The sequence below is a fragment of the Bacteroides sp. AR29 genome (assembly GCF_900217715.1).
Lineage (GTDB): Bacteria > Bacteroidota > Bacteroidia > Bacteroidales > Bacteroidaceae > Bacteroides > Bacteroides uniformis.
Map to the genome: position 1 here is coordinate 1 of NZ_OBMS01000020.1, position 57,671 is coordinate 57,671.

The window sequence follows — 57,671 nt, forward strand, 5'->3', positions numbered from 1 at the left end:
CCCCTTCGAGTTTCCACTTGCGGAAATAGTAGTAAACAGTTTGCCAAGGGGCGAAGTCGGAAGGCAACATTCGCCATTGACAGCCACTTTTGCTGATATAGAATATGGCGTTCAGAATTTCTCTGAGACACTTTTTTCTAGTTCTTTCTTGTGGTTCTACAATATTTTTGATAACTTGCCACTGTTTTTCAGTTAGGTTAGTTGAATAATTGCTCATAACTATTTGTTTTGCAACCATAAAGTTACGAAAATTATTTCAATTAACCAACTGATTAACAGATAAATATAAATAATTTAATCATTTCAAAACAGCTTCTTAAAAAAGCGAAGATATTTCGTACTTTTGCGCACAAATAAATGATAAATAACAAATGAAGAAACATTCTTTGAAAGATTGGATGATAGCGGTGCGTCCGTGGTCATTCCCCGCCTCTTCGATGCCGGTGGTGGTGACGTTGGCATATCTGTATTGGATGCAGCAGGACATAAACTGGGTGAACGGCATCTGGGCATTGCTGAACATCGTCGTGTTTCACGCTGCCGGGAATACCTGGAGCGATTATTTTGACTATAAGCATAAGGTCGATGCAAGGGATACCTTTGGCGCCAAGACCTTGACCGACGGGATGTTTGCTCCGCGCGAGATATATGGCTTGTCGATGGCATTGCTGGCAGTTGCCCTTGTTGCGGGTGTCGGCCTGCTGTGGCGTACGGGGTTGCCGTTGCTGTACATCGGTATAGGCGGCGCGGCTTGCTCGTTGCTTTATCCGCCGCTCAAGTATCGTGCGTTGGGCGATGTCGTCATCTTTTTGGCGTATGCCTTGCTGCCGACGTTGGGTACCTGCTATGTGGCTACGGGAGTAGTTGACTGGAATGTCTTGTGGATAGCTCTGCCGGTGGGACTGATTACGGTGGCCATTCTGCATGCCAATAATACACGGGATATGCGTACCGATGCCCGTGCCGAGATTCAGACACTGGCCATGAAGCTGGGAGGAAAGGCGTCGATGTACGTTTATTGTGCCGAAGTCCTTTTCCCTTTTGGCTGGATAGCCGGCTTGATAGCTGCGGGAACTCTTCCTCTATGGACCCTGCTGGTGATGCCGGCACTGGTTCCTGCCATAGGCAATGTACGGGTGGTGTCTCGTTTTCCCGGAAAGGGAGAAAGTGCCATAGCCGGTCTGGATGAGATGACGGCAAAACTCCAGTTGTTGTTCAGTCTGCTGTTCACGTTGTCGTTCGTTGTAGCCGGTTTGCTATCATGAAGAAGCTGATTTTTACCATTCTGCTGGCTGCCGTGCTGTGGACGGTCATGTTTTCGCCTTGGACGGCTCCTTTCGTGAATTTCTGGTGGATGATGACCGGTTCTGCGCTCACGCTGTCCGTGTTTGCCACCTTGTTCAATCCCGGCTGGTGGCGGGAGGTGAAGTGGAGCTTGCCGAATGTCTTGCTGGGAATTGGCATTGCTGTTGCTTTGTGGGGCGTTTTCTGGTTGGGAGACAAGGTGTCATCTTGGATGTTCGATTTTGCCCGTCCGCAGGTGGACTCCATTTATGGGATGAAAGAGGGAGAGTCTCCTTGGCTGTTGGCGGCATTGCTACTGTTGCTGATAGGGCCGGCGGAAGAGATTTTCTGGCGCGGCTATGTGCAACGCACGCTTTCCAAACGCTGGAATCCGAATGCGGGTTTTGTGGTGGCTACTTTGATTTATGCACTGGTGCATGCCGGTTCCTGCAACTTCATGCTGGTCATGGCGGCTCTGGTGGTGGGGGCGGCATGGGGCGCGCTTTACCGTTTCTTTCCGAACCGCTTTGCCGCTATTATCTTGTCTCATGCAGTGTGGGATGTGGCGGTATTTATATTTTTCCCGATATGATTATTGTTTACAAAAATAAGGCAGCGGTAATGGGTCGTATAAAAACAAAACAAATTGATGCGTTGAATTATAAAAAAGCAAGCATATGACTTACAATTTTGATGAAGTAATAGAGCGCCGTGGTACCGACTCCGTGAAATGGGACGGTGTGAAGAGTGTATGGGGGCGCGATGACCTCCTCCCCATGTGGGTGGCGGATATGGATTTCCGCACGCCTCCATTTGTGATGGAAGCCTTGCGGAAGCGTCTTGAACATGAAGTGCTAGGCTATACGTCTGCGTGTGAGGAATGGTATATTTCCATTTGTAGCTGGCTCAGTCGTCGCCATGGTTGGGACGTCACTCGCGAGATGCTGACTTTTGTACCCGGCATTGTCCGCGGTCAAGCCTTCGCATTGCAATGCTTCACCAATCCCGGCGACCGGGTAATGGTGATGACTCCCGTTTATCATCCCTTCTTCCTGGTGACGCAACGCATGAAGCGCGAAGTGGTTTACTCTCCGCTCGACCTGAAAGACGGACAGTATCAGATTGATTTTGAGCGTTTCCGTAAGGATATACAAGGATGCAAAGTATTGATTCTCTGCAATCCCCATAACCCGGGCGGGCGTGTATGGACGGTGGACGAATTACGCCGGATTGCTGATATTTGTACGGAAAGCCATACGTTTGTCATCTCCGATGAAATTCATGCCGACTTGACTCTGCCACCTTACAAACACCATCCTTTTGCTACTGTTTCGGGGGCTGCCGCGCAGAATTCCCTCACCTTCATGGCACCCAGCAAAACATTCAATATGCCGGGATTGGGAAGTTCGTACGCCATTATCCTCAATGAGGACATCCGCCACCGTTTTCAGGAGTTCATGGAAGCGGGCGAGTTCAGCGAAGGGCACATGTTGGCCTATATCGGTGCGGCTGCTGCCTATATGCATGGTGAGGAATGGTTGGAACAGCTGCTGGACTATATAAAGGGCAATATCGATTTCACGGAGAACTACCTGCGCGAGCATATTCCGGGCATCGGCATGATACGTCCGCAGGCTTCTTACCTGATTTATCTGGACTGCCGGGGATTGGGGCTGACTCAGGAGGAACTGGTGAGATTATTTGTAGACCAGGCACACCTGGCGCTGAATGACGGTACCATGTTCGGTGAACCGGGCAAGGGATTTATGCGGCTGAATATCGGCTGCCCGCGTTCGGTGTTGGAGCAGGCGCTGAAGCAACTGGAAACTGCGGTTGCAGACAAATGATAGAAAAAACTATATCTCCTATATTATGAATAGATTACCTTTCCTTGGACTATTGTTTGCGTTGCTGTGCCTTGTTACCTGCCGGCAGATGAATGAGGCACATCTGTTACATCTGGCAGAAAAGCAGGTGAATATGAATGTGGACAGCGTGTATGCCTTGCTGGTACAGATAGAGAGGCCATCGCAACTTTCGGATGAGGAGAGGCTGTTGTATGGATGGCTGAATGCTTATGTGCACTATAAACGGCACAACTCGATGGCGGAAGATTCCTTGATATTGCCTGCTTCCGATTATTACGTCTTCCGCAACGACACGGCGAAGAATCTGTTTTCCTATCAGTTGAAAGCCTGGTACTGGTATTGGCTGAAAGAGCACGAACGGTGTATAGCTGCCATTGACAGCGGCGTAGCTTTGGCCAAGGCGCTGCAGGACACGGGAAGAATGGCTGATATGCTGATTGATAAGGCATACTGGTATGTGTATGTCTGGAAAGATTATGAGAAAGCGATAGAAACTTTCCGTACCGCCATAGCTTTGGACGCAAGAGCCGGAAGCTTCTTCTCTATGGGAATTGCCATGGGGCTGAACAAGAATGATTCTGCATCCTATTACATGGAGCGCAGCATAGAACTGGCAGTGGAGGCAGGAGATACCAGTAAGATAGTGCATTATTTGCGTAACTATGCCCAGATGCAGGCTTACTCTTTTGATGAACCTTCCGGTGCAATAGCTACTATTCGTCGTATGGAGCAGTATGTCATCGACCCGGTGCAGTTGCGTATGGGAGATCTGGTGAAAGTGGAAGTGTTCTTGAAAGAAGGGCAGCTTGATTCGGCGGAATACTATTTGAATAAGGAGAGGAAACGTGGCGAGGGCCGGAACCGGTTTCTGACGGAAGAGAATATGGTGGCGGTATATAGGGCATTGATAGATTATACACGTCACCGTACGTTTGATGTGCTGGACGTGGCGCGCTATAATGATTCTGTAGCCAATGCTCTTACTGCGTTGCAGAGTACTGTCCGGCGTAAGGACGAGTCGAAGGAGACGCTTTCGCAAGCCAACTTGATTCTGACGGTGGAACGGAAGCAGGCACAGTTGAATTTGTTGCTGGCACTGTTGGTACTGGTGCTTGCAGGTGGCGGTGTGTCCCTTTATGTCCGTAACCGGCGTAACCGGTTGATTGAAGCGGAAGAACGGGCGGAAACACTGACCCGGCTGTTGGAAGATGCGACCAAGAACCAGTCGAAGGAGGAAGACGGACAGTTTTTCCGGAAAATACTGTTGCAGCAATTAGGCATGATACGGCTGGTGGCTAAACAACCTACCTCGCAGAATCAGGAGCTGCTTCGCCGCATTTCGGGTATTACCAGCCATGAACTGCCGGTAGAGAGTTTGCTGGTATGGGAGGACTTGTACCCTATCATAGACCGGATGTATGATAACTTCTACACAAAGATGGACAGCCGTTTTGGAGATGTGCTCATTGACAAAGAAAAGCAGCTTTGCTGCCTGCTCTGTGCGGACTTCTCGACGAAGGAGATTAGTGTGGTGACACAACAAAGCATTCCTACCATTTACCAGCGAAAGACGAATATCCGCAAGAAACTGGGGATGGGGGAGAAGGAAGGCATTGTAGAGTTTATAGGCAGCATATAGACCGGAAAAGGCATAATATAGACTTTTGTAAAATTAAAGTGTTGATATGTAGTGATTTGTAGTCTTGGGGTATAGACTTTTTATTCCCCGATATAGACCGTTTGAGGCATGTTTTACCCCTATCTTTGTTTCAGCGAAATACAAAGAGTAAAACATTGAAATCAAACGCATAATGAAAGAAAATCTACTGAACAACGTTAGAAAAAGAGTGATGGTATGGATGGCCTTGGCAAGTATGGCCACTTTCCTTTCCGCCCAGACTTACCGGCTTTCCGGTTGTGTGCAGGACGAGAACCGCCAACCGGTAGAGGTGGCGAATGTGCTGCTGAAGCAGGCAAAAGACAGTACCTATATTACCGGTATGCTGACCGACACACAAGGTTGTTTTTCCTTTGACCAGCCACTGGGAGAATACTTGTTGCATATTACCCTTATCGGCAGCGAAGACCTCTACGTTCCCGTTGTGCTGCAAGGAAACAAAAACGTTGGCGAATTGACATTGAAATCTTCTTCCGCCTTGCTGGACGAAGTGACCGTTACGGCCGCGCGTCCCGTTATCAAGCGTCTGGTGGATAGGGTAGTGTTCGATGCACATAATACCATAGCCTCTGCCGGAGGCAGTGCACTCGACCTTCTGCGTGAAGTGCCCGGTCTGCAGGTTGGACAAAACAGTATTGGTATTATAGGTAAAGGGGGTATCAAGGTTTATATCAACGACCGTGAGACGAAGCTGTCGGGAGATGAACTGATAGATTACCTCCGTTCCTATGACGCCTCCCAGATACTGAAGGTGGAGGTGATTACCACGCCTCCGTCCAAGTACGATGCCGCCGGAAATGCAGGCATCATCAATATCCGCTTGAAGTCACGTCCCAAAGATTACGTGGGTGGTACGGCTTCCGCTTCCTACAGCGCTGGTGAAAAGGACAATTACGGATATGGCGGGGTAAGCTTGAATCTCAGCAAGGGGCGCGTGTCATCCTTCCTCAACGGGGGTACTACGCAGGGCAACTATGAGACGTGTGAGAAGAATTACCGCTATTTTCCGCAGAACACCTGGAACAGCCGTGCCGACTACACCAATTACATGAATAGCTTCTACCTTCAGGGAGGTGTGGACGTATCGTTGGAACGGGACTGGACTGTAGGTATGCAGGCCATCTATAATCACAGTGCTCCCAAACCGGGCAACGCCCTTTCATGGACGGAAGTTTACGATGCCTCTACCGCCGTATTGGATTCTTTGCTGTACTCCAACAGTGACAAGGATACCAGTTCCGACCGCCTCAATCTGAATTTTCATACCGATAAGGTCTGGGATGACAAAGGCAAGAAAATGACTTGGGATGTGGATTACCTGCGTGACAACCGGGACGAAAATATGGGCTTTCTCTCGAAAACCCTCCTGCCTGACGGTACGGAGATTCCGGGCACAAACTTCGATTACAACTATCTGCAACATCGCAAGGTAGATGTAGTCTCCTCCGCTCTTGATTTCATCCTTCCTTTTGAAAAGTACAAGATAACGGCAGGTGCCAAGGTCTCCTTTACCAACACTCGCAACGGTATCAATTACGATACGTCGGACCCTACGCTGGTGCAGGATGATTATTTCCGTTACAAGGAGCAAATCTATGCCTTATATGCTGATTATAGCCGTGAATATTCCGAACGTTTTTCCATGCAGTTGGGCTTGCGTATGGAGCACACCCGCACTACCGGTATTTCCGAAGCGAAGGATACGGAGGACAAGCACGACTATACGCGCTTATTCCCTACTGTCTATCTGCTTTATTCGCCTACTGACGGGCATGCGCTGAACTTCAGTTTCTCCAACCGCATCTCCCGTCCGTCACAGAATATGGTCAATCCTTTTCCGTTCTATCAGAACAAGTACACTTACGCTTGTGGTCGTGAAGACTTGAAACCTAGTTATACTTACAATGTCGAGCTGGGATATACGTTGAAGAATAACTTCAATGTTTCTGCCTATTATTCTTATTCGGACGATGTATTCTTCCAGGTTGTGGACTTGGATGCCGAAACGAATGTGACCTCTTTTCTCTGGGAGAATTTCATGCAGACGCATGCTTTCGGGCTTAACAATTCGTACACTTTCCGTACCAAATGGCTGCAAGCTTACGCCCAGCATGGAGTGAGCTATCGCCGGACCACCTCCAGCGCTGCCACCACCTCTCCCGAGGAGAAAGGGTGGGCTTATGACGCCAGTCTGCGCAACACTTTCTTCTTCAATGAAAAGAAGACTCTTCTGGCTACGTTGTCCGGTTCCTATTCTTCCCGTCAGTATCAGGGCATCTATCTGATGAGCCCCACTTACAGTATCAGTGCAGGTATGCTTTACCGGTTGTTGGACAATAAGCTCAGCCTCAGCCTGAATGTCAACAATTTGTTTGTCAGCCATTCCAAATTGGAAACCATGTCCAACGGGCTGAAGATAATTGCCGACAATCAGTTTGCCTTTACCAGTTTCCATATCGGTGTATCCTATACTTTCGGTGGTGATATACGTAGCAAGGGTCAGCGGAACAGTAACGAGGATATTCAGAGGAGGCTATAACGCGGAAAGGGTGCTACCCGGTTTCCCCCTTTTGTTGCTAAGTGAGAGATTGTCGAACTTTCATTGTGGAGCGTTATTGTATAGGCTTTCTAATGTATATGAAGGGTCATTGGAGAAATACCCTTTGGTCATGACATCTATCACATCCTTTCCATTGTTGACATAAGTTCCTGTGGTGTGATTCATCAGCCCGGAACATTCCCGTCCGGCGCCGGCATTGCCGTTGTCCCAATAGAATACGGCCATGCCATTGGTGCGTGCAGCTTTGCATACATATTCCAGGTAGTATTTGCGGAATGCTTCAGAACGGTTGTTGTTGCGGTGTACGCACCCCATTTCTCCAATGTATACGGGAATCCCTTTTTCTACGTAAGCGGTTCTTAATGCTGCAAAGACTTTCTTAAGATGCTCTTCGTCTCCCCAGCTCTCTTTTTTACTGGGGGCGCCGGTGTGTCCCCACTCTGCAAATTTATCTTCCAATGCGAAGGTGGCAGGGTCGTAGTAGTGTACTGATATTAACAGACGGTCTTGTGCCGGGTCTGTCGGGAGCTGCAAGTGTTTTATAGTAAGATTAGGGCTTGTGCAATAGCCGCTGATACCCAAGTAGCGGGTTGCATTGTTGCCGCCGGTGGCACGGACGGCATCTACAAAAACTTGTTGCCATTCGTTGAGTATGGCATATTGTTTGCCTCCGTCGGTGGTATTGGTGCCAGAGCCCCATCTTCCGTCATGGATTTCATTGAGGCCTTCAAAAATGAGGAACTCGCCTTTGTTCTCGAAACGTTGGGCTATTTGTGTCCACATGGATTTGAGTTGCTCTTTGATAGCGGTATTCATGTCCTTGTTTTGTGCTGCTCCTACGATGTCAAGCCAGCGATGCTCGTCAAAACCGTCTTCGTGGATGTGGCGGTGTCCGTCATGATGGATGTTGATAATGGCTTTCAGTCCGGCTTTTTCAGCATATTCCACTACTTCTGCCACGCGGTTCATCCAGTCCGTGTCGATGTGATAGTGTGGGGCCTCGCCTACTTTTCCCAACCAGGTAACGGGGATGCGGACTGATGTAAATCCGGCTTGTTTTACTTTCAAGAGTGTTTCTTGTGTAACTTTGCCGTTGCCCCATGAGGTTTCGTCGGCTATTTCGTTTACATGGGCATCAAGCTGGTTACCCAGATTCCATCCGAGCCCCAACTCCTTTGCCACTTTTACAGCAGGGAGATTCTCGTCTATGGCAGGTTTGCTCTCTTGTTCATTATTTGCAGCCTGGGTGATGATGATGCTGGTTTCTTTTTCACCGGCCGTGATAGTTATGCCGGCTTCACGGGCATTCCCTTTATTGGCTTTTGCTGTAAATGTAAATGACGTAAGGCTATCGGAAGAAGTATTTGATTTCAGTGTTATCCACCCGGCATCGGATTGGGCTGTTGCGATGGGATAGGATGAAACACGGATGGTTATTTCGCCACCGGCAGCTGCGAGATTCTGAGGGGATACACTTTTCACGGTGAGATAGGGCAACTCCTCTATGGAGGAATTGGAGCTGGAACAGGACAAAATGTTTATGGACAATAGTATTGCCATTACATTCTTCAAGCAGATGAATTTTGTGCTCATAAAATCAGTTTTATAGGTTTATGGCGACAAAGGTAGTGGCAATGGGGTTATGTATAGTTTGAAATCCTGCATATAGAGGTTTGAAATCCTACAAATCAGCCTATATTCATTCTTTGCCCGGTGTATCGGCTGGGTTGGACACCGAAATATTTCTTGAATAAGGTGCTGAAATATTTGGAGTTTACAAATCCCGTTTGTATGGAAACATCGGTCACCGGTATTCCTTGTTGCAGTAGGGCGGCAGCTTGCTCAAGGCGGATAATACGGATGAAGTCTTGCGGGGTATGCCCGGTAAGAGCTTTCAGCCGTTCGTGGAAGAGAGTCCGGCACATAGCCATGTGCCGGCAGAGCCGGTCAATGTCGAATTCAAAATCGCTTATGTTATCTTTCACGATTTGGGTTGCTTTTTCCACAAAGGCACTGTCCGCATTATTGGGCACGGCAGATTGTACAGGCATTTCCTTGATGGTCTTGTCTGTTGAAAGGGTATGTTGCAGAGCAATTTGCGTATAGTATTGCCGCAGGCGTCTGCGATTCTCTATTTGTGCCTGAATTTTGGCTTTCAGTATATCTATGTCGAAAGGTTTGGCTATGTAATCATCGGCTCCTTTCTGCAATCCTTCTATGATGGATGTCCTGAAGGTCTTGGCGGTAAGTAGTATGACCGGTATACCTGAAGTGGCAGGAGTGCTTTTTATACGGTGGCACATTTCGTCACCCGGCATACCGGGCATCATTATATCAGATAACACTAAACTGGGATATTGCGTTTCCATATATTCCAGCGCTTCTTGCGCATTGGATTTGTCTATGACCCGGTAAACCGGTTCAAATATACGGCGCATATAGAGGCGGAGTTCATCATTGTCTTCTACAATGAGCAATGTATCCTTGTCCGAGTCACAAAGTGTGGTGTTTTCGGTGGTAGTGAAATCTTTCGTGATTGGAGTGGTAGTGGGCACGGCAGAGGCTGTGACTGCAGCCTTGTTGAGTATGAGCATGAACTCCGAACCTTGGTTTACGATGGAGTTGACTTTGATGTCCCCTTTCAGTAAAGTGGCAAACCGCTTGGCTTGTAATAGTCCCAAGCCGATGCCCGGAGTGCCGGAACTGATGGCATTGCTGGCACGGAAAAAACTTGTAAACAGTTTCTTTTGTTCTTTGGGGGAGATGCCGATACCTGTATCGCTGACGATAATCTGTACTTTGTCAGCTTCGGCTTTCACGTCGATGCTGATTTTCCCTCCAGCAGGAGTGTATTTAAGAGCGTTGGATAGAAGGTTGGTAAGTATCCGGTCCAGTAATTTACTGTCGGCCCACACCCCCAACTGGCAGTTAATGCTGCTTGCCTGCAATGTTTTCTGTTGCTGCTGGCAGAGCGGTTGAAAGATAGTGAAGAGGTTGTCGATATTCTGTTTTAGTGGCACAGCCTCCATTTTGGGGTTCATACTGGAATGGTCTATTCGTTCAAAATCAAGTAGCTGTGATAATATGTCCAGTAGCTTGTTGAGATTGGAATGTGCCAGCCCTATAGACCGGATGGCGTCTGCATGAAGTGTGGAATCCTGACGCAATTCGTCCAAAGGAGCTTTGACAAGCGTAAGTGGGGTACGGATGTCGTGGGCTATGCTTACGAAGAAGGCAATCTTTTCGTTCATATAGTGGCGCACCAACTGTTGCTGTTTGCTTTTGATAATCACTCCTATAATACCGCATAGGGTTATGGTATATAATAGCCAAGCCCACCAAGTGTTCCACCATGGCTGGCAGATGGTGATGCTTGTTGTCCGGTTGCTTAATATAAGCCCGCTGTTGAGGCTGTATGACCGTATGCAAAGTTGGTATTTGCCTGGTGATACATTCGTGTAGCGCAGTTGCTCATTGTTTTCCAACTTGTTCCAGTCACGGTCAAACCCTTCAAGCATGTATTCGTATGCAATGTCTTCCTGATAACGGAAACTTACTGATTCAAATCCTATTGTGAATGAATTGTGTCGGTATGATAAAGTGATGGTGCTATCTGCCAGCATTTGCATGAGCTCTGGACGCATGTCTGTGGATTCTCTGCTGTCTATATTGTCTATCCGGAAGTTGGTGAGCTGTAAAGACGGGGCCTGATAGGAAGTGAGTGAAATGTGGGGTTTGAAAATCAGTACTCCGGTGGTGCTTCCCAGTGCTACACGTCCATCTGCCAATAGGATAGCGGCGGAACGGTTGTAGAATCTCGACATCACATGCTCAAAGTTTTGGTTGTATATCTGCATGGACGGCTGTGGGGGAAGGCAGGCCAGTCCGTGGTCGGTAGTTATCCATAACATCTTGCTGTGGTCGATGAGCAAGGCACTTACACGATTGGAGGGCAGACGTTGCTCGGTAGAGAAAGCCCTTTTTTCAAGAGTTTGCAGATTGCACAAATAAAGGCCTCCGCCATCACTTCCCAGCCATGCTTGTTCATCGTCTATAAATGCTATGGATTGAATGAAAGCATTGAAATCCTCCCCTTTGTTGTCGGTGCTCTTAAATATATGTGCCTGTTTCCCTGTTTGTTTGTTTATCAGTACCAGCCCGTCCACTGTGCCTACAGCAATGGTATGTGCATCCTTTTGTGCTATGCAACGTGCTTTAATTACGTTGTACGATTTCCACTGCCGGGTAGGGTGCTCCAGTTGCAACAACTGGTTGTCCATTGTCCCTATCCATAAATCTCTGTCTGTATCAAACTGTACTGTAGAGAGGTAGTCGGAAGGCAAACTGCTGTTGGTGCTTAAGTAATGATGTAAAATTTCTCCCTGGCTGTTGAGAAGAAAGACTCCATTGCCATAAGTGCCTGCAGCGATGATATCCTGGGAATCGATGGAGATACTTAATACCACATTGCCTGGAAGTATCTGCCTGCATCGGTTATTTGGGGGATTGTATATGCTGATACCATTATCGGTGGCAATCCACAATTCACCGTTGCTTTGTTCGCAGAATGCATTTACATTGTCATCGGCTAAGGATGGTTCTTCTCCTTTGCGATGTCTCAGTAAAGTTGTACTGGTTTCCTCGGGCATCATGAGAAATGCCCCGCCGGTATAAGTCCCTATCCATATATTGTCTTCGCAATCTCGGCATAGGGAATACACTCCCATGGCAGTAAGCATCCGGTTGGTGCGCGTGAAGAGTGGCTCCGCTTCGCCGCTGGATAAGTTGTAGGTGTACACTCCATCTCCATCAAAACCCAATAAAACGGTGGACGGTGTCATTTCTATCATGGAACGGATAGGAGTGTGAGGGAGAGAACCGTTTTTGACAGGCTGCTCTTGCCATGAACTGAGACTGATACTTTTCACTCCACAGTTGAAAGTACCTATTAATAATATCTCCTTGTTTGGAAGTGGTAGGAGACTTTGTACATAGGTGTCCGGGCAGAGTTTTTGTAATAAATTCCTATCCTTGGAATAGATACGTAAGTCACATGTGGTACCTATGGCCATACTTTGAGGTAATTCTGTGATATAGGTCACATGGCAGTCGGAATCAATAAGTTGGGGCGTTTCACCTAATAGACAACAGTAGAGACCGCTATTGAGCCCTATCCACAACTGTTCCTGAGAGTCAATAAAAAGGTAATGGAGAACCAGGCCCATATAAATATGTTCGGCTAAATCAAGGTAGAGCTCAAATTGATCGGTAAGCAGGTTATATCTGTAAATCCGTCCTACGTTATTATAAGCATAAAGTGAATTGTTGGGGCTTATGGTTAACATGGTAGTACTTCCTGAGGCATCGGAAAACCTTTGGTTGGTCCCTAATTTATAGCTTTTCATCGAGCGCCCGTTGAAACGGTTGATTCCATCAAGTGTGCCCATCCATATAGCTCCTGACTTGTCTGTTGCGATGGAAAAGACCCGTAGGCTGTTCAACCCCTCTTCTGTACCAAATTGTAGGCTGGAAAAACGCTGGATATGCTTGTCTGCATGGGCTGTGATTGAGAACAGCATGAAGAAAAGCAAGACCAGAGTCTGTAGAGTTTGTTTAGTGCAGATATACATTTGCTATGCAATGTTGGTTAACGAGTACAAAAGTACATTAACTCTGTGAATGTTCAAAACAATAATCCAATAAGTTCGAATTGTTGAAAGTATTTGTATTGAAAATCAGAGCCTTGTGATAAAATGTAAGAATTCAAACCTGATATGTGGGGATTCAAACCTGATGAATGGATACTTTAATGAACTTTGCGGCCTAACCGAGAATCTGGTTTACAAATTTTATTATTAATATTATGAAAGTAAAGAAATGTAAAAACACGTTACTCTGCGGCACACTTACTCTCTGTTTGTGGGGAGGTTTTTCGCAAGTGAGGGCTGCTTCATTTGAAAATTTTGCAATAGAACAGCAAAGCAACAAAGTAACAGGTATTGTGAATGATGAGTTTGGTCCGGTGATAGGAGCCTCTGTTGTTGAAAAAGGAACCAGCAATGGTGTAGTTACTGACCTGGATGGTAAATTCAGTCTGAATGTTAAACCTGGAGCAACATTAATCATCAGTTTTGTAGGATACAAACAGCAAGAAGTAAAGGCTGGTAATGCTCCATTGAACATTGTACTTGAAGAAGACAGCAAGATGCTGAGTGAAGTGGTCGTAACTGCTTTAGGTATTAAGCGCGAACGTAAGGCTCTGGGATATGGTGTGGCTGAAGTGCAGGGTGAAGCGTTGACCAAGGCCAAAGAAACGAATGTCATCAATTCAATGGCGGGCCGTGTTCCAGGTTTAGTAGTGACCCAGACTGCAGGTGGAGCTTCCGGTTCTTCCCGTGTGATATTACGTGGTAGTACAGAGATGACTGGTAATAATCAGCCTTTGTATGTGATAGACGGTGTACCTTTGGATAATACCAATTTTGGTAGTGCCGGTACTTACGGCGGTTTTGACCTTGGTGACGGTATTTCCAGTGTCAATCCTGATGACATTGAAAGCATGTCGGTGCTGAAAGGACCTGCTGCCTCGGCTCTTTATGGTAGTCGTGCCAGCCACGGTGTGATTCTTATCACGACCAAAAAGGCCAATAAGGATAAGGTTAGCGTGGAATACAACGGAACGCTGACTTTTGATACTCAGTTGGCTAAATGGGATGATGTTCAGCAGGTCTACGGTATGGGTGCCAACGGAACTTATCCCATTAACGCGGTGTCTAATACGAACATGAGCTGGGGTGCCAAAGCTGACGGTACCAATATGCTTAAGTATTTTGATGGTGTGGAACGTCCTTACCTGATAGTTCCTGACAATACTTCCCAGTTCTTCCGCACAGGCTTTACTGCAACTAACAGTGCTATCATCGGGGTGAATAATGGCAAGACCGGTATTCGTTTCACCTATACTGATATGCGCAATAAGGATATTGTGCCAAAGACTCACATGAGCAGGGACATCTTCAATTTGCGCGCCAATACCAGTGCCGGGAAGTTTGACTTGGATTTCAGTGTTAACTATACCCGTGAAGATGTGAAAAATCGTCCTGCATTGGGAGACAGCAAATCGAATATTGGAAAGAATTTAATGACTTTGGCCACCACTTATGACCAGGCATGGCTCAAGTCTTATCAGGATGCCAATGGTGAATATGCCAACTGGAATGGTATGGACCCTTATAATGTGAATCCTTATTGGGATGTTTACAAGAACTCAAACAGCTCTAAGAAAGACCAATTCCGTTTCAATGGTAAGGTTGTCTGGAACATCACTCAACACCTGAAGGTACAAGGAACAGCAGGAGCTGAGCTTAATTGGTTTACTTTTGAAGACTACAAGGCTCCTACCACGCCGGGATATGAATCCGGTTACTTGCAGAATAATAATTTCCGTAATCGCATGTATAACTTCGAGCTTCTGGCCCTCTATAATAACTCTTGGGGGAATTTCGACTTTAATGCGACATTGGGAGGTAACTTGTACAAAGTGAATAACCAGACTATAGTCACTACTGCCAAGGACATGAAGATTCGCGATGTGGTGGCTTTGATGAGCTTCAATGAAGTAAGTGTAGAGCCTTACAGTTATCGTAAGCAGATTAACTCTATTTATGGTGCCGTTAACTTGGGTTGGAAGCACATGCTTTACTTTGATGCAACCCTTCGTGGCGACCAGTCTTCCACATTACCCATCAGTAATAACATGTATATCTATCCTTCTTTCTCCGGTAGCTTTGTATTCTCCGAGTTGCTGAAGTTGGGTGACAAACTTCCTTATGGTAAAGTGCGTATGTCATGGGCGCAAGTTGGTAGTGATACCGATCCATATCAGCTCGGATTGGTGTATACCAAGTCTAAGTTTGCTTATCCCGGTTATACTATTGGTTATATCAGTAACGGTACTATCCCCAATAAGGATTTGAAACCTACCAAGACCAATTCATTCGAAATGGGTCTGGAACTGAAATTCTTGAAGAACCGTATCGGCTTGGACTTCACTTATTACAGCCAGCTTAGCAAGAATCAGATTATGGGTATGGCCAGCTCCTCGACTTCCGGCTACGGCTATCGTTTGATTAATGCGGGTGAAATTGAGAATAAAGGTGTGGAAATAGCTCTGAACACTCGTCCGATTCAAACGAAAGACTTCTCTTGGGATTTGAATTTCAACTTCTCGAAGAATAGTAATAAGGTGAAGAAACTGGTGGACGACATGGATATGTTTGAACTGGAAAAGGCTACATGGCTTGACGTACAAGTGGCTGCCAAGGTAGGTGAGAATTTCGGCTCTATCGTAGGTCCCGACTTCCAGCGTAACGAAAATGGTGATATTCTTATCGATCCCTCAACCGGATTGCCTATGTACGACAAGAGCAACCATGTACTGGGAAATGCGTCCTGGGACTGGACTGGCGGTGTCTATACCAACTTCTCCTACAAGAATATTTCACTTTCTGCCGTGTTTGATGTGAAGGTGGGAGCAGACCTTTATTCTATGTCAGCTCGGGCCGCGCATGAAACAGGCAAGAGCATGGCCACTTTGGAAGGGCGTGAAGCATGGTATAAGTCTGAAGAGGCCCGTCAGGCAGCAGGCTATGCCAAGGATTCTCCTGACTGGATACCCACCGGCGGTTTTATTGCTCCGGGTGTGATAGACAATGGTGACGGCACTTATCGTGAAAATGACATTGTGATTAATCCCGAGAAATACTGGATGAGTGTTTGTCGCAATGCCCCTTCCATGTTTATCTATGATAACTCTTATGTGAAGTGTCGCGAAATTACATTGAGCTACACCTTGCCCAAGGCTTGGCTGAAGAATGTGGTAGACGGACTAACTATATCGTTTGTTGCCCGTAATCCGTTCATTGTCTGGAAGAATATTCCGAACATTGACCCGGACTCCAACTACAACAATACCACCGGTATGGGTATGGAGTATGGTTCGCTGCCTTCACGCAAGAGTTACGGTTTCAATGTCAATGTGAAATTTTAAGAGACCCCATGAAATTTATCAGATACATTTACTAAAAAAGAGATATACAATGAGACACTATAAATCATATATCACAATGGCGTTGGCGGCATGTACTTTGTTTTTCGTTTCCTGCAGCGATGAGTATATGGAGAGCATGAATACCGATCCTTCAAAGGCTGACACCATCGATCCTAACGCACAACTTACCACTGCCCAGCTTCATACCTATGGAGATTTGGAGGTGAGTGAAACTTACCGTAGTTATATTTATGCCTTCAATCAGCAGTTGATGGGCTGCTGGAATACCACGAACTATGGTGGCCGCCATACACTTGATCTTAACGAGATGGGGCATATCTGGCAGAACTACTATTTGAAAAATATCAAGGACCTTACCGATGCGCAGGCACGTACTATGGATGATGAAGAGAAGGTGAACATCAATGCGGCTGTCCGCATCTATCGTGTCTATCTAATGTCTCATCTTACTGATATTTATGGTGATGTACCTTACTTTGAAGCGGGAAAAGGCTTTATCGATGGTAAGTTCACGCCTAGATATGACACGCAAGAAGAGATATACAATGACTTTTTTGCGGAGCTCGACGCTGCCGTAACAGCTTTTGATGGTACCAAGGACCGCATCACCGGAGATGTCATTTATAACGGTGATATAAACAAATGGAAGAAGTTTGCCAATTCACTCCGCCTGCGTTATGCTATGCGTATCTCGGATGCCAACCCACAGAAGGCCCAAGAAGAGTTTGAAAAAGCTTTGGCTGCAGATGGTGGTATCATTGCCTCTGGTGCTGATGACGCACTGATTCCTTATTTGGATATTGCTTTTGACTTTGGTGGCGAAAGCTATTCCGACTATCGTCGCAACGCTTTATCACAGCGGCTGTATGGTAACGACCCTCGCAATAACCCCAGTTTTATCTGCTCTACTTTTTATAATCAGTTGTTCAATACTGGTGACCCTCGGTTTTTTGCTATCATACGGTTCTACTTTGACCAGATAATGAGTACAACCAGTACTGAAGGGCGCATTGATATCACTGAAGAGGTATTGGCTAAAAATATGGCGCATCCGCGCGATCCAGGTGCATTCTTCTATGAACCTTGGCCCGAAGCGTACGAGAGCGACCTTATAAAAGAATTGCAGGAAAGCAATCCTGCCATTGAAAAGATTTCCATGGATACAGAAACGGAACCCAAGTTGGCAAGTAACTTTCTTGAGGGTGAAAACCCGGGAGTGGTTATAACCTCGGCCGAAGTGGACTTCCTGCTGGCAGAAGCTGCTCTGAAAGGATGGAATGTGGCTGGCTCCGTAGAAGAGCATTATAGAAAAGGTGTACGTGCGGCTATGGACTTCTTGACGGACAATTACGGATGTGATAAAATAACTGATGAAGAGTTTGACAACTATATGGCCAATAACATCATTGGTTACACGGTAGAGCAGAAAAAGGCATCTATCAATACGCAGGCATGGATTCTGCATTTCACCAATCCGTTGGAGTGTTGGGCTAATTTACGCCGTTCCAACTACCCACAGCTAAAGTCTCCTGCAGAGTATGGCTTCAGCCAGGTTCTTACTGGGGGGGCGGCTATCCCGGTCCGTCTGTGCTATCCTGTGCTGGAATCTTCATACAATAAGAAAAACTATGAGGAAGCGCTGGAGCGTATGGGAGGTAATAATAGCTGGAATACCCCTGTGTGGTGGGATAAAAATAATGTTCAATAATTTCTGTTCAACATCAAATTAACTATCAATATGAAAAAGATATATGTTATGCTGTTTGCCATATTGGCATTCAACGCCTTCTTGACAAGCTGCAGCGACGAAGAGCCGTTCTCTACGGCTACGCCCAATGATGAGCCTCGTATACTCGACCCTACCTTTCCGGATCGGGTCAATGGAAATCTGGCCACATTTGCCAATTTCAGTCGTGACGGCAAATTTTCGATGAAACTCACGGTGACTCCCGCGGACTATACTACCGTAACTTGGTTTGTGGATGGAGAAGAAGTGGCTACCGGTACTGAAATAGAAAAGGAATTTATGGCAGGAACTTATCACCTTAAAATAACAGCTACCACCACTGTTGGGAAATCCACTTACCGTGAAGGGCTTATTCAGGTAAATCCTTTAGCAGATGACCCCAGTGCCACTGAAGTGGCATTCGAACGTATTGTGGCTCCCGGTAATAAAGCTTGTTTTTACGGCGATAACCTGGATAAAGTGGAAAGCATTCTTATTGGTGGGATGGCTGCCACGGATATTACTTATGTGGAGTCGGAAGATGGCAATTATGTGGAATATACTGTGCCTGCCGGCTTGTCGGAGGGAGATTACCGGGTTATTTTTATCGATGCCGAAGGAAATGAATATGGCGCCAATAAAGTGAAAGTGACTAAAGGGGCTATGATTACAATGGGAGCCAACCGTGCTACCGTTGGTACGGCATGGATAATGACCGGTATTAATCTTGATGCTGTTGCCTCGGTTGCGGTAGCTGATGTGGAGGTAGTGGAATTTGCAGAGCAAACTGCCACTTCTCTCACGCTGATTTGCCCGGAACTGGCAGAAGGGGAATATACAGTGACTGGTAAGACCAAGACCGGTGAGAGTATACAGTTCTATGCCAATGGTGAAGTTACTACAGAACAGAAAGTTACTATCTCTTCTGAGAAAGCCCTATGGGAAGGCCATCATTATGTGTCTTGGGACAAAGCGGACGGTGATCCGAACAAATCGTTCAACCTGATTCCTCAAGAAGTGATGACTGCCCTTAAGCCGGGAACTATTTTGCGGGTGTATTATTCGATAGAGCCTACAGCAGAATATCATCAGATGCAACTTGCTACCGGTTGGTGGACAGGGCTGATGGATAAGATAGAATTCAGTGAAGATGGTGTTTACGAACTGATTATCACCCAAGAGGTTATTGACAAGATAAATGCTGAGGCCGGATTCCTTTGTGTGGGACACGGTTACTATGTCGACTTGGTAACAGTTCAATAATTTCTAATAAAGAGTGAAAAATGCATACTTACATTTTACGATTTTTTCTGCTGTTTGCTGCATCTGCCACAAATCTTAGTGCACAGATACCCATATATCAAAATCCTGATATGCCTATCGAAGTGCGCGTTGAGGATGCGTTAAGCCGTATGACACTTGAAGAAAAGGTGGCACTTTGCCATGCGCAGAGCAAGTTCTCATCGGCAGGGGTGCCCCGTTTGGGTATTCCAGAGTTGTGGATGAGTGATGGACCTCATGGAGTTCGCCATGAGTTTGAATGGAATACTTGGAATTATGCGGGTTGGACCAACGACTCTATTACGGCTTTTCCTGCTCTTACGGCTCTTGCCGCTACTTGGAATCCGGATATGGCTGCACGCTATGGCAAGGCTATTGGCGAGGAGGCACGTTATCGTAAGAAAGACGTATTGTTAGGTCCCGGTGTCAATATCTACCGTACTCCCCTTAATGGGCGTAACTTTGAGTATATGGGTGAAGACCCTTATCTTGCCGGTGTAATGGCGGTTCCTTATGTCAAGGAATTGCAAAAAAACGGTGTTGCTGCTTGTGTGAAGCATTTTGCATTGAACAACCAGGAGCAGTGGCGTGGTACCGTTGACGTTGAAGTGAGTGACCGTGCTCTTTACGAAATCTATTTGCCTGCTTTCAAACAGGCAATAGTGGAAGGGGGAGCATGGAGCGTCATGGGAGCTTATAACAAGTATCGTGGCCAGCATTGTTGCCATAATGCCCGTCTGCTCAATGATATTCTACGTGATGAATGGGGTTTTGACGGTTGTGTCATTACGGATTGGGGAGGAGCTCACGACACCAAAGAGGCTGCTCTTAATGGTCTTGACATCGAAATGGGGTCTTATACTAACGGTTTGACTTCGGATAATAGCTTGGGGTATAATCTCTACTATTTGGCAGACCCCTATCTGGAGATGTTGAAGAAGGGGGAATTGCCGATGGCGTCAGTGGATGCGAAAGCGAGGAATATACTGCGTCTGATTTTCCGGACTTCATTGAATCAGAATAAGCCGTATGGTTCACTCTGTACCAAAGAACATTATGATGTGGCTAAAGTAATAGGTGACGAGTCCATCGTACTGTTGCGGAACAATGGCATTCTTCCATTACAAGCTGATAAGTATAACCGGATATTGGTGGTTGGTGACAATGCTGTCCGTAGACTTACGGATGGTGGCGGTTCGTCGGAATTGAAACCAAAAGATATGATTTCTCCACTTGATGCACTGCGTGCCCTATATGGTGATAAGATAGAATACACCCAGGGTTATGCATGTGGCCGTCCCTTTTTTGGTCATGAGGAGGAAATGCGGCAGACGGTGATAGACTCTTTGCGTGCTGAGGCTGTGGCAAAGGCACGGCAGGCAGATGTTGTTATCTATGTGGGAGGTTTGAATAAAAACGCTTTCCAGGATTGTGAATCTACTGACCGTAAGTCGTATAATTTACCTTTTTCTCAAAATGAATTGATAGAAGAGCTTGTTGCTGTCAATCCAAATCTTGTGATAGCCAATATCAGTGGCAATGCTTATGCTATGCCGTGGTTGCAGAAAGTGCCTGCAATCCTGCATATTTCTTATTTGGGGACTATGGGAGGAGCGTCGATTGCAGATGTTATCAGTGGTAAAGTGAATCCATCGGGTAAACTGCCTTATTCTTTCCCGGTGAAGTTAAGCGATTGTTCGGCGCACTTTTTTGGTGAAGAGGCTTATCCGGGTATCGATACTGGCAAGGACGATGTGTCTTTGACGGATTATCAGCGCAATGTCGGTGTCAATCCTAAAGAAGAGTATAAAGATGATATTTTAGTAGGTTATCGTTGGCACGATACAAAGAAGATTCCGGCTCTTTTTAGTTTTGGGCATGGATTGAGTTACACTTCTTTCAAATACGGCAAGTCTCGGCTGTCATCGAAGACGATGGATGAAAAAGGAAGTATCAAGGTAACAGTACCTTTGACTAATACGGGTACGAAGATTGGTAAAGAAGTGGTACAACTTTATCTTGGAGATCCGGTGTGTAGCGTTGTCCGTCCATTGAAAGAGTTGAAGCATTTTACAAAAGTAGAGGTCGAACCTGATGAAACTGTTCAAGTGGAATTTGTTATCACTCCTGATGATTTGAAGTTTTTTGATGAGGCAAGCCATCGATGGATAGCTGAACCGGGAGTATTCAATGTGTATGTCGGGACTTCATCTGCAGATATTCGTTGCATGCACTCCTTTAAATATATATGTGATTGACGTAATAATTCAACGGCAATTAAACATATATGTGAAGAAAACGTACTGCCTTTTAGGCAGTACGTTGCATAATGAATCATTCTTTTGAAGTTTGAAATTTAATCAATATACTTATCTTTGTCTTTTGAATAGATAATTGCCTAATATGAAACCATGATGAAACAGAAACTTCTTTACCTTTTGCCACTCTTCCTATTGTCGGGATGCGGGCAGGCTACTTACAAGAATGCATCTCTGCCGGCAGAAGAGCGTGCCGGACTTTTGCTGAAGGAACTGACGCTCGAAGAGAAGGTGTCCTTGATGATGGACAGCTCCAAACCAGTGGAACGTCTGGGCATCAAGCCCTATAACTGGTGGAATGAAGCGTTGCATGGAGTGGCGCGTGCCGGGCTGGCCACAGTGTTTCCCCAACCGATTGGTATGGCGGCATCTTTCTCGCCGGAGACTGTATACGAGGTATTTACTGCTGTTTCTGATGAGGCCCGTGCCAAGAATGCCTACTATGCATCCCAGGAAAGCCATGAACGCTATCAAGGATTGACAATGTGGACGCCTACGGTGAACATCTACCGCGACCCTCGCTGGGGAAGGGGTATAGAGACTTATGGGGAAGACCCTTATCTGACCAGCCGTATGGGGGTGATGGTTGTAAAGGGTTTGCAGGGCACGAACGATGGAAAATATGACAAGCTGCATGCTTGTGCCAAGCACTTTGCCGTACACTCCGGTCCGGAATGGAACCGCCATGAGTTTAATGCGGAAAATATCAAGCCCCGTGATTTGTATGAAACTTATCTTCCTCCTTTTGAGGCTTTGGTGAAAGAAGGAAAAGTGAAGGAGGTGATGTGTGCCTACAACCGTTTTGAGGGCGATCCTTGCTGCGGTAGCGACCGCCTGCTGATGCAGATTTTGCGCGATGAGTGGGGATTTGACGGTATTGTCCTTTCGGACTGTGGAGCTATTGCCGATTTTTACAGAGACTATGGTCATAAGACGCATCCTGATGCAGAGTCCGCTTCGGCGGCTGCGGTGCAGAGTGGGACTGACTTGGAGTGCGGTTCGAGTTACGAGGCCCTGGTAGAAGCGGTGAAGCAGGGAAAGATTGATGAAAAAGCAGTGGATGTAGCAGTCAAGCGTCTTTTGACGGCTCGCTTTGCCTTGGGTGAAATGGACGAGCCGGAGAAGGTGTCCTGGACCGGCATTCCTTTTTCTGTGGTGGCTTCTGCCGGACACGATTCTCTGGCGCTCGACATGGCGCGCAAGTCAATGACACTGCTTATGAACAAGGATAATACCTTGCCGTTGAAGCGTGGAGGGCTGACTATAGCCGTGATGGGTCCGAATGCCAATGATTCTGTGATGCAGTGGGGAAATTATAACGGTATGCCTCCGCACACAGTTACCATTCTGGACGGAATTAGAAAAGCTTTGGGGAGTGATGATCGGCTTATTTATGAACAAGGCTGCGGATGGGTGGAGAGAGCTCAGATACAGAGCGTCTTCAACCGTTGCAAGACTGCCGACGGGAAACCCGGATTTACTGCACGCTACTGGAATAACGTGACTCGTGACGGTGAGCCAGTCACTACTGCCCAAGTGACCACTCCTTTCCATTTTTGTACATCCGGTGCCACGGTTTTTGCTCCGGGTGTGAACCTTACCGACTTCTCGGCTACCTACAACAGCGTATTCACTCCCGACCAGTCGGGAGAGGTGGTCTTTGACATCTATGCTTATGGCTCAGGGAGATTGCGGATAAATGGGGAGGAAGTGAGAGGATTCTCCAATCAGCACGGTGGGCAGAAGAGTGCTTATACTTTGCAGGTACAAGCAGGAAAAACGTATGACGTTGAATTGGATTTTGAATATTTCCGTAGCGATGCACAGCTGAACTTCGACCTCGGATTTAAGAATGAAGTGGATGTGAGAAAATCTGTGGAGCGTGTAAAGGATGCTGATATCGTGGTCTTTGTGGGAGGAGTCTCTCCGAACCTCGAAGGCGAGGAGATGGGTGTTGAGCTTCCCGGATTCAGAGGAGGCGACCGTACTGATATTGAGTTGCCTGCTGTCCAGCGGGAACTGATTGCCGCTTTGCACCATGCCGGTAAAAAGGTGGTGTTGGTGAACTGTTCAGGTTCTCCTATCGGCTTGGAGCCGGAAACCGGGAGGTGTGGAGCTATCCTGCAGGCATGGTATCCCGGTCAGGCAGGCGGTACGGCTGTAGCTGAAGTCTTGTTCGGTGATTACAATCCGGCAGGACGCTTGCCGGTAACCTTCTACCGTAATGTGTCACAGCTTCCAGATTTTGAGGATTATAATATGACGGGCCGGACTTACCGTTACATGACCCAGGAACCGCTTTTCCCCTTCGGTCATGGATTGAGCTATACCTCTTTCAGCTATGGCGCTGTGGTGCTTGGTTCGGATAATATAAAGTCCGGTGAGAAATTGAGATTGAGTGTCCCCGTAACCAATACCGGCAAATGTGACGGTGAAGAGGTTGTGCAGGTCTATTTGAAGAAAAACGATGATGTAGAAGGACCGAGCAAGGCATTGCGTGCTTTCAAGCGGGTACATATCCCGGCAGGAAAGACGGTCGATGTAGAGTTTGATTTGGGTGATAAAGAGTTGGTGTGGTGGAATCCGCAAAGCAATGCCATGTGCGTTTCCGAAGGCAGCTATGAACTGATGGTGGGCGGTAGCTCGCAAACTGCTGATTTGCTGCGCCGGTCTTTTGTCATTCAGTCTTGATACATCACTGACAGAGTCAAAAAAAGTTTTCCGCTTGAGGGTGAGTTATGGCCCTCAAGCGGAATTTTTATATACTGGGAATACATGTTCTTAATAATCCTTAATACTATATGTTAACTCCCTTGTTTCTTTGTACTTCTCTAATTTTAATTGATATATTTGTGATATCGTTATGATATCAATTAAATTTATAGAATATGGAAACAAAAGAGTGTAGTTTCAGTGGTTTCAAGATGAATGGCTTTCTGGCCTTGTTCCTTCATTTGGTAGTGCTTACGGCGGTGATAATCTTTGGGTTTCTCATTTCTGTGCCTACCTTGATCCTTTCGGTGTGTCTGTGTCTGGTATGGTTCATTATGTTTGCCGGCTATATGGAGCTGGAACCGAACGAGGCGCGTGCCATGGTGTTCTTTGGCAAGTACAAGGGAACATTCAAAGAGACCGGCTTTTTCTGGGTAAACCCTTTCCTTAATAAGAAGAAGCTTTCGCTTCGTGCACGCAACCTGGATGTGGAGCCGATAAAGGTGAACGATAAGATTGGTAATCCTATTCTTATAGGACTGGTATTGGTGTGGAAGCTGAAGGACACCTATAAAGCCATGTTTGAGATTGATTCACAAACAATGGCTGCATCCGCTCCGACAGCGGGTAATGCGAACCAGGTCAGTCTTGGCAATGCGGTGGCCAACCGTATGAATGCGTTCGAGAATTTCGTCATGATACAGAGTGATGCCGCTCTTCGCCAGGTTGCCGGTCAGTATGCCTATGATGATAATGAGGCTGATACGGAAGAGTTGACACTTCGTTCGGGCGGTGAGGAAATCAATGAACAGCTGGAGCAGAAATTGAATGAACGCCTGGCCATGGCAGGTATGGAAGTGGTGGAAGCGCGTATCAACTATCTGGCATATGCGCCCGAAATTGCCGCTGTGATGCTGCGTCGCCAGCAAGCATCTGCCATTATTACGGCACGCGAGAAGATTGTGGAAGGGGCAGTCTCTATGGTAAAAATGGCGCTCCATAAACTTTCTGAAGAAGAAATTGTTGAACTGGACGAAGACAAGAAAGCAGCAATGGTCAGCAATCTGTTGGTAGTGCTTTGTGCGGACGAGGCTGCCCAACCGGTAGTCAATACGGGAACGTTGAACCATTGATAAAGGATACGGATGAAAGAGATGGGAGGCATAGGACGGTGGGCTCTTATACTGCTCTTGCTGGGCAATGTATATGGGGGCTTTGCACAAGATGCGAATACTGCGCGCGCGCAGCACATTTATGAATTGTTTGTGGCAGGGCAAGGTGACAGCATCCATGCGGCATTGAACCGGGAGTTGCAGGAGAAACTGGCTCCGGCACTCTTCAATGATTCTTTCCGGCAAGCAGAGAAAATGTTTGGTAAATCCATATCAAAAGGAGAATGGAAGACCGATTCTGCCCAGGGAATTACTATCTATTATTCCGATGTGGAATTTGAACGTTATAATCTCCGCTTTCTAGTGGCTTTTGATGCTGACGGGGCACTGAATACAATCCGGCTAGTCCCTGCACCTGCTGTTAGCACTGCCCAACCGGTAGCCTATGATAAGACAAAAATGGATGAAAGGGATATTACGCTGGGAGCCGACGGCTACAAGCTTCCCGGAACGTTGACTTTGCCCAAGAGGGCAGTCGGTTCGGATGTATGCAGGGTTCCTTGTGTTATTCTGGTACATGGTTCCGGTCCTCACGACCGTGACGAGACGATAGGTCCCAACAAGCCTTTCCGTGACCTGGCCTGGGGATTGGCGGAACGCGGCATTGCCGTCGTCCGCTATGAAAAACGGACAAAAGCATATGGTGCGGCTTGCGTTCCTGCCGGTCGCGAACTCGATTATGATACTGAGGCCGTGGACGATGCCGTTGCCATAGTGGAGCAGGTAAGGGCTTTGCCCGAGCTGGCTCCTGACAGTGTGTATGTGTTGGGGCACAGCCTGGGAGGTACATTGGCTCCCCGTATTGCCGGGCGTTCGAAAGGTTTGGCAGGTATCATTATCCTTGCCGGACTGGCAAGACCGCTTGAAGATGCTCTTGAGGAACAGTTTTATTATACCTCTTCTTTGACGGATTCTTCAGTCAATGTAAAGGCTCAACTTGATGAACTGAAACAACAGTTGGTGAATGTCAAAAAGCTTGGTACCGAAGAGTTCGATGAGGCAATTCCCTTACCGTTGGGGCAGCCCCGCTCCTATTGGCTGTTTGCCAACGCTTACAAACCGGTGGAGGTTGCCGCTAAACTAAAGCTGCCCATATTTGTTCTTCAAGGGGAGAGAGATTATCAAGTGACTATGGAAGACTTCGGTTTATGGCGTTCCGGTCTGTTGCATTGTAAGAATGCGTACTTCAAATCTTATCCGAAATTGAATCACTTGTTGCAGGAAGGCAGCGGCAAGGCGACTCCGTTTGAGTATAGCCATGCTTCGCCCGTCCCGGCATATGTTATGGATGACATTGCCTCCTTCGTGCGGGGCAAGCAGAATACTCTTTGATTGGTACTTGGTTATATCAAAGTAACTTCAATCATAAATCGTAAATTGTTAAATAGTAAATAAATAGTGGCTAAAAAAGAAACTTCAACCAAAAGCTTTGTCCTCCGTGTGGATGCTGCAACGATGGATGCCATTGAAAAATGGGCAGCCGACGAGTTCCGTAGTACCAATGGACAGCTTCAGTGGATTATCGCTGAAGCATTGCGGAAGAGTGGGCGGATGAAGAAGTCCAAGAATCCTCCTCCGTCTGAAGAGAAAGCAAAGGAGGATTAGTAATAACAGATTCTAAATCGTAGATAATATGATTAATCTTGGTCCTTATTCCGGCAAGAATTGCCCTAATGTCCGTTTCCAACCCACTGTGCTTGACCGTATTCTGGAAGGTACGGCCCTGCTTATCGTGCTCGTTACGTGGATTAGCATTTTAATAGTTCTTTTACCATTTATCCTCCTTTTTCATCTTTATTTGTTGTTATAAATCTGCCATTACCTACTAATGGTTACTCTTTCTCTTCTTTTCGCAATTTTTAGGTATTGTTCTCCTTTTTAACTACCTCTACCTTTGCTCCCAACAAAAATTAAGATAAAAGATGAGAAAATTAACTGGCTTATTCGTTTTATGTTTTTTGCTTTCTGCCAATGCTTTGCAGGCTGCTGAACCTGAAAAAGTTACTTCTGCAGCAGAGAGTACGGAGATTTCAACAGACAAAGAGAAAAAGGAAAAAGTAGCGAATGATGGCGACAACTACAAGAAATTCCGTTTCGGTGGATACGGAGAAATGGTTGCAAGTTTTAAGGATTATGGTATTAACCGTTTCTATGGTGCGCCTGAAGGCAATCCAGACAAACATAGGAATACAATTTCTATACCCCGTTTCGTGTTGGCTCTGGATTACAAGTTCAATTCCAAATGGATACTCGGTGCTGAAATCGAGTTTGAATCCGGTGGTACGGGTACTGCTTATGAACTTGAGAATACGGAAAACGGTGAGTATGAAACGGAGGTGGAAAAGGGTGGCGAAGTGGCTATCGAGCAATTCCACATTACCCGTTTAATTGTTCCACAATTCAACATACGTGCCGGTCACATCATTGTCCCGGTAGGATTGACCAACGCCCATCATGAACCAATCAATTTCTTTGGAACTTATCGGCCGGAAGGAGAGACAACCATCCTTCCTTCTACGTGGCATGAAAACGGACTCGAGTTTTTTGGTTCTTTTGGAAAAGGATATGCCAGCTTTGATTATCAGGCCATGATAGTGGCCGGTCTGAATGCCAATGGCTTTGACCGTAACACCTGGATAGCAAGTGGCAAACAAGGCATCTTTGAAGAAGACAACTTTACTTCACCGGGCTATGTGGCTCGTCTGGACTATAAGGGGGTTCCGGGGTTGCGTATAGGTGCTTCGTTCTATTACTGCGCTGATGCCGGTTCCAATTCTGACAAAGCGGATACTTATTCGTCTACCGGTAAGATTCCGGTAAGAATTTATACGGCAGATGCCCAATACCGTAATAAATATGTGGTTGCCCGTGCCAATATGGTATACGGAAATTTGGGTAATTCAGCGAAGCTTAGTGAGGCAAATACCAAATTGTCGAATAAATCTCCTTACAGCCGTATAACCCCCATTGCAAAGAATGTAGTCAGTTATGCAGCCGAGGCCGGTTTGAATATCAGCGCTTTCTTCAAAGGAAACAGGAAAGTTCCGGTTATCTACCCCTTTGCACGTTATGAATATTATAATCCGCAAGAAAAGGGAGAGGCCAGCCAGATAATGGAGAAACGTTGTCAGGTAAGCATGTGGACTGCTGGATTGAATTGGTATGCCTTGCCTAATCTGGTGGTAAAGGCTGACTACACTACCCGCCAAATCGGAACAAACAAGGTTTTTGGAACTGGCAAGTATAATAGTGAAAATGAGTTTTCGATTGGTATTGCCTATATCGGTTGGTTTGTCAAGAAGTAGATGAATAGTAATCAATTAATTTTATACAGATGAGGAAAAATTTCTTTTATGCGGCAGCTTTGGTATTAGGGCTGGCATTTACGGCTACTGCTTGTAGCGATGATGATGACAACAGTACAGTTAATCCTGCTGACATTGAGTATAACTCGGAGAATGCGGCAAGTTGGCACAACTACATGAGAAATGTGGCGGCTTTGTTGAAGGCAGATGCCACCAATCTTTATGATTCTTGGAATACGAGTTATAAGGGTGGGGCAAGTTTTGCAACTTCCTTCAAAGCTCATAATGGTGCCTATAACTTTTCAAGTGCCTGGAACTGTATAGAGCAGGTTATCGACGGTTGTGTTGAAATCTCCAATGAGGTAGGTGAGACGAAGATTGGTGATCCATATAATAAATATATGGCAAACAATGTTACAGAGGCCCTCTATGCTGTTGAGTCATGGTATAGCTGGCATTCCCGTGATGATTATACCAATAATATTTACTCAATCCGCAATGCCTATTACGGCTCCTTGGACGGTAAGGTGAGCGACAAGTCAATTTCAAAATTGGTGGCTGGAGTCAATGCGGAGTTGGATACGAAAGTGTCGGCAGCTATCACTACGGCAGCATCGGCTATTCAGGCTATTCCCCAACCTTTCCGTAATAATATCAACAGTCAGGAAACGGTAGCGGCTATCAAGGCTTGTGAAGAACTGGAAAGTGTATTGGATAAGGAGTTGAAACCTTATATCAGGGACAATAGCACCATTAACAGCAATGAAGCACTTGACCCGATTGTTGAAAATTATGTCAATGTTGTGGTTTTGCCTACCTATAAGGATTTGAAGGAGAAGAATAGTACGCTGTATGACGCTGTGGTGGCTCTTGCCAACAATCCCTCTAACAGTGCTTTTGAGACGGCATGCAATGCTTGGATAACAGCCCGTGAACCTTGGGAGGAAAGTGAGGCGTTCCTATTTGGGCCGGTGGATGAGCTGGGACTTGACCCGAATATGGATAGTTGGCCTTTGGACCAGAACGCCATTGTCCAGATTCTGAATTCCCAGAAATGGGGCGATTTGGAATGGAGCGAGGGTGATGATGATGCAAAAGTTGAATCTGCTCAAAATGTACGCGGATTCCATACTTTGGAATTCCTGCTTTTCAAGGATGGCAAGCCTCGTACAGTTAAATAAGAATTATTTATAAACAATACTCAAGAAGTAAAGGGGAGGATTTGGAGAATCCTGCCTTTACTTCTTTGGCATGTTTGGATATGCCATTATTAAAAAGTAGATAAAGATGATGAATCGTTTAATGAGATATTCATGTCTTCTCCTTTGTTTGTCGGCAGGTTTGACTGCTTGTGATGATGATGGGATTGACGTGTTGGATATAGAGATTCCTGAAGGATACGCTCTGTCTGCCGGAACGTCCACAATCTTCATGAATTCATCCAAGGCCTATGATTCACCGGCAGACTGGGTGTCGGGTGTTTACAACAGTCGCTTTAATGATGGTGACGGGCTTTACGATGATGTGCGTACGAGTAGCAATGGCATGGGAGGTGGTCTTGGCCCGGTCTATGCGGGGTATTCTTGTGGCAGTTGTCATCGTAATGCCGGCCGTACCAAACCGACGCTGTGGAGTGAAGGTGGATCGGGTAGTTACGGGTTTTCCTCGATGCTGGTTTATATAAGCCGCAAGAATGGTGCGTTTTTTCAGGATTATGGTCGTGTCCTCCATGACCAGGCAATTTATGGAGTGAAACCGGAGGGGAAGCTTTCTGTGGAGTATACTTATGAGACTTTTACCTTTCCCGACGGAGAGAAGTATGAACTTTGCAGACCGGCTTATTCCATATCCGAATGGTATGCTGACAGTATAAAGCCTGAAGATATGTTCTGTACGGTGCGTATCCCGTTGAGACATGTCGGTATGGGGCAAATGATGGCTTTGGAACCTACGGAGATTGAAGCGCTTGCTGCAAAAAGTAATTATCCGGAGTATGGTATAAGTGGCCGTTGCAATTACATTACCGAACGTGGTGTGAGAAGCTTGGGGCTGTCGGGAAATAAGGCTCAACATGCGGATTTGACTGTTGAACTTGGTTTTTCAAGTGATATGGGTGTTACCAATAGCCGCTATCCGGAAGAGATATGCGAGGGGCAGTCCCAGGTGAATCAAGGCAGCATGATGGGGCTTTCTTATGCCCAGCTGGATGTTTCTACAGAAGATATGGAAGATGTTGACTTGTATATGCAGAGTCTTGGTGTTCCTGCACGGCGTAATGTGAATGACCCGCAGGTGATAAGGGGAGAACAGAATTTCTATAAAGCCAAGTGCCATCTTTGCCATGTCACCACGTTGCATACCAGGCCTCGGGGCTCCGTGCTGTTGAACGGTACCCGTTTGCCATGGTTGGGAAGTCAGACAATTCACCCCTATTCGGATTTTTTGCTGCATGATATGGGCTCCGAAATTATGGGAGTCGGTCTGAATGATAACTATGTAAGTGGGTTGGCGCGTGGCAATGAATGGCGCACTACTCCGCTTTGGGGTATCGGGCTTCAGGAAAAGGTAAACGGACATACCTACTTCTTGCACGATGGTCGTGCCCGCAATCTTGTTGAAGCCATAATGTGGCATGGGGGAGAGGGAGAAGCATCGAAAAATCTCTTTAAGAACATGAGTAAGGATGACCGTGATGCCCTGATTGCATTTTTAAATTCACTTTAGAACTAATAAGCTTTATATAAAAAGTAATTATGAAGAAATTTTTATATGTCGCCATGCTGGCTGTTTTGCCTTTGACCGCTATGGCGCAACATGAGGAAGATACGGAGAATGGTGTAGTGTCATTGGCCGGAAGAGAAGGTTTTACCATTGAAACAAAGAAAGGTGATTTTGTTTTCAAGCCTTATCTGTTGGTACAAACGAGTGCTAATTTCAATTGGTATGATGATGAAGGCTTGGATAAGGCTTATAACCAAGATAATATTGCCAATTCGGGTTTTTCCATTCCTTATGCCGTACTTGGCTTTACTGGCAAGGCTTTTGGAAAAGTGGCTTTCAATCTGTCCATCAATGCTGCTGCAAGTGGAGGAGCGCTGTTACAGCAGGCGTGGTTCGATGTACAGCTGAAAAAACAATTTGCGATTCGTGTCGGAAAGTTCAAGACTCCATTCTCGCATGCCTATCTGACAACTCTTGGCGAAACACTGCTTCCCCAGTTGCCGGTTTCTCTGACGTCTTCTGTAATTTTGCCTTATTCGTTGAATGCCGTGACGCCTAATATCGGTACGGGATTTGACCTGGGTGTTGAAGTTCACGGTCTGGTGGCAGATAAGTTCGGTTATGAAGTCGGCTTGTTCAATGGAACCGGAGCTTCCGTGAATACAGCTTCAAAGACGATGAGTGATGACTGGCATATCCCTTCATTGCTGTATGCCGGACGTCTGACTTATATGCCCAAGGGGGTGATGCCTTCCACACAAGGTAATCCTAACCGTTTGAACGAGGATAAGATATTATTCGGTCTTTCGGGTTCTATCAATGTGGAGAGTGAAAATGAGAGTACCAATGATACCCGTGTGGGGCTGGAATTTGCCATGTTGAAGAACAAGCTCTATCTGGCGGCTGAAGCTTATTATATGAATGTAGGTTTCACCAAACGGCAAAAGATAAATGAATCGTATAGCTTTTTAGGCGGTTATGTGCAAGGTGGTTACTTTGTCGCTCCCCGCCTACAGCTTGCCGCACGCTACGATATCTTCAATCGTAACGGTACGGATGACGACGGTTTCCTGAATATGCCTGCTGTAGGTATGAATTACTTTTTCAGAGGATGCAACCTGAAATTGCAGGCAATGTATCAGTATGTAGCCCGTTGGGGACACGACACGCAGCTCGACCGTGATAATGATAATTTAGGTCTGGCCACTCACTCTGCCACGGTGATGCTTCAATATACATTCTAAATGAAGTCAGGAAAGGATTCGTCTATGAAAAAATACATTCTTTTCTTTTTTCTGCCCGTGCTTCTTATAGGTCTGCATGCATGCGATGAGGGGAGAATTTATGAGAATGCCGTAGTGGCCACGGGTGAAGGACGCACAGTGAAGATGACAGGCCGGATTAGTGGTGTGGATAAGTGGTCGGGCGACTATAGTGTGGTAGTGGCAGGATTTGATGATGAAAGCGATTATGCCATTGTTTCAAAGGTTGTTCCGGTATCCGAATCGGATAATGATGAAATCCAGTTGACAATGTCCGGCATAACGGATGAGGTGACAACAGTCGAGCTATGTGTAATCAATAAGTTGAGAAAGCGCATTGTCAGTTTGGTGGCAATGGAATGTACTGAAATCGCTGATACTATACTTATGGATGCAGGAACAGTTGATGCAAGTATGTACAATGCCATTCAACAAAAAATATTCAATGCCACTTGTACGGCTTGCCATGGTCTTAGCACCACTCCGGGTGGTGGCTTGAATCTGCTGGAAGGACATAGCCATGCTGAGCTGGTCAACCGGGCTTCAACAACGGTGGACGGTAAAATGAGGGTTATGCCCGGCAATGCGTCAGAAAGTGTCTTGCATCTCATATTGGGTACGGACATCAGCTCGGATTGGCGTATAGACCATTCTCAGATGATAACCTCATCTGATATGCAGTCTTTGATTGGCAACTGGATTGACGATGGTGCACAGCCGTAATAATGATGGGCCTTACTGGTAATACCGGTACTTTTTTGAACAACAACGACTAATTGATATTTAATATGAAAGATAAACAACAACAAACTAATCAATCGGAGAATACCTTAACCGAAATCTTTAAATATGAGGTAGAAGCGGGTGTTTCGGAATATCATGTAATGATTCATGCCACCAGACCGGAAGCGACTTATGAAGAACAGCTGAATGCGGTGGTCGACACTTACTGCCAACTGCGTGAAAGTGAACTACAAGGTGCTGTTGCCATCTTTAAACGCTACTTTCTAAGTGACGCCGCCAATCAGGCAGATATGCTACTGGCGCTTTCGGCAGAATGTTCGGATTGTGCACTCTCCGTGGTAGAGCAGCCGCCGTTGAACGGTACAAAGATTGCACTGTGGGTCTATCTGCAGAAAGGTGTGGAAACACAGGTGCTTCATAATGGATTGTTCGAAGTGAGACATGGCGCCTACCGTCACCTTTGGGGAGGCGGCTCTTTCAATCGTGCTGCCAATTCGGAATACCAGACCCGTCTGCTGTTGAATGACTATGTGATGCAGCTGATGGAACAGGGCTGTAAGCTGGCTGATAATTGCATACGTACCTGGTTCTTTGTACAGAACGTGGATGTGAATTATGCCGGAGTGGTGAAGGCGCGTAATGAGGTGTTTGTTACCCAGGACTTGACGGAGAAGACTCATTATATTTCCAGTACCGGTATCGGTGGCCGTCATGCCGACCCAAAAGTGACGGTTCAGATGGATACTTATGCTGTAGATGGTTTGAAATCTGAACAAATTCACTACCTTTACGCACCGACACATCTGAATCCCACATACGAATACGGTGTGAGTTTCGAGCGAGGTACGTATGTGGATTATGGCGACCGTCGCCAGGTGTTTATTTCGGGTACTGCGAGCATCAATAATAAAGGTGAGGTGGTATGTCCCGGAGACATTCGCAAGCAGACGGAACGTATGTGGGAGAATGTGGAGGCTTTGTTGAAAGAGGCTGGCTGTACGTTTGATGATTTAGGACAGATGATTGTTTATCTGCGGGATGTTGCTGACTATACCGTGGTCAAAGGAATGTATGACGAGCGTTTTCCGGATACTCCGAGAGTGTTTGTATATGCTCCCGTATGTCGTCCGGGTTGGCTGATAGAGATGGAATGTATGGGAGTCAGGTCTTTAGAAAACAAGGAGTTTGCTCCATATTGATTTTTTACTTTTAATTGATAGCTCTTAATTGAAAAAGTTTCTCATAGCTGTTTATGGTTGTTTGCTGCTCATGCTTGCTGCAACTACGTTTGTAGAGCAGACGTGCAGTACGGATTTTGTAGAAAAGCATGTTTATCATACGATTTGGTTCTGTTGTTTGTGGGGAGCCCTTGCTGCGATGACTGTTGTTGTGCTTGTAAGACTGCGGTTGTGGCGGCATCTCCCGACGTTGTTGTTGCATGGCTCCTTCCTCGTGATTTTGGCGGGAGCCATGACTACGTTTCTTTGTGGCCGGAAAGGATATGTGCATCTTACTGTCGGCAGTGAGGTGAACTGCTTTTTGGAACAAGACGGCAGGCAGGTTGTAGAGTTACCGTTCACCTTACGTCTGGACAGTTTCCGGATTGAGTACTATCCGGGTACGGATGCTCCTGCAGATTATATCAGCTATATTCACGGTGAGACGCCCGTCTCCATGAACCGTATTCTTTCACGGCAGGGGTTCCGCTTTTATCAGTCTTCCTTTGATGAGGATATGCAGGGGAGCTGGCTGACAGTGAATTATGACCCGTGGGGGATAGGGATTACCTATAGTGGATACCTCTTGTTAGGTGTCTCCATGCTCTGGATGCTGGTCAGCCGGGGAGGAGAGTTCCGCAGGCTGCTGAGGCATCCGTTGTTGAAGAAGGGAGGAATGTTTGTCCTATTGTTGCTGTGTCTGGGAAGTGGGGTACATGCGCAGAAGAGAAGCCTTCCGGCACTGGCACGCAAGCAGGCGGATAGTCTTGCCCGTAAGCAGGTGATTTATAATGACCGTGTGGTTCCTTTCAATACCCTTGCGCGCGATTTTGTACTGAAACTGACGGGAAAATTGTCTTATGGAGGCATGACGCCGGAGCAGGTGATTGGCGGATGGCTTCTGCGTCCGGAGGTTTGGCAGAATGAGCCGATGATTTATATCAAAAACGAGGCACTCCGTCGCCTGCTTCATTTGGAGACACCCTATGCATGTCTGGCTGATTTGTTCGACGGTGAGAAGTATCGCTTGCAGAAGTTCTGGAAGGGGAAGCAAGACCATCATCGGAAAATGACTTCTCTGGAAAAGGCCATTGTAGAGGCGGATGAAAAGGTGGGACTGATTTTGATGCTCCAAAATGGTACATTGATTCGTCCTTTGCCGGAAGACGGGAGTGTGGAGCCTGTTTCCGATACTAAAATACAAGCCGAATTGCTGTATAACCGTATTCCTTTCAGCAAATTGCTGTTCATGTTCAACCTTACGGTGGGGATGCTGGCTTTCTTCCGTCTGCTGTATCGCGGCCTGCGCCGTTCGTCGGCATTGTCAGACTCTTCCGGTAGGATTGTAGCGCTCTCTTTCTCTTCGCGTTTGGCAGATACTTTTTTCCCGTTTTCTCTTTATGCGGCGTTTCTCTTTCAGCTCTTCGGGTATGGTCTGAGGTGGTACATCGGCGGGCGTATCCCGTTGGGTAATGGATACGAAACGATGCAGTTCATGGCATTGTGTGCGCTGTTCCTGGCTTGTCTGTTTCGGCGGCGCTTCCCGTTTATGGTGCCTTTCGGTTTTTTGCTGTCCGGTTTTGCCTTACTGGTGTCCTATTTGGGACAGATGAATCCCCAAATCACTCCCTTGATGCCCGTGCTCGTTTCTCCGTGGCTCAGTACGCATGTGTCGTTGATAATGATGTCTTATGCTTTGTTTGCCTTTATGATGCTGAACGGCATACTGGCATTGTGTCTTCGCCGTTCAGCCCGGATGTTGATGCTGCTCAGCCGATTGCTGCTTTATCCCGCCGTTTTCTTTTTGGGAGCCGGCATTTTTCTGGGTGCGGTTTGGGCCAATGCTTCTTGGGGGCGTTATTGGGCTTGGGACCCGAAGGAAGTATGGGCGCTGATTACCTTTATGGTTTATGGAGCGGCGTTCCATGCGCGCAGCCTGCGCATTTTCCGCAGTCCGTTATTCTTCCATATCTATATGGTTGCCGCCTTTCTGACAGTCCTGATGACCTATTTCGGGGTGAACTACATCCTTGGAGGAATGCACAGCTATGCCAATGCCTGATTTACGGGTGGTTCTACCTATTTATGATGACTGACTTGTTTTATTATACCTAATTTAAGTGATTGCGTACTGTCTGCCGATGCCCTATCTTTGCAACATCAGATTTGAATGAATTAGTTAGTCATAATTACGTAACCACTTTTATGAAGATAAAAGGATCCCCGCTTCCCGATGTGATATCGTGAAGCGGGGATTTGTGTATGGCGTGACGGATACTGTGGGTAAGGTTGGATAAGGATACTTGTGGGGCATAAAGAGTCATAGGATGGGGAGGGATGACATAGGGGATGAGCTTTGTCTTCAGGCACAAGATAAACCTTAATCAATAGGCAGAGGGCTTTTCCCGTATGGAGGAGCATACTTTTGCAAGGGATTCATCCGGTTTTTCCCTATAGGCCGCAGCGGGTAGGGAAACGGTTGCCGGAAGAATCTTATAGAGAGTCCTTGATGTCGCTCAATTCTACCAGCTTGTTGACAATAGCGTAGATGGTGAGCCCTGCCGGAGAATGTATCTGCAGTTTGCGTGCAATGTTACGGCGATGGGTAATGACGGTATGGATGGAGAGGTAGAGTTTGTCGGCGATGGCTTTGTTGGTCATGCCCTTCACAACGCAGGTGATGATTTCCTTTTCGCGCTGGCTCAGGGTTTCTTGTTCGCTGTCTTTTTCCTCTTCCTCCTCGGTGTGTAGCAAGTGGTTGATTTTGGAGGCGATGACATCTACGTCATCGCACATGGCGAAGTTCTCGTCATATTCCTTCAATATGTTGTTGTCGATGACGGAGCATACCATAGCAATGTACTTGATACCGGATTTTCCGTGTTCTGCCTTGAAGGCGGGCAGGTCGAACCAGCCACCGAAAGTGGGGTTGATGATGATAATGTCTGCCGGATGCATGTGAATGTAGTTCTGCAGCGATTCCGGAGAAGAAACCTCAATAGGGTGTGCATTCAAGTTGGGAATACGCTTCAAAACAGCCGTCAGGCCACTCCGGATGATGACCGAAGTTTCTGCAATGACAATCTTCAAAGAAGTATTATTGTTCATTTTTCAGTTTCCTTTCTATTTGCGCTACGGCGGGAACAAACATATAATCTTCTACCTGGCAGTGGGTGGCAAGGTCTTGTTCGCAGTTGAATATATCGAACAAGACCGCATTCAGGAGATTGTTGTTCTCCTTTTCCGGGTAGTATTTGATGATGATGTTCTTCAGCTCTTTCAGTTTGGTATCTATCTGATTATGTTTGCTGGCAAAAGTGGCGATGTTGTATTCGTCCGATAGGTTGCCTTGGAGTAATTGCTCTACATAGGTGAATACGGCCTGGTTTTCATATTCCATGTGGCGGCGTACTTCCTTGGCATATTCATCGAAGAACTTCAGGATGAGGTAGGCTACATCGTTTGTACTGGAACAATCGATGGCTTCGATGAGTTTGCGGCGGATGGCCGGCAGGTTGAAGTCGAGGAAATATGTGTGGGCACGCTTCAGATAATCCATAAGGGCGGGAATGGAAAAATCACTTTCATTACCGCTGTAAGAGTATTGTTCTTCGCTGATAAAGTTGGCTACGGCGAGGAATGTAGGGCAATCGACGCCTTGTGCTTCGCAGACGTCCTTCACGCTCTTGTCTCCGAATCCTAATGACAGTCCGAAGCGGCTCATCACCATTAATAAGGAGTAATTGTCACAGATGAGGTCACTCATCTTGTCCGTGGAGCGGTACTTATGTTGCTCATTCATTGTATGTTATTGTTTTTAATTCTCTGATTCGTGCGCAAAGTAACGGCTTTTATCCGAGAACTGCAATCACTATTAGTAGGTATTTTGCTTGTCGGGAGACGGTTGGAGACTGGTGTTTGCCGAATAAACTAAAAGCTTTAGTTTTATTTAACGAGAGAAATTAGTTTTTGAACTAAATAATTTAGTTCTTTGCGGAAAACAAAGAATGTTATGAAAGGATTGACTGCAAAAGAAGAAGAAATCATGGGCTTTTTCTGGGAAAAGGGACCCTTGTTTGTGAAGGAAATGCTGGCATTCTATGAAGAGCCGAAACCACATTTCAATACTTTGTCCACCATTGTGAGAGGATTGGAGGATAAGGGATTCTTGAGCCATCATACGTACGGCAACACGTATCAGTATTATGCGGTGGTCAGCGAGGAGGATTTCCGCAAGCGGACACTGAAGAACGTTATCAGCAAATATTTCAATAATTCCTATCTCAGCGCAGTGTCGTCTCTGGTGAAGGAAGAGGATATATCCCTGGAAGAACTGAAGCAGTTGATACAAGACGTGGAAAAGGGAAGGGACTGAGATTGTTGAGACTCTAATAACTCTGGCTTATGAAAAACATCGGATTGGTTTGTTTGCTGCTGGTAAGTATTTGCTGCGGATTGCAGGCAAAGAAAATCGTAAAGGTACCCTATTTCATGGCATGCAATACGCGTAGCATTGAAGTGGAGCAAGTGACGCTTGGAAAAGATACGACCTGGCTGGCGGTGAGGCTTTATGGCATGCAGGGCGATAGGGTCAGGATTGATTCGACAGCTGTGTTGCGGGCATCCGGAAAGGATTACGGATATTTGGGAAATACCGGTTTTGCCAGGGATGAATGGACGCATATTCCCGCTTCCGGTGAAATGACTGCTGTTTTGAAGTTTAGTCCGCTTCCGATGGATACTGAGAGCTTTGATTTTGTAGAGACACCGGACAGTGATGAAGGATGGGTAATTTATGGTATACAGCTCAACGGAGAGAAACCTCGGGTGGATATTTCCGAACGTTTGCGGAATAAGAAACCGGATGAGGTTTTGCCATTGCCCGGACCGGAATTGAATATGGGAAAGACTGTCATAAAGGGGCAGATATTGGGGTATAAACCGGAGTATGGAGTGACGTTACGCTACTATGACTCGCCTTGGTTCTTCATGTATTTCACCGGTAAGGACTTGAAGATAGCGGAGGATGGCACGTTCCGTTATGAGACAGAGGTGCTGTTGCCGAGCGGTGCTACGCTGTGGATATCCCGTTCGAAAATAGAATTGTTTCTCGTTCCGGGTGGAGAACTGGATGTCACAATCAATCTGCCTGAAATATTCTATTCGCAAAGCCGTCTTTTAAGCCGGAAAAGGGATGGTGTAACGGACAACTGTGTTTGGTTTGAAGGAGACTATGCCGGTCTGAATACCGAGTTGCTGCGGTTCGGTGAAATGAAAAGCTTATCGGGAGCTGATGATTTTTATGCAGATATTTGTGGGATGACTCCGCAGGCATATAAAAAGTATCTGTTCAGGCATTATGAAGATATGCAAAAGAAACTTGTAAAAAACAAGGATATGAGCCAGGCTTGCCGTACTTATATCCGGGCAAATCTGGATATGAATCTGTTCAGCCTTATCTATAATTACAAGAGTAACCTTAGTTATGCCCCGATGCTTTCGGGCAGGAAGGGGGTGAAAAGGGCGGACATGACGGTGGACAGTACCTCATACTTCAAGGAAATACTGCAACTGGATATTCTGCATACCCCCGAACAGAAATATTACAATTATTATACGGACTTTGTGAAGACCGCTACCGGAAATTTCCGGGATAAGTTTGTGCAAGACCCTCTTTGGCCGGACATGCTTCTTGCCGGGCGTGCTTCCCGTAATCTGAGCAAGTACATGCCTTTGACTGAGGAAGAGCGTCGGACGGTGGACAGCATCGCTTCTCCCGACCTCAGGCAATTGTTCCTGATGAGAAACGGGAGGATTGAAGCCGAACTGAAATCAGAGTTGGAAGCTACTAAGGGAAAGACCGGATATAAGATTGTTGAGGTGGAAAAGGAGGTAGCGGCAGACAGTTTGTTGCAGGTCATTACTCGTCCTTATCGTGGCAAGATGGTACTGGTGGATATGTGGAACACCTGGTGTGGTCCTTGTATGCGGGCCATGAAAAGCCTGAAACCGTTGAAAGAGGAGCTGAAAGAGGTGGTTTATCTATATATTGTCGACGAAACATCTCCTGAAGGAAAATGGAAAGTAATGATACCGGATATACCCGGTATTCACTGTCGCATTAGCAATGAGCAAAGTACGGCATTGGCAAAGCTGTACGAATATCCGGGTATCCCGACCTATTTCGTCGTGAACCGTGAAGGAGATATTTCCTACAAAGCAACCGGATTTCCCGGAGTGGAGATGCTACGGAATGAACTGACCAAGTAACTGTAAATAGTAAATCGTAAATCCCTAAATAGTAAATAATTCCATGGGTCTGTTTTTTGTTTATATACTCAAATCTTCTGTTTGCCTGGCGATATTCTATTTGTTTTATCGCTTGTTGCTGGCGCGCGAGACGTTTCATCGTTTCAACCGTTTTTCATTGTTGGGTATTTTGCTGTTGTCCTGCCTATTGCCTTTGGTAGAGGTAAGTGTGAAGCAGGAGACGGAAGTGCACCAGACGATGCTGACATTGGAGCAGTTGCTGATGATGGCGGATGCAGTGAATGCCACTGAGGCCGGAGCAAGGGCTGAAACGGCAACAGTCACCTGGATACAAGTGGCGCTGCTTGTCTATCTGGCAGGAATCGTTTTCTTTGCCTTCCGCAACGTATATTCGTTGGTACGGTTACTGATGTTGCTGAAATCGGGTAAAAAAGAGGATATTGGCAGCTACTTACCGGGCAGGAAAGAGCGCGTTACTTTGATTGTACACAACTGTGACATCGCTCCGTTCAGTTGGATGGGATATATTGTCATTTCACGGAAAGACTTGGAGGAGAACGGACGGGAAATCCTTATCCACGAGCTTGCCCATATCCATAACCGCCATTCCTGGGACTTGCTGGTGGCTGATGTCTGCATTTTCTTTCAGTGGTTCAATCCGGCATCATGGCTCCTGAAGCAGGAATTGCAGAATATCCATGAGTTTGAAGCGGATGAAATGGTGATAAAGGAGGGTGTGGATGCAAAACTGTATCAACTATTATTAATAAAAAAAGCTGTCGGCACAAGGCTCTACTCTATGGCCAACAGCTTTAATCACAGTAAACTTAAAAAACGTATCACTATGATGTTAAAAGAAAAATCAAGCCCGTGGGCACGTTTGAAGTATCTTTATGTACTTCCGGTAGCTGCCATTGCAGTGACAGCTTTTGCCCGTCCCGAAGTCTCCGATAAAGTGGAGAAGATTTCAAGCGTCAAAGTTAACGATTTGGCTGCAATTGTAGAAACAAAAGTGGTGGAAAGTGCAGGTGACACTACGAAGCCTGCCGATGTGAAGTATGTACCGGCGGAAGTCCGCAAGCAGTTGAAGGGAACTCCGGTCTTCGAGGTGGCAGAGGAGATGCCGGAATTTCCCGGCGGCGGAATGAGTGCTTTCATGGATTATATCAAGACGAATATGCGTTATCCGGCATCTGCCAAAGAGAACGGTACGCAGGGACGGGTCACTGTCCAGTTTGTGGTGGATGAAGATGGAAGCATCAAGGACTCCAAGGTGCTCCGTTCTGTGGATAAGGATATGGATGCCGAGGCGCTGCGATTGATAAACACTATGCCGAAGTGGAAGCCGGGGAGACAGAAGGGGCAGCCGGTGGCTGTGAAATTTACGGTGCCGGTGATGTTCAGGCTGGACGACGACAAACTTGAAAAAACTTCTTCTGCCAATGGTATTACAGTTGAAGGATATGCGGGTAATGGGAAAGAGCCATTGTATATTGTGGATGGAAAAGAGGTGACGCCATCTGTCATGAGTGCATTGAATCCTGATAAGATAGAACGTGTAACGGTTTTGAAAGATAAATCTGCCACGGATTTATATGGAGAAGAGGGACAGAATGGCGTTGTTCTGATAACCCTGAAACAAGGAACTCCGGGTATGGTTATCCGCCGGGGTAATGAGGTGGCAGAGAATGCTAAAGTACAGCATAAGAGTAGTCTTGATTTAATAAAGACTGTCTATATTGATGGAGAAAAGGTTGACTTGGGTACTAAAACTATCGATGATTTAATACCTGCCGAGAATATTGAGGGTATTGAGGTGAAGAAAGAGGCAGGTGGAAAAGGTGAGATTTACATCACTACTAAAAAAACTAAAGCTGTAGAAAAGACCATTGCCAAAGGCAATATGAAAGTGGAAGGCAAAGTGGTGGATGAGCAGGGTGAGCCTGTTATCGGTGCGGCTGTTCTGATAGAAGGTACCACTACGGGAAGCGTTACCGATGTCAATGGCAATTTTGTCCTTTCTGTACCTTCTAAGGATGCTGTATTGGTTGTTTCGTATATAGGCATGGCTACCGGCAAAGTGAAGGTGCAGCCCAAGCTTACGATTACGCTGAAAAGTGAATAGTCTCTAACAACTATGATAAGGAAAATTCTCTCTTTGTTTCTGATTCTGGTAGCTGTGGGGGCAGGGCTTTGCTCTGCCCAGACAGCCGGTAAGAAATATTATTTGGTGGGCGGGCTTTTCTTCGAAGGCATGCCGCCTGGTGTGGGTTCGGACAACGTGGCGGCTTTCATAATACATGAGGACGGCGCGAGACACGAGGTTACGGAACTCCGCTTGCGCAAGGGCATTGTGCTGTCTGAGGAGGTGAGAGAATATGCTACTCCTGCCGACGAGGTGCCTGGTGCGGAAGCTTTCTTGATGAGTTACCGTGGAGGAACGGGGAAGAAGTTGCCGATAGGCGGTGCCGTACAGACTTTGAAGAAGGAAGAATGGATAGGAAAGGCTTTTCCGGAATTCAAAGTGAAAGACACAGAAGGACAGGAATGGAGCAAGGCCGATGTGACGGGACGTCCTATGGTCTTGAACTTCTGGTATACCGGCTGTGGTCCTTGTATCCGTGAAATGTCGGAGCTGAACAAATGGATAGAAGTCTATCCTGATGTAACCTATCTTGCTACGACTTTTGACAGTGCTGTACAAATAAAGAAAATTGTAGAGAGCCATCCTTTCCTCTTTACCCAGATAGCCGATGACTTGTTTTTCTTCGAGACCTTTCATGTGAGTGGTATGCCGGTCACTATACTGGTGGATAAGAAAGGCATTATCCGTCATATAGAACAAGGTACTGGAACTGCGAAACTTCGGTATATGCAGGATAAGTTGCAGAAACTTGTCAGCGAATAATTCTTTCCTGATGAATAGGGGATAAGGATTTCAGAGGATTTCTTTTGCCCTTTCACAGATTATCATACCTTTGCGAATATAAATCTAAGGAAGGCAAGGTTATGATAAAACATCTTTTTTTAATATGGGGACTGCTTGCGGCACTCACTGCTGAGCCGGTTCTGGCTTGTACATCTGCCGTCGTTTCTGGAAAGGTTACTCCTGACGGCCGTCCGTTGCTATGGAAAAACCGTGATACGGACTATCTGCGAAATCATGTTGCTTATATAAAAGGGGAGAAGTATAACTTCATTGCCGATGTGAATAGTGCTAACTTTCCTGCCTTGAAAGAGGCATGGATGGGTACAAACTCCGTTGGTTTTGCCTTGATGAACACCCAATCCTACAATCTGGTGGAAGTGAAAGATGGGGAAGAACGGGGGGCAGCCAACGGGAGGATTATCTACCGTGCCTTGGAGGTTTGTGCCACGGTGGAGGATTTCTGCCATTTCCTCGATACCATTTCCAAGCCCAGCTTGATAGAGGCCAATTTTGGCGTAATCGACGCTCAAGGCGCTGCCGCCATGTTTGAGGTGGATTATTATAAATATACGATGTATGATGCCAATAATCCCAAAGATGCTCCTTACGGCTACATTGCCCGTACCAACTTCTCTTTTGCCGGTGAAGCAAATCGGGGGGCAGGTTATGTACGCTATATGGAGGCAGACAGGGTACTGATGAGGGCTTCTGCAACGGGAGGGATCACACCGCAGGGTATATTTAATGATCTTTCACGTTCGTTTCGCAACGGCATGCTTGATATTGATTTGAAGAACGGGAAATTTAATCGCCCGCAAGGTTCCGGTTGGTTTGTCGACCAGGATTTTATTCCCCGTAACAGCACTTCTTGTTCCATTGTGGTGCAGGGCGTAAAACCGGGTGAGAAGGCGGAACTTACTACGATGTGGACAATGCTGGGATATCCTCCTACGGGTATTGCCGTGCCGCTTTGGGTGAAGGATGCGGATAGACTTCTGCCTCCGATGGTATGTTGGGACAAGGCGTGTGCCGCCGCTCCGCTCAGTGATTGGTCACTCCGGCTTTCCAACAATGTCTTTTGTTATAATCAGGGGATGGGAACCAATCGTTATCTGAATTGGGAAAAACTGTACAATATGGAGAATAATGGCTATATGCAGCAGCTTGTTACGGTAGAGGCAGAGGTGTTTCGCCGTACATGCCTATTGTTGGACAGCTGGAGACAGCAAGGAAGCATTGATTCTCAAGAAATGCAGAAGCTTTATCAAGATGTGGAAGCACTTGTCCGAAAGGCTTATACGCCTTTGATGGAACAATGACAGTATTCCAGTATTTCCCCTTCCTGCTCCGGGTGGAACCAGTGGATTTCCTCGTCCCGTTTGAACCAGGTCATTTGCTTACGGGAATAGATGCGTGAGTTCTGCTTTATCTTTTCGATGGCAAAGGGTAATGTCCATTCACCATCCAGGTACTTGAATATTTCTTTGTAGCCTACTGTATTTAGGGAATTTAGACTTTTATGCGGGTAGACCATGCGCGCTTCTTCCACTAAACCCTCTTCCACCATTTGGTCCACCCGGCAGTTGATGCGTTCATAAAGCTCTTCCCGGTTACGTGTTAATCCTATTTTGATGATACGGAAGGGGCGTTCTTTCTTTTGTTGAGTGCGGAAGGAAGTGTAGGCCTTTCCCGTCATGTAGCAGATTTCCAAAGCATGGACTACGCGTTTGGGATTCTTCAAATCTACTATTTTGTAATATTCCGGATCCAACAGCTTAAGTTCCGCACAAAGTCTTTCCAGACCTTCTGTTTCGTATTTGTGCAGCATGAGCTGGCGTGTATCGGCATCTACGGTCGGAATGTCGTCAATTCCTTTACAGACTGCATCTACATACATCATTGAGCCTCCGGTCAGCAGTACGGTGTTATGCTTTGTAAACAGGTCTTCCAGCAGCTTCATCACTTCCGCTTCGTATTGGGCGGCACTGTAATAGTCTGTCAGCTTCAGGGTACCGACGAAGTGATGCTGTACCCGTTGCAGTTGCTCCGGTGTAGGGGCAGCCGTGCCTATCTTTAAATCTGCATAGAGTTGTCTCGAATCGGCCGAGACGATACAAGTATGGAAATGTTCTGCCAATCGGAGGCTGAGCTCTGTTTTGCCTACTCCGGTGGGACCGATAAGTACGATTAGGGTGTGCATGCGGGTAAAAAAATAGGCACGGATTACGCGGATTACACGGAATATTCAATAACAACCGTGTGTTTCCGTGTAATCCGTGCCTAAAAGAAATCTGTATGGTATGTCTGTTTAATATTTCTCTTCTTCAAAGGAGTTTCCGGCTTCGTCCAAACCGCCGAAACCCTCTTTGTCGAAATCTTCCATATCGAAGTCCTGGTCGCCGTAAAAGTTTTCGTCCAAATCAAGGGAACCGCCAGCAGCTGCCATCTCTTCAAAATCAATGGTCTGCTTGGGAGCTTCACCTGCTTTCTTGGTGCATTTGGCTCCTTTCATTTCCTTTCCGGTAATGATTTCAGAAAGCTCGATGAAGAAGCAGCGCTCAGTCATATAATCGAATACATAGAGAAGTTTCTGCTTCTCGTCTTCAACCAGTTCGCTCAACTGGGTCTCTTTCATCACCCAACTGTCCATTTCCGGATTGTCATCCATTTCTTCCAGCGTAATTTCTTTCTCTTTCTCCCAGTCATCATCGCAAATGAAGAAAGAAGTCATCTGGTCGTTAGTGTAGCCTGCCGACTTTAGAATCGCTTCATGGAAGTCATAAAAGGTAGCTTCCGGGTCTATCTGTATTTCTCTGACAAAATCGTCCACCTCATCAGAGATGATTGTAAATCTGTAGATCATGATGATTTATAATTTATGATTTCTGACTTTGTGTAAATCATACGTTTTTCATTTTCCTGCGGGGATAATGCCGCGGGCTGATTCACGTATAAAGTTTACGATATAGCTTATTTCCGGTGTCATTTCCATTTCATCCTCGATTTTCTTCAAGGCATCCGTATTGTTCAGACCGCCTTGATAGATAATACGATAGGCATCATGGATTTTCTCAATGGTCTCGTTGGAGAAGCCACGGCGGCGTAACCCTACCACATTGATTCCCGCATAGCAGATAGGCTCGCGTCCGGCAATGATGTACGGCGGGATGTCCTTGCTGAAACGGCAGCCGCCTTGTATCATTCCATAACCGCCCACATGGCAGAATTGGTGCATCAGTACATTGGCACTGATGATGGAATAATCGTCGATGACAATTTCACCCGCCATTTTTGTAGAGTTGCCAATGATACAGCTGTTGCCTATCAGAGCATCGTGGGCCACGTGTACACTTTCCATCAGGAGATTGTTGTTGCCGACGATGGTTCTGCCTTTGGCAGCTGTACCGCGGTTGACAGTTACGTTTTCACGTATGATATTGTTGTCTCCGATTTCAGCAGTGCTTTCCTCCCCTCTGAACTTTAAATCCTGGGGAATGGCACCGATAACGGCTCCCGGGAAAATGGTGTTTCCATTGCCGATGCGTGCACCGTACAGAATGTTGACATTTGCCATAATCTTGTTGTTATCACCGATTACCACATTCTTGTCAATGAAAACAAAAGGAGCAATCTCTACGTTTTCCCCGATTTTGGCTTCGGGATGAATATACGCTAAGGGACTTATCATATTATTTACGATTTAGCTATTTACGATTTACGATTGAGAATACTTGCGATTTACTGTATATACGATTTTATCCGAATGTGATAATTCTCACGAGTAATTTGAATCGTAAATCGTAAATAGTCTAATCGTAAATTTTATTATTTGTTCTTAACTATTTGCGCCATAAACTCTGCTTCGCAGACAACTTTTTCGCCTACAAACACATAGCCTTTCATGGTAGAGATGCCGCGGCGTATGGGGGCCATCAGCTCTACACGGAAGATGAGGGTATCTCCAGGTACCACTTTTTGGCGGAATTTCACACCGTCAATCTTCATGAAGTAGGTGGAGTAACGTTCCGGTTCATCCACTGAATTCAGTACAAGCAAACCTCCCGTCTGTGCCATTGCCTCTATCTGCAACACACCGGGCATTACGGGTTCCTGCGGGAAGTGTCCTTGAAAGAAAGGTTCGTTGGAAGTTACGTTCTTGACACCTACAATGTAGTTGGCACCTATTTCTATGACTTTGTCCACCAATTGCATCGGGTAACGGTGAGGCAGAAGTTCGCGGATGCGGTTTACATCCATAATCGGTTCGCGGTTGCAGTCGTAGGTAGGGGCTTGTATTTCGTGCAAACGGATTTCCTTGCGCATCTGGCGGGCGAACTTATTGTTGATAGTGTGTCCCGGGCGGGTAGCGATGATACGGCCCTTGATGGGCTTGCCTATCAAGGCCAGGTCACCGATGACATCAAGTAACTTGTGGCGGGCGCATTCATTGGGCCACACCAAAGGTTTGTGGTTGATATATCCCAATTGTTTGGCGTCCATATGAGGAACACCCATCACGTCGGCCAGCTTGTCATAGTTCTCCTGGGACATTTCGCGTTCGTAAATAACAATCGCATTGTCAAGGTCGCCGCCCTTGATAAGACCGGCTTGCAGCAACGGCTCAATTTCGCGTACAAACACGAAAGTACGGCTTGCGGCGATTTCATCCTTGAACTTCGTCATGTCCTCCAGCGTTGCAAACTGGTTGGGGAGGATGTTGGAATCGTATGATACCAATACATTCAAGCTGAAGTTCTCGTCCGGCAACACGATGATGGAAGAGCCGGTTGTTTCGTCACGGAATTCAATTTTGGACTTGATGATATAGAAATCTTTTACGGCATTTTGTTCTACAGTGCCTACGCGCTCTATTTCGTTGACATAATATTGGGCGCTTCCGTCCAGAATGGGAAATTCCGGTCCGTTTACCTGTATCAAGCAGTTATCGATACCCAATGCATAGAGGGCTGCCATACCATGCTCCACTGTGCTCACCTTTACTCCGTTTTTGGAGATTACAGTTCCACGGGTAGTTTCGGATACGTTGTCTGCAACGGCATCGAAGGTAGGCTGTCCTTCCAAGTCGATACGTTGGATTTTGTATCCATGGTTATCCGGAGCAGGATTGAAAGTAACGGTTAGGTCAAGTCCCGTATGAAGACCTTTTCCACTAAGCGAAAAGCTATCTTTTAGAGTCTTTTGTTTTAACATTGGTTACTTATTTAATAGTTGTTTAAGTTCATTCAATTCTTTGCGGAGCTGGCGCAGTTCCACTTGCATTTCCGGCAAACTTCTTTGTGCGATGGATGCCTTGAAATATTGTTTCAGCTCCATAGGAGGGGTACCGATAAGCTGGCTACCGTCCTTTATGCTACTGGGAACACCAGACTGTGCGCCAAGGTTCACTTTGTTGCCAATATGAATATGACCTGCAATGCCTACCTGCCCGCCGAACATGCACCATTCTCCTATCTTGGTAGAACCTGCTACACCTACTTGCGCCGCCATTACGGTGTGGGAGCCTATTTCATCATTGTGTGCCACCTGAATCAAATTATCCAGTTTCACACCGCTATGTACGATGGTGGCTCCCATAGTAGCACGGTCCACACACGTGTTGGCACCGATTTCCACATGGTCTTCCAGGATAGTGATACCTATTTGCGGTATTTTTTCATAGCCCTCGGAAGTGGGGGCGAAGCCGAAACCGTCTGCACCGATAACGCAACCGGAGTGCAGGATGCAGTGGTTTCCTACCCGGCAATCGTGGTAGATGGTGGAGTTAGCGTAAATAATACAGTCATTGCCCACTTTGGCACCGCTGCCAATCGTGACGTGCGGATGAATGACCGTATTGTCTCCCACCTCTGCGTATTCGCCAATGCAGGCAAAAGGCGCAATGTAAACATCCTTGCCAATTTTAGCTGTCTCGGCAACAAAGGCCAGAGAGTCAATTCCCACCCGCTTTGGCTTGCTTTGCTCATAAAGATTTAGCAATTTAGCAAGACTTTCATACGCATTGTCCACTTTAATCAGGGTGGCTTTCACTTCTTGTTCCGGAACAAAGTCCTTGTTTACCAGAACAATGCTTGATTGGGTTTCGTATATGTAGGGGGTATATTTGGGGTTGGATAGAAAGGAGATGGCTCCCGGTATTCCCTCTTCGATTTTCGCAAAGGTGTGAACGGTAGCATTCTCGTCTCCAACAATTTCTCCTTGGATAAATGTTGCAATTTGTTTAGCAGAGAACTCCATGTCTTATTCTTGTTAGATGGTTTCAAAACGCAAATAACGGACTTTTTTTTTATATTTCCTTGTCCTGAGGTGAATATTTTATACTTATCTATGCAAACGTTGGTAGCATAAGTAGTACTTTTTTACTTTCTTGGACAGAAGAGAGATATTGAGCATATCCGATGCTTCGGCAATATTCTTGATGCTGCCGTCGTTGTAGAGGATGTCAATACTGTCATCTGCCTCGTCGTACATATTCTTCTCGATGCTGGGGGTAGAGATGAAATATCTCGCTTCGGAGAGAGGGATGTTCAGTTGTTCACTGATTTGCAAAGTTAGTTCTTTTTTCCGTTCCTCACTAATAGGTTCGGTAGAAATCTCGACTTTGAAGATGTTTCGGTTAATCATGCCGGCGCTCAAGGTGGACAAAACCTTGTCCGAATGGCGGCTCCATACCTTGAGGGCAGTCCAGATGTCATTATCGTCCAACTGAATGAAATTCTCCAAACATTCGGGATTGTTGTAGAATGCCTCCCGGCTGATGTCGTTGTATAGAAAGAATTTCAAGGCGGGTGAGGCAAAGAGGTCTATGCCGCGGCTTGCCAGTTCCTTGGCGCGGAGCAGGGTGCTAATCAGCATTTTCTCGTAGGCAACGGAGGTTTTGTGCAGATAGACTTGCCAGTACATCAGGCGGCGGGCGGTGAGGAAGTTCTCAATAGAATAGATGCCTTTGGACTCTACTACCAGGTGGTCATCCTTTACATCCAGCATCTTGATAATGCGGGCGGAGCCAATGTTGCCTTCGGTCACTCCGGTATAGAAGCTGTCGCGGCGCAGGTAGTCCAGGCGGTCCATATCCAGTTGCCCGCTTACCAGTTGGTGCAGGAAGCGCTTGGGGTATTCATCCTTGAAAATTTGAATGGCGAGTGTCAACTGTCCGTTCATTTCCTTGTTGATACGTTCCATCAGCATCAAGGAGATGTCTTCGTGGGAGACGCCCTGCACGATGGTATTTTCCAGTACGTGGGAGAAGGGGCCGTGGCCGATGTCGTGCATCAGGATAGCGGCTTCCACAGCTTCGGCTTCGCTGTCGAAGATAAAGTTTCCTTTGGTGGCAAGTTGCTGGATGGCCTCACTCATCAGGTAGAAGGCTCCCAAAGAGTGTTGGAACCGTGTATGCTGCGCACCGGGATATACGACAGAGGACAACCCCAGTTGCTTGATACGGTTTAGACGTTGCAAAAGAGGATGTCGTACAACATCGTACAACAACCCCTTTGGTATGTTGATGAACCCGAAGACAGGGTCGTTGATAATCTTTCTTTCGAACATTAAGCGTTAGTCGTTAATCACTTTTTTCAACTCTTCCGCCATCTGTGCCTGCACTTCTTGGGCTGCTTTTCGGCTGGCGGCGGCGAAGTTCTCTGTCTTGTCCACGTAGATGATGCCACGGCTGGAGTTGACAATCAGGCCGCAAGTCTTGTTCATGCCATACTTGCAGACTTCTTCCAGGGAGCCGCCTTGTGCGCCTACGCCGGGAACCAATAGGAAGTGTTCGGGAACAATCTTGCGGATATCTTCGAAGGCGCGGCCTTGTGTGGCGCCTACTACGTACATCATCTGTTCGTCACTGGCCCACTCCTGGGATTTGCGGAGCACTTTTTCGAAGAGGCGTTCGCCGTTGGTGTCTTCCGTCAGCTGGAAGTCGTGCGAGCCTTTGTTGCTGGTCAACGCAAGCAGGATTACCCATTTGCCTTCGTACGTAAGGAACGGGGTCACACTGTCTTCGCCCATGTAGGGAGCTACGGTTACGGAATCTATATCCAGCTCTTCGAAGAAGGTACGGGCATACATGGCAGAGGTGTTCCCGATGTCACCGCGTTTGGCGTCGGCGATGATGAATTGGTCGGGATAGTTCTGCTTGATGTAGTTTACGGTTTTCTCGAAAGCTATCCAGCCTTTCACGCCCATGCTCTCATAAAATGCCAGATTGGGCTTGTAGGCGATGCAGAGGTCGGCAGTAGCGTCGATGATGGCTTTGTTGAAAGCGAATATAGGGTCTTCCTCTTTCAGAAGATGTTCGGGTATTTTCTTGATGTCGGTGTCAAGACCTACGCAAAGGAATGACTTCTTGCGCTTGATGTTCTCGAATAATTGCTGTTTGTTCATATTATTTTTTAGTTACGGGTTACTTATCACTGCCTTACAGTTCGCTCTCTTTCAGTCTTTCTGCATTTTCCGCCACAATCAGGTGGTCGATGCAGTCTTGGATGTCTCCGTCCATGAAGGCGGCGAGATTGTAGATGGTGTAGTTGATGCGGTGGTCCGTGATGCGTCCTTGCGGATAGTTGTAGGTGCGTATCTTGGCGGAGCGGTCGCCAGTACTGACCATCGTCTTACGCTTGGAGGCGATGTCGTCGATGTACTTCTGGTGTTCCTTGTCGTAGATGAAGGTACGCAAGCGCGAGAGGGCGCGTTCCTTGTTCTTGGGCTGGTCGCGCGTCTCGGTACATTCGATGAGGATTTCTTCGACTATGCCTGTGTTGGGATTCTTCCAGTTGTAGCGCAGGCGCACGCCGGATTCCACCTTGTTCACGTTCTGACCGCCGGCACCACCGCTTCGGAAGGTGTCCCACTTGATTTCACCTTCGTTGATAACTACGTCGAACTCTTCGGCTTCGGGAAGCACGGCTACGCTGGCAGCTGAGGTGTGTACCCGTCCTTGCGTTTCTGTGGCCGGTACGCGCTGCACGCGGTGCACGCCCGATTCATATTTCAGTGTGCCGTATACATTGTCGCCCGTCACGGAGCAGACAATTTCCTTGAAACCGCCGGCTGCACCTTCGTTGGCGCTGGATATCTCCATTCTCCATCCCTTGGATTCGCAGTACTTGGTGTACATGCGGAAGAGGTCGCCGGCAAAGATTGCCGCTTCGTCACCACCCGTGCCGCCACGAATTTCGAGGATGGCATTACGGCCATCCTGCGGGTCGGCGGGGACGAGCAGCAGCTTTATCTGCTCTTCCAGTTCCGGTTGGCGGGTTTGGCAGGCATCCAGCTCTTCGCGTGCCATTTCCCGCATTTCCTGGTCTGTTTCGTTGGCGATAATTTCTTTGGCTTCTTCTATGCCGCCCAGTACTTGCATGTACTCTTTGCGGGCATTCATCAGGTCGCCCAGTTCTTTATATTCTTTGGTGAGCTTGACGTAACGCTTCTGGTCCGCAATCACTGCCGGGTCTGTAATCAAGGTCGACACTTCTTCGAAGCGGGCGACAAGCCCTTCCAGCTTTTCGAGTATGGTATTGTTGTCTGCCATATATTTAATACTTGAACTCTCCGAATTCGCTCTTGATAATCAGTTCTTTCTTGTCGCTTTCTTCCACGCGGCCTACAATCTGTGCATCGATGTTGAAACTCTTCGAAATAGCAATCACCTCTTCTGCATGTTCGGGAGAGAGGTACACTTCCAGGCGATGCCCCATATTGAACACCTTGTACATTTCGCTCCAGTCCGTATCGCTCTGCTCCTTGACGGTCTTGAACAACGGTGGAACGGGGAAGAGATTGTCTTTGATGACACGGCAGTTGTCTCCCACAAAGTGCAGTACCTTGGTTTGTGCGCCGCCCGAGCAGTGTACCATACCGTGGATTTGGGGACGGAGCGCATCGAGCAGCTTCTTAACTACCGGTGCGTAGGTGCGGGTGGGGGAAAGTACCAGCTTTCCTGCATCCAGCGGACTGTCTTCGACACTGTCTGTCAGTTTTAGCTTGCCACTGTATACCAGCTCTTCGGGTACAGCCTTGTCATAGCTTTCAGGGTATTTCTCTGCCAGGTATTTGGAGAATACATCGTGGCGTGCGCTGGTCAGTCCGTTACTGCCCATACCGCCATTGTATTCTTTCTCATAAGTAGCCTTTCCGTAAGATGCCAGACCTACAATCACATCGCCCGGACGGATATTGGCATTGTCTATAACATCTGAGCGCTTCATGCGGCAGGTCACTGTCGAGTCTACGATAATGGTACGTACAAGGTCGCCCACATCGGCTGTTTCGCCACCGGTGGCATAAACGCCTACTCCCATTTCGCGGAGTTCGGCAAGCAGTTCATCCGTACCGTTGATGATGGCTGAGATTACTTCGCCGGGGATGAGCAGTTTATTACGTCCGATGGTAGAGGATACCAGAATGTTGCCTACCGCACCCACACAAAGCAGGTCGTCGATGTTCATAATCAGTGCATCTTGTGCAATGCCTTTCCACACACCCAGGTCGCCGGTTTCCTTCCAGTACATATAGGCAAGACTGGACTTGGTGCCTGCTCCATCGGCATGCATAATGTTGCAATACTCCGGGTCACCGCCCAAAATGTCGGGGATAATTTTGCAGAAAGCCTGCGGGAAAATACCTTTGTCGATATTCTTGATGGCGTTGTGCACATCTTCCTTTGATGCGCTGACGCCTCGCATCATGTATCGTTGATTACTCATGAGATAATAGGTTTGTTCAATTGAATGTGCAAAGATACATCTAATCTTCTACAACACAAAGCGAGGCACAAAGTTTCTCGCCTTTGTGCCTCGCTATAGAGTTGTGTATTTATCAGAATTGTACCTGGGGAGCTTGTTCCGCTCCTTCTGCCGCTTCGAAATAAGCTCGTTTCTCAAAACCGAAGAGACCGGCAAGGATATTCTTGGGGAAACGGCGAATGGCTGTATTGAAGTTCTTGGCTGCATTGTTGAAGTTGGTACGTGCTACGTTGATACGGTTTTCCGTACCTTCCAGCTGTGCCTGCAGTTCCAGGAAATTCTGGTTTGCCTTCAAGTCGGGATAGTTCTCCGTGATGGCAAGCAATTTACCGAGGGCGGAAGTCACCGCACCTTGTGCTTTCTGATATTCAGCCAGCTTTTCCGGAGTAAGGTCTGCCGCATCCACTTTGATTTGAGTGGCTTTGCTGCGGGCTTCTACTACACCTTCCAGTGTTTCCTTCTCGTGCGTGGCATATCCTTTCACGGTATTCACCAAGTTCGGAATCAGGTCGGCACGGCGTTGGTATTGGGTTTCTACGTTCGACCATTGTCCGCTGACATTTTCGTCCATGGTTACGAGTCCGTTATAGCCGGTTACACCCCAAATGGCGAGAAGAGCTATAACAACGATAATGATAATGGTTGATTTCTTCATACTTTTCATTTTTAGGCCTCACCTCCGATTCCTCTCCGATAGAGAGAGGGGAGGAGGGGAAGGCAGTTATTAATCATTTAATTATATTCTATGTAAACGTTTTATTTTCTTCCAGTATCCTCGAAGGTGTGTCAAAACGGTTGATGGCACACAGATGACACATCCTCGGCGTTAGAACCGGGAACCGGCTCCACCGCCACCTCCCATACCGCCTCCGAAGCTACCACCGCTGAAGCCTCCTCCGCCACTTCCGCCGAAGAGACCTCCACCACCGAAGATGACCGGACCACCTCCGCCTCCTCCCCGGTAATTTTCATCGTATGACTGCTGGCGGCGCACTACTTTATGTCCGCAATTGCGGCAGGTGTAGGTCACATCTTCCGTTTTCACTCCATTGCGGCGTGAGATGAGTATGCTGCTGCTACGTTGCAATTTATGTTGTCCGCAGTTGGGGCATTTGTTGGCAGCGCGTTGGGCAAGGATACCTATAATAGATGCCACTGCGAGGAAACCGATAAGCCCCAGTAGGATACCTCCTACGGAGAGGTCATCCTCCTCTTCCGTGTCATTCACCATAGTGCCGTCAAGACGTGAACAGACTGCCTTTACACCCGCTACCATTCCGGCATCCCAATTACCGTCTTTCAGATAGGGAATCATGTATTTGGTCTGTATACGTTTGCAGATGGCATCAGGAAGGTCCCCTTCTAAACCGTATCCCGTATAAAACTGGATGCAGCGTTGGTCGGTTACCAGCAGAATGACCAAACCGTTGTTTTTTTCTTTTTTCCCTACTCCCCATTCATTGAGCAGCTGGTGTGAGAAATCAAAACAGTCTTCTTGTCCGATGGAGGGAACAACGGCAACTACCGTTTCAATACCAGTCTGCTGCTCCAATGCGTAGAGCATGCGGTCTATGTCGGCACATGCCTCTTTGGATAAGATGTCGGCAGGGTTGCAGACATAACGCGTCTTGTCCTGAAGGTGTACTTTAGGAATGTTCTTAGTGGTGTAGACTTCTTGTGCCTGCAAGGATATGAACAAGCACAGGAAGAATGCTATGGAAATAAATCGTTTCATATTACCAATGTTTGTTGCGGCGAAGATAGGAAAAATCACGTCAATGTATGTATTTCCCTACGAATTTCTTTACATGCTCGGTGTATTCCTGCGGATAATCCTTGTAAGACATGGCATGTGTGGCACCGGGTACAATCCATAATTCTTTGGGTTCGGGCTTGGCTTCATAGAGGGGATAAGCCATCCACGTCGGTACAAAGGTGTCGGCATCACCGTGGATGAAGAGCATCGGCAAAGTACATTTCTTTACTTGCTCCAGGGCAGAAGCTTCACGGAAGTCCCATCCGTACTCCTGCCGGCAGAGCCAGCTTGCAGTATGCAGTAGGGGGAAAGCGGGCAGTCCGAACTGTTCTTTCAACTCTCCGCGAAACTCATCCCATACGCTTGTATAACCGCAGTCTTCCACAAAACACTTGATGAATGGCTGTTGGTATTGTCCGTGTTCCACTTCGCCGGATACCATCATGGTGGTGGCGGCTCCCATGGAGATGCCGTGTACTACCATCTTTGTACTGCGGGACGCTATGCTGTCCGCATGGTTGCGTCCGAAAAGCTCATCGGCGGTCTCGGTCCATTGCAACACGTCGAGCCGGTCTTTCCAGCCCATCTGTACATGGTTCCCTTCGCTCATCCCGTGTCCGTAAAGGTCGGGCAGCAGGATGTTGAACCCCATCTCCTTGCTGTACAGATAGCCTATCATCAGCATGCGCACGGCATTATCCGTATATCCGTGTACGATGACTGCTGTTTTGAGGGTGGGGTGGGCGGCGGCAACGTAGAGTGCATGCAGCGTCTCTCCGCGGTCGTTCTCGATGTAGAAGTCCTTCAGTGCTCCTGCGGTCATCAGGCTATCCACCCAGGGGTGCAGTTCGGGATAGCGCTCGTACATGAAATCGTAGGATGCGGCTATGTTGCGGCTGCGTGAAACGAGGTCGTCCGGTTTCAGGGAATAGCCCAGCATATAGTACCCTCCGCACAACAGTACGGTGCAGAGGGCAGCCAGACCGAGAATCGAATATTTTATGGCTTTCTTCATTATTTATTCCAAATTTCCCA

At 46.9% G+C, this 57,671-nt stretch carries 43 protein-coding genes (1 of these 43 running past the window's edge); 25 read left to right on the top strand and 18 right to left on the bottom strand.

Going from position 1 to position 57,671, the window contains the following annotated elements:
- On the bottom strand, positions 1-238 hold a 238-nt coding region (locus tag CSD97_RS12995), incomplete at its 3' end, for a transposase (protein WP_244284034.1).
- A 133-nt stretch (positions 239-371) separates the two neighbouring features.
- Between CSD97_RS12995 and CSD97_RS13000 the strand changes: the two genes are divergently transcribed.
- The 5 genes from CSD97_RS13000 (at position 372) to CSD97_RS13020 (ending at position 7,369) form a co-directional block, all read left to right on the top strand.
- Complete coding sequence (locus CSD97_RS13000; protein ID WP_008665553.1) at positions 372-1,265, top strand: prenyltransferase; 894 nt, start codon at positions 372-374, stop codon at positions 1,263-1,265.
- Complete coding sequence (locus tag CSD97_RS13005; protein WP_005823820.1) at positions 1,262-1,876, top strand: CPBP family intramembrane glutamic endopeptidase; 615 nt, start codon at positions 1,262-1,264, stop codon at positions 1,874-1,876. Before CSD97_RS13000 ends, CSD97_RS13005 begins: the two co-directional genes overlap by 4 nt.
- Positions 1,877-1,961: 85 nt before the next feature.
- Entirely contained in the window at positions 1,962-3,131 is a 1,170-nt protein-coding gene (locus CSD97_RS13010; protein WP_098032538.1) for a PatB family C-S lyase, read from the top strand.
- Between the two features lie 25 nt (positions 3,132-3,156).
- The gene (locus CSD97_RS13015) at positions 3,157-4,791 is read left to right on the top strand and encodes a hypothetical protein (protein ID WP_098032539.1); all 1,635 of its coding nucleotides are present in this window, start codon (positions 3,157-3,159) and stop codon (positions 4,789-4,791) included.
- Between the two features lie 172 nt (positions 4,792-4,963).
- Entirely contained in the window at positions 4,964-7,369 is a 2,406-nt protein-coding gene (locus CSD97_RS13020) for a TonB-dependent receptor (RefSeq protein WP_061411409.1), read from the top strand.
- A 60-nt stretch (positions 7,370-7,429) separates the two neighbouring features.
- Here the strand turns inward: CSD97_RS13020 and CSD97_RS13025 are convergent, their stop codons facing one another.
- On the bottom strand, positions 7,430-8,983 hold the full coding sequence (locus tag CSD97_RS13025) for a cellulase family glycosylhydrolase (RefSeq protein WP_061411411.1): 1,554 nt from the start codon (positions 8,981-8,983) through the stop codon (positions 7,430-7,432).
- Positions 8,984-9,078: 95 nt separating this feature from the next.
- Positions 9,079-13,020, bottom strand: a complete 3,942-nt coding sequence (locus CSD97_RS13030) for an ATP-binding protein (RefSeq protein WP_098032540.1) — start codon at positions 13,018-13,020, stop codon at positions 9,079-9,081.
- A gap of 233 nt (positions 13,021-13,253) precedes the next feature.
- Here CSD97_RS13030 and CSD97_RS13035 point away from each other — a divergent pair, with 233 nt between their 5' ends.
- The 15 genes from CSD97_RS13035 to ccsA all read left to right on the top strand — a co-directional run bounded on the left by CSD97_RS13035 (position 13,254) and on the right by ccsA (position 36,980).
- Entirely contained in the window at positions 13,254-16,439 is a 3,186-nt protein-coding gene (locus CSD97_RS13035) for a SusC/RagA family TonB-linked outer membrane protein (RefSeq protein WP_098032541.1), read from the top strand.
- 49 nt (positions 16,440-16,488) lie between these two features.
- Positions 16,489-18,168, top strand: a complete 1,680-nt coding sequence (locus CSD97_RS13040) for a SusD/RagB family nutrient-binding outer membrane lipoprotein (protein ID WP_022401737.1) — start codon at positions 16,489-16,491, stop codon at positions 18,166-18,168.
- A 30-nt stretch (positions 18,169-18,198) separates the two neighbouring features.
- Positions 18,199-19,449: a hypothetical protein gene (locus CSD97_RS13045; RefSeq protein ID WP_061411421.1), complete on the top strand. Its 1,251-nt coding sequence runs from the start codon at positions 18,199-18,201 to the stop codon at positions 19,447-19,449.
- 20 nt (positions 19,450-19,469) lie between these two features.
- A complete protein-coding gene (locus CSD97_RS13050) occupies positions 19,470-21,725 on the top strand; it encodes a glycoside hydrolase family 3 C-terminal domain-containing protein (RefSeq protein ID WP_022401735.1) in 2,256 nt (751 codons plus the stop codon).
- 156 nt (positions 21,726-21,881) lie between these two features.
- Positions 21,882-24,476 carry a xylan 1,4-beta-xylosidase gene (gene xyl3A, locus CSD97_RS13055; RefSeq protein ID WP_022401734.1) on the top strand — a complete coding sequence of 865 codons (2,595 nt, stop codon included), beginning with the start codon at positions 21,882-21,884 and terminating at the stop codon, positions 24,474-24,476.
- Positions 24,477-24,673: 197 nt separating this feature from the next.
- The gene (locus CSD97_RS13060) at positions 24,674-25,630 is read left to right on the top strand and encodes an SPFH domain-containing protein (protein ID WP_005823806.1); all 957 of its coding nucleotides are present in this window, start codon (positions 24,674-24,676) and stop codon (positions 25,628-25,630) included.
- A 12-nt stretch (positions 25,631-25,642) separates the two neighbouring features.
- Entirely contained in the window at positions 25,643-27,001 is a 1,359-nt protein-coding gene (locus tag CSD97_RS13065) for an alpha/beta fold hydrolase (protein WP_005823804.1), read from the top strand.
- Positions 27,002-27,067: 66 nt separating this feature from the next.
- Complete coding sequence (locus CSD97_RS13070) at positions 27,068-27,274, top strand: hypothetical protein (RefSeq protein WP_005823802.1); 207 nt, start codon at positions 27,068-27,070, stop codon at positions 27,272-27,274.
- A 317-nt stretch (positions 27,275-27,591) separates the two neighbouring features.
- Positions 27,592-28,974 carry a hypothetical protein gene (locus tag CSD97_RS13075; RefSeq protein WP_005823799.1) on the top strand — a complete coding sequence of 461 codons (1,383 nt, stop codon included), beginning with the start codon at positions 27,592-27,594 and terminating at the stop codon, positions 28,972-28,974.
- 29 nt (positions 28,975-29,003) lie between these two features.
- Entirely contained in the window at positions 29,004-30,155 is a 1,152-nt protein-coding gene (locus CSD97_RS13080; RefSeq protein WP_098032542.1) for an imelysin family protein, read from the top strand.
- Between the two features lie 109 nt (positions 30,156-30,264).
- Entirely contained in the window at positions 30,265-31,698 is a 1,434-nt protein-coding gene (locus CSD97_RS13085) for a di-heme oxidoredictase family protein (RefSeq protein WP_098032565.1), read from the top strand.
- 29 nt (positions 31,699-31,727) lie between these two features.
- A complete protein-coding gene (locus CSD97_RS13090; protein ID WP_087332953.1) occupies positions 31,728-32,939 on the top strand; it encodes a porin in 1,212 nt (403 codons plus the stop codon).
- Positions 32,940-32,963: 24 nt separating this feature from the next.
- Entirely contained in the window at positions 32,964-33,680 is a 717-nt protein-coding gene (locus CSD97_RS13095) for a hypothetical protein (protein WP_098032543.1), read from the top strand.
- Positions 33,681-33,745: 65 nt separating this feature from the next.
- Positions 33,746-34,900 (top strand): Rid family hydrolase, encoded by a 1,155-nt coding sequence (locus CSD97_RS13100; protein WP_022401731.1) that lies wholly within the window; start codon positions 33,746-33,748, stop codon positions 34,898-34,900.
- Between the two features lie 28 nt (positions 34,901-34,928).
- Positions 34,929-36,980, top strand: coding sequence for a cytochrome c biogenesis protein CcsA (ccsA, locus tag CSD97_RS13105; protein WP_022401730.1), 2,052 nt, complete (start codon positions 34,929-34,931; stop codon positions 36,978-36,980).
- Positions 36,981-37,411: 431 nt separating this feature from the next.
- Here the strand turns inward: ccsA and CSD97_RS13110 are convergent, their stop codons facing one another.
- Both CSD97_RS13110 and CSD97_RS13115 read right to left on the bottom strand, forming a co-directional pair.
- Positions 37,412-38,026, bottom strand: coding sequence for a LuxR C-terminal-related transcriptional regulator (locus CSD97_RS13110; protein ID WP_005823789.1), 615 nt, complete (start codon positions 38,024-38,026; stop codon positions 37,412-37,414).
- On the bottom strand, positions 38,016-38,720 hold the full coding sequence (locus CSD97_RS13115) for a hemerythrin domain-containing protein (protein WP_008665531.1): 705 nt from the start codon (positions 38,718-38,720) through the stop codon (positions 38,016-38,018). Before CSD97_RS13115 ends, CSD97_RS13110 begins: the two co-directional genes overlap by 11 nt.
- A 210-nt stretch (positions 38,721-38,930) precedes the next feature.
- Between CSD97_RS13115 and CSD97_RS13120 the strand changes: the two genes are divergently transcribed.
- The 5 genes from CSD97_RS13120 to CSD97_RS13140 all read left to right on the top strand — a co-directional run bounded on the left by CSD97_RS13120 (position 38,931) and on the right by CSD97_RS13140 (position 45,436).
- Positions 38,931-39,293 carry a BlaI/MecI/CopY family transcriptional regulator gene (locus CSD97_RS13120; protein WP_005823785.1) on the top strand — a complete coding sequence of 121 codons (363 nt, stop codon included), beginning with the start codon at positions 38,931-38,933 and terminating at the stop codon, positions 39,291-39,293.
- A gap of 29 nt (positions 39,294-39,322) precedes the next feature.
- On the top strand, positions 39,323-41,188 hold the full coding sequence (locus tag CSD97_RS13125; RefSeq protein ID WP_022401728.1) for a TlpA disulfide reductase family protein: 1,866 nt from the start codon (positions 39,323-39,325) through the stop codon (positions 41,186-41,188).
- A gap of 43 nt (positions 41,189-41,231) precedes the next feature.
- A complete protein-coding gene (locus tag CSD97_RS13130; protein ID WP_022401727.1) occupies positions 41,232-43,313 on the top strand; it encodes a M56 family metallopeptidase in 2,082 nt (693 codons plus the stop codon).
- Between the two features lie 12 nt (positions 43,314-43,325).
- Positions 43,326-44,096 (top strand): TlpA disulfide reductase family protein, encoded by a 771-nt coding sequence (locus tag CSD97_RS13135; protein WP_098032545.1) that lies wholly within the window; start codon positions 43,326-43,328, stop codon positions 44,094-44,096.
- A 101-nt stretch (positions 44,097-44,197) separates the two neighbouring features.
- Positions 44,198-45,436 (top strand): hypothetical protein, encoded by a 1,239-nt coding sequence (locus CSD97_RS13140; protein WP_022401725.1) that lies wholly within the window; start codon positions 44,198-44,200, stop codon positions 45,434-45,436.
- Here the strand turns inward: CSD97_RS13140 and miaA are convergent.
- The 13 genes from miaA to CSD97_RS13205 all read right to left on the bottom strand — a co-directional run.
- Positions 45,412-46,317, bottom strand: coding sequence for a tRNA (adenosine(37)-N6)-dimethylallyltransferase MiaA (miaA, locus tag CSD97_RS13145; protein WP_005823716.1), 906 nt, complete (start codon positions 46,315-46,317; stop codon positions 45,412-45,414). The two genes, CSD97_RS13140 and miaA, sit on opposite strands and share 25 nt — an antisense overlap.
- Positions 46,318-46,425: 108 nt before the next feature.
- A complete protein-coding gene (locus CSD97_RS13150) occupies positions 46,426-46,980 on the bottom strand; it encodes a hypothetical protein (protein ID WP_005823714.1) in 555 nt (184 codons plus the stop codon).
- 48 nt (positions 46,981-47,028) lie between these two features.
- The gene (gene lpxA / locus CSD97_RS13155; RefSeq protein WP_005823711.1) at positions 47,029-47,805 is read right to left on the bottom strand and encodes an acyl-ACP--UDP-N-acetylglucosamine O-acyltransferase; all 777 of its coding nucleotides are present in this window, start codon (positions 47,803-47,805) and stop codon (positions 47,029-47,031) included.
- A 137-nt stretch (positions 47,806-47,942) separates the two neighbouring features.
- Positions 47,943-49,328, bottom strand: a complete 1,386-nt coding sequence (locus CSD97_RS13160; protein ID WP_005823709.1) for a bifunctional UDP-3-O-[3-hydroxymyristoyl] N-acetylglucosamine deacetylase/3-hydroxyacyl-ACP dehydratase — start codon at positions 49,326-49,328, stop codon at positions 47,943-47,945.
- 3 nt (positions 49,329-49,331) lie between these two features.
- Positions 49,332-50,372 (bottom strand): UDP-3-O-(3-hydroxymyristoyl)glucosamine N-acyltransferase, encoded by a 1,041-nt coding sequence (lpxD, locus tag CSD97_RS13165; RefSeq protein ID WP_005823705.1) that lies wholly within the window; start codon positions 50,370-50,372, stop codon positions 49,332-49,334.
- A gap of 84 nt (positions 50,373-50,456) precedes the next feature.
- The gene (locus tag CSD97_RS13170; protein ID WP_005835351.1) at positions 50,457-51,683 is read right to left on the bottom strand and encodes an HD domain-containing protein; all 1,227 of its coding nucleotides are present in this window, start codon (positions 51,681-51,683) and stop codon (positions 50,457-50,459) included.
- A gap of 6 nt (positions 51,684-51,689) precedes the next feature.
- Complete coding sequence (gene pyrF / locus CSD97_RS13175) at positions 51,690-52,520, bottom strand: orotidine-5'-phosphate decarboxylase (RefSeq protein ID WP_005835353.1); 831 nt, start codon at positions 52,518-52,520, stop codon at positions 51,690-51,692.
- Positions 52,521-52,554: 34 nt separating this feature from the next.
- On the bottom strand, positions 52,555-53,667 hold the full coding sequence (gene prfA, locus CSD97_RS13180) for a peptide chain release factor 1 (RefSeq protein WP_005823698.1): 1,113 nt from the start codon (positions 53,665-53,667) through the stop codon (positions 52,555-52,557).
- Between the two features lie 4 nt (positions 53,668-53,671).
- Positions 53,672-54,841 carry an AIR synthase-related protein gene (locus tag CSD97_RS13185; RefSeq protein WP_098032546.1) on the bottom strand — a complete coding sequence of 390 codons (1,170 nt, stop codon included), beginning with the start codon at positions 54,839-54,841 and terminating at the stop codon, positions 53,672-53,674.
- A 112-nt stretch (positions 54,842-54,953) separates the two neighbouring features.
- On the bottom strand, positions 54,954-55,535 hold the full coding sequence (locus tag CSD97_RS13190; protein ID WP_005835359.1) for a LemA family protein: 582 nt from the start codon (positions 55,533-55,535) through the stop codon (positions 54,954-54,956).
- Between the two features lie 171 nt (positions 55,536-55,706).
- The gene (locus tag CSD97_RS13195) at positions 55,707-56,615 is read right to left on the bottom strand and encodes a TPM domain-containing protein (RefSeq protein WP_098032547.1); all 909 of its coding nucleotides are present in this window, start codon (positions 56,613-56,615) and stop codon (positions 55,707-55,709) included.
- Positions 56,616-56,655: 40 nt separating this feature from the next.
- Positions 56,656-57,651 carry an alpha/beta hydrolase gene (locus CSD97_RS13200; RefSeq protein ID WP_098032548.1) on the bottom strand — a complete coding sequence of 332 codons (996 nt, stop codon included), beginning with the start codon at positions 57,649-57,651 and terminating at the stop codon, positions 56,656-56,658.
- Positions 57,651-57,671, bottom strand: partial view of a shikimate dehydrogenase gene (locus tag CSD97_RS13205; RefSeq protein WP_098032549.1) — the 3' portion only. The gene runs 726 nt beyond the window's last position; only the last 21 of its 747 coding nucleotides appear in the window; its start codon lies beyond the right edge, outside the window; it ends in the stop codon at positions 57,651-57,653. Before CSD97_RS13205 ends, CSD97_RS13200 begins: the two co-directional genes overlap by 1 nt.

Coding starts and splice junctions, on each gene's coding strand:
- CSD97_RS13075 (WP_005823799.1), top strand. CDS start 27,592: ATGAGAAAATTAACTGGCTTATTCGTTTTATGTTTTTTGCTTTCTGCC.
- CSD97_RS13000 (WP_008665553.1), top strand. CDS start 372: ATGAAGAAACATTCTTTGAAAGATTGGATGATAGCGGTGCGTCCGTGG.
- CSD97_RS13010 (WP_098032538.1), top strand. CDS start 1,962: ATGACTTACAATTTTGATGAAGTAATAGAGCGCCGTGGTACCGACTCC.
- pyrF (WP_005835353.1), bottom strand. CDS start 52,520: ATGAACAAACAGCAATTATTCGAGAACATCAAGCGCAAGAAGTCATTC.
- CSD97_RS13050 (WP_022401735.1), top strand. CDS start 19,470: ATGCATACTTACATTTTACGATTTTTTCTGCTGTTTGCTGCATCTGCC.
- CSD97_RS13200 (WP_098032548.1), bottom strand. CDS start 57,651: ATGAAGAAAGCCATAAAATATTCGATTCTCGGTCTGGCTGCCCTCTGC.
- CSD97_RS13195 (WP_098032547.1), bottom strand. CDS start 56,615: ATGAAACGATTTATTTCCATAGCATTCTTCCTGTGCTTGTTCATATCC.
- xyl3A (WP_022401734.1), top strand. CDS start 21,882: ATGAAACAGAAACTTCTTTACCTTTTGCCACTCTTCCTATTGTCGGGA.
- CSD97_RS13135 (WP_098032545.1), top strand. CDS start 43,326: ATGATAAGGAAAATTCTCTCTTTGTTTCTGATTCTGGTAGCTGTGGGG.
- CSD97_RS13080 (WP_098032542.1), top strand. CDS start 29,004: ATGAGGAAAAATTTCTTTTATGCGGCAGCTTTGGTATTAGGGCTGGCA.
- lpxA (WP_005823711.1), bottom strand. CDS start 47,805: ATGATAAGTCCCTTAGCGTATATTCATCCCGAAGCCAAAATCGGGGAA.
- CSD97_RS13120 (WP_005823785.1), top strand. CDS start 38,931: ATGAAAGGATTGACTGCAAAAGAAGAAGAAATCATGGGCTTTTTCTGG.
- CSD97_RS13030 (WP_098032540.1), bottom strand. CDS start 13,020: ATGTATATCTGCACTAAACAAACTCTACAGACTCTGGTCTTGCTTTTC.
- CSD97_RS13035 (WP_098032541.1), top strand. CDS start 13,254: ATGAAAGTAAAGAAATGTAAAAACACGTTACTCTGCGGCACACTTACT.
- CSD97_RS13185 (WP_098032546.1), bottom strand. CDS start 54,841: ATGAGTAATCAACGATACATGATGCGAGGCGTCAGCGCATCAAAGGAA.
- CSD97_RS13040 (WP_022401737.1), top strand. CDS start 16,489: ATGAGACACTATAAATCATATATCACAATGGCGTTGGCGGCATGTACT.
- CSD97_RS13090 (WP_087332953.1), top strand. CDS start 31,728: ATGAAGAAATTTTTATATGTCGCCATGCTGGCTGTTTTGCCTTTGACC.
- CSD97_RS13095 (WP_098032543.1), top strand. CDS start 32,964: ATGAAAAAATACATTCTTTTCTTTTTTCTGCCCGTGCTTCTTATAGGT.
- CSD97_RS13020 (WP_061411409.1), top strand. CDS start 4,964: ATGAAAGAAAATCTACTGAACAACGTTAGAAAAAGAGTGATGGTATGG.
- CSD97_RS13005 (WP_005823820.1), top strand. CDS start 1,262: ATGAAGAAGCTGATTTTTACCATTCTGCTGGCTGCCGTGCTGTGGACG.
- CSD97_RS13130 (WP_022401727.1), top strand. CDS start 41,232: ATGGGTCTGTTTTTTGTTTATATACTCAAATCTTCTGTTTGCCTGGCG.
- CSD97_RS13110 (WP_005823789.1), bottom strand. CDS start 38,026: ATGAACAATAATACTTCTTTGAAGATTGTCATTGCAGAAACTTCGGTC.
- CSD97_RS13170 (WP_005835351.1), bottom strand. CDS start 51,683: ATGTTCGAAAGAAAGATTATCAACGACCCTGTCTTCGGGTTCATCAAC.
- CSD97_RS13045 (WP_061411421.1), top strand. CDS start 18,199: ATGAAAAAGATATATGTTATGCTGTTTGCCATATTGGCATTCAACGCC.
- CSD97_RS13015 (WP_098032539.1), top strand. CDS start 3,157: ATGAATAGATTACCTTTCCTTGGACTATTGTTTGCGTTGCTGTGCCTT.
- CSD97_RS13085 (WP_098032565.1), top strand. CDS start 30,265: ATGAATCGTTTAATGAGATATTCATGTCTTCTCCTTTGTTTGTCGGCA.
- CSD97_RS13150 (WP_005823714.1), bottom strand. CDS start 46,980: ATGATCTACAGATTTACAATCATCTCTGATGAGGTGGACGATTTTGTC.
- CSD97_RS13065 (WP_005823804.1), top strand. CDS start 25,643: ATGAAAGAGATGGGAGGCATAGGACGGTGGGCTCTTATACTGCTCTTG.
- CSD97_RS13160 (WP_005823709.1), bottom strand. CDS start 49,328: ATGTTAAAACAAAAGACTCTAAAAGATAGCTTTTCGCTTAGTGGAAAA.
- miaA (WP_005823716.1), bottom strand. CDS start 46,317: ATGCACACCCTAATCGTACTTATCGGTCCCACCGGAGTAGGCAAAACA.
- CSD97_RS13125 (WP_022401728.1), top strand. CDS start 39,323: ATGAAAAACATCGGATTGGTTTGTTTGCTGCTGGTAAGTATTTGCTGC.
- prfA (WP_005823698.1), bottom strand. CDS start 53,667: ATGGCAGACAACAATACCATACTCGAAAAGCTGGAAGGGCTTGTCGCC.
- lpxD (WP_005823705.1), bottom strand. CDS start 50,372: ATGGAGTTCTCTGCTAAACAAATTGCAACATTTATCCAAGGAGAAATT.
- CSD97_RS13060 (WP_005823806.1), top strand. CDS start 24,674: ATGGAAACAAAAGAGTGTAGTTTCAGTGGTTTCAAGATGAATGGCTTT.
- CSD97_RS13115 (WP_008665531.1), bottom strand. CDS start 38,720: ATGAATGAGCAACATAAGTACCGCTCCACGGACAAGATGAGTGACCTC.
- CSD97_RS13190 (WP_005835359.1), bottom strand. CDS start 55,535: ATGAAGAAATCAACCATTATCATTATCGTTGTTATAGCTCTTCTCGCC.
- CSD97_RS13140 (WP_022401725.1), top strand. CDS start 44,198: ATGATAAAACATCTTTTTTTAATATGGGGACTGCTTGCGGCACTCACT.
- CSD97_RS13100 (WP_022401731.1), top strand. CDS start 33,746: ATGAAAGATAAACAACAACAAACTAATCAATCGGAGAATACCTTAACC.
- CSD97_RS13025 (WP_061411411.1), bottom strand. CDS start 8,983: ATGAGCACAAAATTCATCTGCTTGAAGAATGTAATGGCAATACTATTG.